This window comes from Streptomyces sp. NPDC056987, assembly GCF_042673865.1.
In the GTDB taxonomy this organism is placed as follows: domain Bacteria; phylum Actinomycetota; class Actinomycetes; order Streptomycetales; family Streptomycetaceae; genus Streptomyces.
In genome coordinates this window covers 1-56850 of sequence record NZ_JBHURV010000007.1, presented here as the reverse complement: position 1 = coordinate 56850, position 56850 = coordinate 1, and the positions used below count along the sequence as shown (strand labels likewise).

Sequence of the window (56850 nt, the reverse complement as noted above, 5' to 3'; positions counted from 1 at the left end):
CTTCTTCGCCGCCGCCTCGCCGACCGCTCCCTCCTCGCTGCCGGGCGCGAAGGAACCGCCGCCTCCGCCCGGGCACTTCGTGCCCTTGAGGCAGTTGTCCCCGCCCGGTACGGCGCCGAACTCCGCGAACGTCCACGCCCCCGGCGCCTGCTTGGCGACGCGCAGCAGCGGGCCCGAGCCGTCCTTGTCCGTACCGACCTTCCAGGACGTCCCGTCCGACCGGGGCGCGCCCGTCATCCCGAACGCCTTCGCCAGCCGGGCCACATCGGCGGCGGGGACCGGCCCGCTCGTACGGTAGACGCGTGCGGTGTCCGGCCCCGCGGGCAGCTTGCCCGCCGCGCGGTAGACGACTCCGCTCGGGTCCGGCTCACCGGGCGCGATGGCGGGCGGCGGGGACCCCGCCGAACCGCCGGGGGCCGCGCCCGCTCCCGCCGCGGGGGCGTCGAGCGCGAGGAGCGGCGGGTTCCCGTCGCCCGTGTCGCCCGTGCCGCCCGCGCTGTCGTCCGTTCCGCCGCCGGAGCTGCCGAAGGCGCTCGTGGCGAAATACGCGCCACCGCCCCCGGCGATCAGGACCGCCGCGGCCACCGCCGCGACGGTGAACGGTGAACGCCGGCCGCGCGGGCGGCCGGCGCTGTCGGCTGTGCTCTCGTCGGGCCGCTCCGTGCTGGTCACCGCTGCGCTCCTTCGACTGCGTGTTCGTTCCCCTGGCACCGGTGGGACGGAAGAGAGCGGCGCGTGGTTCCCCGGTGAGGCCGTACGGGGCAGGAGTTACGCCGTCCGGGTGGCGGTCGCCGCTTTCGGACATTCCGTCGCCCCGGGCGCGGGCAGACGGCGACGGAACGGCGACGGAACAGCGGCGGGGCAGCGGCTTAGGGAAGAGCGCCGACAACCGGTAGCGTGAACCGTCCACCGTTCTCCCTCATCAGGAGCGTTCACGCCGTGCGAATCGCAGTCACCGGCTCCATCGCCACCGACCATCTGATGACCTTCTCCGGCCGTTTCGCGGACCAGTTCGTCGCGGACCAGCTCCACACGGTCTCCCTCTCCTTCCTGGTCGACAACCTAGAGGTGCGCAGGGGCGGTGTCGGCGCGAACATCGCTTTCGGCATGGGTCAGCTCGGCACCCGCCCCATCCTGGTCGGCGCGGCCGGCCAGGACTTCGACGAGTACCGCGCCTGGCTCGACCGGCACGGCGTCGACACCGCCTCCGTACGGATCTCCGAGGTCCTGCACACCGCGCGCTTCGTCTGCACGACGGACGCCGACCACAACCAGATCGGCTCCTTCTACGCGGGCGCCATGAGCGAGGCCCGCCAGATCGAGCTGAAGAAGGTCGCCGACCGCGTCGGCGGCCTCGACCTCGTCGTGATCGGCGCCGACGACCCGGAGGGCATGCTCCGGCACACCGAGGAGTGCCGTACACGCTCCATCCCGTTCGGCGCGGACTTCTCGCAGCAGATCGCCCGCATGGAGGGCGACGAGATCCGCACCCTCCTCGACGGCGCCACGTACCTCTTCTCCAACGAGTACGAGAAGGGGCTCATCGAGGCCAAGACGGGCCTGACCGACGCCGAGATCCTCTCCCGTGTCGGCCACCGCGTCACCACCCTCGGCAAGAACGGCGTCCGGATCGACCGTGTCGGCGAGGAGCCGATCCTGGTCGGCTGCCCGGAGGAGGAGGCGAAGGCCGACCCCACCGGCGTCGGCGACGCGTTCCGCGCCGGGTTCCTCTCCGGTCTCGCCTGGGGCGTCAGCCTGGAGCGCGCGGCGCAGATCGGCTGCATGCTCGCGACCCTGGTCATCGAGACGGTCGGCACCCAGGAGTACACCCTGGCCAGGACCCACTTCATGGAGCGCTTCACCAAGGCGTACGGCCACGACGCGGCGGCCGAGGTCCAGGCCCACCTCGCCTGAGACCCACCACCGGTCCGGGACCGCCCGTCCCGCGCCCGTCCCGTCGGCTACCGGCTCCCGGCTACCGGCACCCGGGTTCCGCGGTCACGACACCCGGCGGACCACATACGCGACACCGTGGTCCGCCGGGCGTTCGCCCACGTACTCCTGCCCGCGCATCTCGCACCACGCGGGGATGTCCAGCCGCGCCGCCTCGTCGTCCGAGAGCACCGTCACCGTCCCGCCCACGGGCACCCCGCCGAACACCTTGGCCAGCTCGATCACCGGGACGGGACAGCGCCGCCCGAGCGCGTCGACCACCAGCGAGGGCCCCGTACCGGCGGCGTCGAGGACCTCAGAGCCACCGGTCCCACCGGCCCCAACCGCCCCGGTCGGCGCGCCCAGCCTCTCCCGTACGCCGGACACCACCCCCGGCAGCACCTCCAGGAACCGGTCCACCTCCGCCTCCGGCGTCCCGGCCGGCAGCGAGACCCGGACGTTCCCCTCCGACAACACGCCCATCGCGCGCAGCACATGGGACGGCGTCAGCGTGCTGCTCGTGCAGGACGACCCCGAGGAGACCGAGAAGTCGGCCCGGTCCAGCTCGTGCAGGAGGGCCTCCCCGTCGACATAGAGACACGAGAACGTCACCACATGGGGGAGCCGCCGCTCCGGATGCCCCACCACCTCCACGTCGGACACCAGCTCCGGCACCCGCGCCCTGATCCGCTCCACCAGCGCCCGCAGCCGGACCGCCTCGGCCGCCGCCTCCGCGCGCACCGCGCGCAGCGAGGCCGCCGCCGCCACGATCGCCGGGATGTTCTGGAAGCCGGGGGCGCGCCCCGCCTCCCGCTCGTCGGCCGGGCCGCTCGGGGCGAACCTGATCCCCTTGCGCACGGCCAGCAGCCCGACGCCCGCCGGACCGCCCCACTTGTGCGCGCTCGCCGCCAGCAGTGACCAGGCGCCCTCCACCGGGCCCCAGCCCAGCGACTGCGCCGCGTCCACCAGCAGCGGGACGCCCCGGCTGCGGCACACCTCGGCGACCTCGGCCACCGGCTGCTCCGTGCCCACCTCGTGGTTGGCGGACTGGAGGCAGGCCAGCGCCGTGTCCTCGTACAGCGCCCCGGCGTACGTCTCCGGCGCCACCGCCCCGTACCGGTCCACCGGCACCTCGGTCACCGTGCCGCCGGTCGCCGCCTCGTGGGCGGACGCCGCGTGGAGCACCGAGGAGTGCTCGACGGCGGAGACGGTCACCCCGCGCCCGACCCGGCGCCGGCCGGCCAGGGCTCCGGACATCCCGGCGTGGACCGCGTGGGTCCCCGAAGGAGTGAAGACGAGTTCGTCGGGGCGGCAGCCGACGGCCTCCGCGGCGGCCTCCCGGGCCGCGTCCAGCAGCAGTCCGGCCCGTCGCCCCTCGCGGTAGAGGCGGGCGGGGTCCGCCCACCCCTCGTCCAGGGAAGCCTGAAGGGCCTGCCGGGCGACCGGGTGCAGCGGGGCGGAGGAAGCGGCGTCGAAGTAGGGCACGTCGGCCACGCTAACGCGCCGCCGGAGGGGGTGTCAGAAGCGGACCCGCCCGCGCCCGGAGCCGGACCCGCCCGCACGAGGAAAACCGGCCCCGCCCCCGCGCGGAACCCGGCCCGACGGGCCCGCACATGGCCCCGGAACTGCACAGGCCACTCCTTCGGGGAGTCGGGCGGCGCGTTGGGCACCCTCCCCGCACGCCCTGAAAACGCGTCCAGTAGGGTTTGGTCCGCATAAACATCCACACCCCCGCCCGCGTCAGGGCCGGCGGCCGACCAGGAGACGGCGGCAGCCGGCCGCGCGGGCGAGACTCTCGGGAAGGCGCTACGTGAGTCCCAACGGCTCCGACCGCTCGTCGCGGCGCCCGATGCGGCGGAAGCTGCCGCAGGTGCTGACTGCGGGCCTGATCCTCGCGACCTCCACGGGTTGCACATACAAGGACTTCCCCCGCCTTGGAATGCCCACCCCAGTGACGGAGGAGGCTCCCCGGATCCTCTCCCTCTGGCAGGGCTCGTGGGCGGCAGCGCTCATCACGGGCGTACTGGTATGGGGCCTGATCCTGTGGAGCGTCATCTTCCACCGGCGCAGCCGCAGCAAGGTGGAAGTTCCTCCGCAGACCCGGTACAACATGCCCATCGAGGCGCTGTACACCGTGGTCCCGCTCATCATCGTGTCGGTGCTCTTCTACTTCACCGCACGGGACGAGTCGAAGCTCCTCAGCCTTTCCGCGAAGCCGGCCCACACGATCAACGTGGTCGGCTACCAGTGGAGCTGGGGCTTCAACTACATCGAGAACGTGGACGGCAACGCCGCCACGGGCAATGAGATCCCCAAGGAACTCGACGCCATCCCCAAGCGGTTCACGGATGCGTTCCCCAAGGGTGCGGAGGGCGTCTACGACTACGGCGTCCCGGGCACGCGGAACCCGCAGACCAACAACCCGGGTCCGACGCTGTGGCTGCCCAAGGGCGAGAAGGTCCGGTTCATCCTGACCTCGCGCGATGTCATCCACTCCTTCTGGGTGGTGCCGTTCCTGATGAAGCAGGACGTCATCCCGGGGCACACCAACTCCTTCGAGGTCACCCCGAACCAGGAGGGCACCTTCCTCGGTAAGTGCGCCGAGCTCTGCGGTGTCGACCACTCGCGGATGCTCTTCAACGTCAAGGTGGTCTCCCCGGAGCGCTACCAGAAGCACCTGGAAGAGCTGGCCAAGAAGGGCCAGAACGGCTACATCCCGTCGGGCATCGCGCAGACGGATCCGGCCAGGAATGCGGAGACGAACAAACTGTGAGCATCCTCAACGAACCCCAGGGTGCCGCCGCAGCAGCAGAGGACTCGTACGAGAACGAGCTGCCGGTACGGCGCAAACAGCCGGGCAACGTCGTTGTGAAGTGGTTGACGACCACTGATCACAAGACGATCGGCACGATGTATCTGATCACGTCGTTCGCGTTCTTCTGCATCGGCGGGGTGATGGCGCTCTTCATGCGCGCCGAGCTGGCCCGCCCGGGTACGCAGATCATGTCGAACGAGCAGTTCAACCAGGCGTTCACGATGCATGGCACGATCATGCTGCTGATGTTCGCGACGCCGTTGTTCGCGGGTTTCGCGAACTGGATCATGCCGCTGCAGATCGGGGCGCCGGATGTGGCGTTCCCGCGGCTGAACATGTTCGCCTACTGGCTGTACCTCTTCGGTTCGCTGATCGCGGTGAGTGGTTTCATCACCCCGCAGGGCGCGGCGGACTTCGGGTGGTTCGCGTACTCGCCGCTGTCGGACGCGGTCCGTTCGCCGGGTATCGGCGCGGACCTGTGGATCATGGGGCTGGCGTTCTCCGGGTTCGGGACGATTCTCGGGTCGGTCAACTTCATCACCACGATCATCTGCATGCGGGCGCCGGGAATGACGATGTTCCGGATGCCGATCTTCACCTGGAACGTGCTGCTGACCGGTGTGCTGGTCCTGCTGGCCTTCCCGGTGCTGGCGGCCGCGCTGTTCGCCCTGGAGGCGGACCGTAAGTTCGGCGCGCACGTCTTCGACGCGGCCAACGGCGGGGCGCTGCTGTGGCAGCACCTCTTCTGGTTCTTCGGCCATCCCGAGGTGTACATCATCGCCTTGCCGTTCTTCGGGATCGTCTCGGAAATCATTCCGGTCTTCTCGCGGAAGCCGATGTTCGGTTACATCGGTCTGGTGGCGGCGACGATCTCGATCGCGGGTCTGTCGGTCACGGTGTGGGCGCACCACATGTATGTGACGGGCGGGGTGCTCCTGCCGTTCTTCTCGTTCATGACGTTCCTGATCGCGGTGCCCACCGGTGTGAAGTTCTTCAACTGGATCGGCACGATGTGGAAGGGCTCACTGTCCTTCGAGACGCCGATGCTGTGGACGATCGGGTTCCTGGTGACGTTCCTCTTCGGCGGACTCACCGGCGTCATCCTGGCGTCGCCCCCGATGGACTTCCACGTGTCGGACTCCTACTTCGTGGTGGCGCACTTCCACTACGTGGTGTTCGGGACGGTCGTGTTCGCGATGTTCGCCGGCTTCCACTTCTGGTGGCCGAAGTTCACCGGGAAGATGCTGGACGAGCGGCTCGGGAAGATCACTTTCTGGACGCTGTTCATCGGCTTCCACGGCACCTTCCTCGTCCAGCACTGGCTGGGTGCCGAAGGTATGCCGCGCCGTTACGCGGACTATCTCGCGTCCGACGGTTTCACCGCACTGAACACCATTTCCACGATCAGCTCGTTCGTGCTCGGTCTGTCGGTCCTGCCGTTCTTCTACAACGTGTGGAAGACCGCCAAGTACGGCAAGAAGATCGAGGTCGATGACCCGTGGGGCTACGGTCGTTCACTCGAATGGGCGACTTCCTGCCCGCCGCCGCGGCACAATTTCCTCACGCTGCCGCGGATCCGTTCGGAATCCCCCGCGTTCGATCTGCACCACCCCGAGATCGCCGCACTCGACCAGCTGGAGAACGCCGGCCACGGGGCCGCGGCCGGTGCCCTCGCCGGTGGCAAGGAGGCCGGCAAGTGAAGATCCAAGGCAGGATGTTCATCTGGCTGAGCGTCTTCATCCTCGCCGTGGCCATCGTGTACGGCGTGTGGTCGAAGGAGCCGGTCGGTACGACGGCGCTGTTCCTGGCCTTCGGCCTGAGCGTGATGATCGGCTTCTACCTGGCCTTCACGGCCCGGCGGATGGACGCGCTCGCGCAGGACAACAAGGAGGCCGACGTCGCGGACGAGGCCGGTGAGGTGGGGTTCTTCGCCCCGCACAGCTGGCAGCCGTTCTCGCTCGCCATCGGCGGCGCGCTCGCCTTCCTGGGCGTCGCCATCGGCTGGTGGCTGCTGTACTTCTCGCTGCCGCTGATCCTGGTCGGCCTGTGGGGCTGGGTCTTCGAGTTCTACCGCGGTGAGAACCAGAACCAGTAGCAGCAGTACCTACCGCGGACCCCGGGGGGCCCGGTCATTCCTACCAGGAGTGACCGGGCCCCCCGTTTGCATCACTCGTCGCGCTGCCGGCGGAGAATCTTCTTACCGTGTGCTCATGAACCACACGCCACGCTTGCGCGCCGTCCTGAGCTGCACCGTACTGGTCGTGTCCCTCGGGGCGTGCGCGACCGCGTGCGGCGGTCCCGAGACCCACCCGCTCTCCAACAAGCCGTACGACGCCGATGGGCAGATCGTCTTCAGCGTCGCCGCGGGCGGCAAGAAGGTGAACCCCGACAAGCCGCTCGAAGTGGTCTCCAAGAGCCGCGACGGCCGGATCACGGACGTCACGGCGGTCGACGCGGGCGGCCACTACCTGGCGGGCGAACTCACCGCCGACGGAATGCGCTGGCGCTCCACGGCCCCGCTGGCCGCCGGTGCCCGCTACACGGTCCGGGTCGCCACGGAGAACGAGGAGGGCAAGCCCGGCTCCCGGGCGCTCACCTTCCAGACCGCCAAGCCGAAGAAGACCCTGGAGGTCGAGTTCGGCCCCGACGCGGGCACGTACGGCGTCGGCCAGCCGATCACCGCCACGCTCAGCGAGCCCGTCAAGTCCAAGGCGGCCAGAGCCATTGTGGAGCGCTCCCTGAAGGTACGCTCCACGCCCGCCGCGGACGGCGGCACCTGGCACTGGGTGGACGACGAGACGATGCACTTCCGGCCCAAGGAGTACTGGCCCGCGCACAGCAAGATCACCGCCGTCAGCAACCTCGAAGGGGTGAAGATCTCGGACAAGCTGTACGGAAAGGCCACCAAGCCGCTGAAGCTCACCATCGGCGACAAGATCGAGGCCATCACCGACGCCTCGGCGCACTCCATGACGATCTACCGCAACGGCGAGGAGATCAACACCATCCCGGTGACCACCGGCAAGCCGGGCTTCTCCACCCGTAACGGCATCAAGGTCGTGCTCGGCAAGGAGTACTTCGTCCGCATGCGCGGCTCCACCGTCGGCATCGGCGGCGGCGAGGGGTACGACCTGCCGGTCTACTGGGCGACCCGGGTGACCTGGAGCGGTGAGTACGTGCACGCCGCCCCGTGGTCCGTGGGCTCCCAGGGCGCGGCGAACGTCAGCCACGGCTGCACCGGCATGTCCACCGGCAACGCCGCCTGGTTCTTCGAGACCATCAATGAGGGCGACATCGTCCAGGTCATCAACAGCGCCGGTGACTACATGGAGGACTTCGGCAACGGCTACGGCGACTGGAACGTGGACTGGAAGGACTGGCGCAAGGGCAGCGTCCTCCAGGCCGGCACCAGAGAGGGCAGCTCGCCCGCCGACCCGGCGCGGCTGCGCCCGGCGATCTGAGCCCCGTGCACGGGCCCGGGACGGCGGCGGCCGGGGTGTGAGGCACCCCGGCCGCCGTTACGCCCGTACGAACGCTACGTCCGCCTGTACGCCCGTACGTACGGGCGTACACGTCCGCCCGTTACGGGAAACCGCTCGTCAGGCGTCCACGGCGAGCCGGGAGCGCAGCAGCGAGGCCAGGGCGTCCGCGAAGCCGACCGGCTCGACCGGCAGCGTCACCGCGGCGTCCGCGCGGCTCCAGGTGGCCAGCCAGGCGTCCTGCGGGCGGCCGATCAGCAGCAGCACGGGCGGGCAGTTGAAGATCTCGTCCTTGATCTGCCGGGAGACGCCCATGCCGCCCGCGGGGGCCGTCTCGCCGTCCAGGACGCAGACGTCGATCCCGCCGCGGTCCAGCCGTTCGAGCACCGCGGGCAGGGTCGCGCACTCCACGAACTCGACCGGTGGGACATCGGCGGCCGGCCGCCGGCCCGCCGCCAGCCTGACCTGCTCGCGGGTGTTCGCGTCGTCGCTGTAGACCAGCACGGTGGCGGTCGGCTGCATTGTTCCTCCGTGACATCGGTGTCTGCGGGGGCTCCAGGGCTCCACGGCCCTGAACCGATGCGCGGATCGTACTCCGTCGGACACCGTGTCAGCACGGGTAAGGACAGGCCTTCGCCGGTCCGTTCGAGCTGGACACAGCCCATGGACACACCGAACGGCACCCCGGGAGTCAGCGCGAGATAAGCGACCGACATAATGTCGGTCGTGGCGACAGCAACGACAGTAGAAACCGGGCACGCGCACCCGTCGGTCAATCGGCCGAACCTCACCAGTGTCGGAACCATCATTTGGCTGAGTTCCGAGCTGATGTTCTTCGCGGCCCTCTTCGCGATGTACTTCACCCTGCGATCGGTGATGGGGGCGGATTACTGGAAGGAAATGGCTCATGCCCTGAACGTCCCGTTCTCGGCGACGAACACCACGATCCTGGTGCTCTCCTCCCTCACCTGCCAGCTCGGCGTCTTCGCCGCCGAGCGCGGTGACGTGAAGAAGCTCCGTACGTGGTTCGTGGTCACGTTCGTGATGGGTGCGATCTTCATCGGCGGCCAGGTCTTCGAGTACACCGAGCTGGTCAAGTTGGACGGCATCTCGCTCTCCTCCGACCCGTACGGCTCGGTGTTCTACCTGACCACCGGCTTCCACGGTCTGCACGTGACGGGGGGTCTGATCGCGTTCCTGTTCGTCCTGGGCAGGACGTACGCGGCCAAGAGATTCACCCACGAGCAGGCGACCGCCGCCATCGTCGTGTCCTATTACTGGCACTTTGTCGATGTCGTCTGGATCGGCCTTTTTGCCACGATCTACTTGATCAAGTAGCCGGACGCCGCGCCCGACGCGCGCCGCCCGACAGACACAGTCCAGAAGCACCGACGCAGAAGATCCTGACACCGGGGTAATCCGTGAAAAAGCTCTCCGCACGACGACGCCATCCGCTGGCGGCGGTCGTCGTCCTACTCTTCGCGCTGGCGGCCACCGGGGGGCTGTACGCCGCGTTCGCGCCCGCGAGCAAGGCACAGGCTGACGAGACCGCCCAGTCCCTCGCCATCGAGGAGGGCAAGAAGCTCTACACCGTGGGCTGCGCAAGCTGCCACGGAGTCGGCGGTCAGGGGACCTCTGACGGCCCGAGCCTGGTCGGCGTCGGCTCCGCCGCCGTGGACTTCCAGGTCGGCACCGGCCGCATGCCGGCCCAGCAGCCCGGCGCGCAGGTACCGAAGAAGAAGGTCATCTACGACCAGAAGCAGATCGACCAGCTCGCCGCGTACGTCGCGTCCCTCGGTGCCGGCCCGATCACGCCGACCGAGAACCAGTACAGCCCCGACGGTGCCGACATCGGCAAGGGTGGCGAACTGTTCCGCACCAACTGCGCCCAGTGCCACAACTTCACCGGTGAAGGTGGCGCGCTGACCCACGGCAAGTCCGCACCGAGCCTTGAGGGTGTGGATCCGAAGCACATCTACGAGGCCATGCAGACCGGCCCGCAGAACATGCCGTCCTTCCCCGACTCCTCGATGCCGGAGCAGCAGAAGAAGGACATCATCGCGTACGTCAAGGCGGTGAACGGGGATGAGACCGTCAGCCCCGGCGGCCTCTCCCTCGGCGGCCTCGGCCCCGTCAGCGAGGGGCTGTTCGCCTGGATCTTCGGACTGGGCGCATTGATCGCCGTTGCCGTCTGGGTCGCGGCCCACACCGCTAAGGCCAAGAAGTCATGAGTAGCCAAGAGAATTCAGTAGAAGAGACCCTGCCGAGCGGCCACGCCGCCGCGCACGGCGAGGTGGCGCGCGCCGACGATCCGTTCGCGGATCCGGGGCTGCCGGCCCACAAGCCGCGTATCCAGGACATCGACGAGCGGGCGGCCAAGCGGTCCGAGCGCACCGTCGCCGGCCTGTTCCTGCTGTCGATGCTGGCGACGGTCGCGTTCATCGCCTCGTTCGTCGCCTTCCCGGTCGACAAGAGCGTCTTCATCTTCCCGTTCGGGCACGTCAGCATCCTGCACTTCTCGCTGGGTGTGACCCTCGGTGTCGCCCTGTTCGCCATCGGCGCCGGCGCGGTCCACTGGGCCCGCACGCTGATGTCGGACGTGGAGATCGCCGACGACCGGCACCCGATCGAGGCGCCGCCCGAGGTCAAGGCGAAGGTCCTGGAGGACTTCGCCGCGGGTGCGGCCGAGTCGGGCTTCGGCCGGCGCAAGCTGATCCGTAACACGATGTTCGGCGCGCTGGCCCTCGTACCGCTCTCCGGCGTCGTGCTCCTGCGCGACCTCGGTCCGCTGCCCGAGAAGAAGCTCCGCTCGACGCTGTGGGCCAAGGGCAAGCAGCTCATCAACATGAACACGATGGAGCCGCTGCGTCCCGAGGACGTCGTCACGGGCTCGCTGACCTTCGCCATGCCCGAGGGCCTGGAGCAGCACAGCGAGGAGTTCCAGAAGGAGATCGCCAAGGCCGCCCTGATGATCGTCCGGATCCAGCCGGACGAGATCAAGGACAAGCAGGAACTGGACTGGTCCCACGAGGGGATCGTGGCGTTCTCGAAGATCTGCACCCACGTCGGGTGCCCGATCAGCCTGTACGAGCAGCAGACGCATCACGTGCTCTGCCCGTGCCACCAGTCCACCTTCGACCTCTCCGACGGCGCACGCGTCATCTTCGGCCCCGCCGGTCACGCCCTGCCGCAGTTGCACATCGGCGTGAACGCGGAGGGCAACCTTGAGGCACTCGGCGACTTCGCCGAGCCCGTCGGCCCGGCCTTCTGGGAGCGCGGATGAGTACCACGACGACCACTGCCACGACGGACGACAAGGCCCGTAAAGCGCCCGCGGGCGAGCGGGTGGCCGACTGGGCGGACGGCCGGCTGGGCATCTACAGCCTGGCCAAGGCCAACATGCGGAAGATCTTCCCGGACCACTGGTCCTTCATGCTCGGGGAGATCTGCCTCTACAGCTTCATCATCATCATCCTCACGGGTGTGTATCTGACGCTGTTCTTCCACCCGTCGATGAACGAGGTGGAGTACCACGGCGGTTACGTCCCGCTCCAGGGCGTGATGATGTCGGAGGCGTTCGCCTCCACGCTGGACATCAGCTTCGACGTCCGCGGCGGTCTGCTCATCCGGCAGATCCACCACTGGGCGGCGCTGATCTTCCTCGCGGCCATGCTGGTCCACATGATGCGCGTCTTCTTCACGGGCGCCTTCCGCAAGCCGCGCGAGGTCAACTGGCTGTTCGGCTTCCTGCTCTTCGTCCTGGGCATGTTCACCGGGTTCACCGGCTACTCGCTCCCGGACGACCTGCTCTCCGGTACCGGTGTGCGGTTCATGCAGGGCGCGGTCCTGTCGGTGCCGGTCGTCGGAACGTACCTGTCGATGTTCCTGTTCGGCGGCGAGTTCCCCGGCGGCGACTTCGTGGCCCGGTTCTACTCGGTCCACATCCTGCTGCTGCCCGGCATCATGCTGGGCCTGGTCGTGGCCCACCTGATCCTGGTCTTCTACCACAAGCACACGCAGTTCGCGGGCCCCGGCAAGACGAACACCAACGTCGTCGGCATGCCGCTGCTGCCGGTCTACATGGCCAAGGCCGGAGGCTTCTTCTTCCTGGTCTTCGGGGTCATCGCGATCGTCTCGGCCATCGCCACGATCAACCCGATCTGGGCCCTCGGCCCGTACCGGCCCGACCAGGTCTCCACCGGCGCCCAGCCCGACTGGTACATGGGCTTCTCCGAAGGTCTCATCCGTGTGATGCCGGGCTGGGAGATCAACGCGTGGGGACACACGCTCGTCCTGGGTGTCTTCATCCCGCTGATCATCTTCCCGCTGGTGCTGGTCGCGATCGCGGTCTACCCGTTCGTCGAGTCCTGGGTCACCGGGGACAAGCGGGAGCACCACATCCTGGACCGCCCGCGCAACGCCCCGACGCGTACCGCGTTCGGTGTGGCCTGGCTGACCTGGTACTTCATCCTGCTGGTCGGCGGCGGGAACGACCTGTGGGCGACGCACTTCCATCTGTCGATCAACGCGATCACCTGGTTCGTCCGGATCGCCTTCTTCGTCGGACCGGTCATCGCCTTCATCGCCACCAAGCGGATCTGCATCGGTCTCCAGCGGCGCGACGCCGAGAAGGTGCTGCACGGCCGCGAGTCCGGTGTCATCAAGCGGCTGCCGCACGGTGAGTTCATCGAGGTCCACACCCCGCTGGACCAGGGTGACCTGCACAAGCTGACCGCGCACGAGCAGTACGAGCCCGCCGAGCTGGGCCCCGAGACCGACGAGAACGGGGTACGCCGCAAGGTGTCGCCCGTCGAGAAGCTCAGGGTCAAGCTGAGCAAGGGCTACTACGGCGAGAACAACCAGCTCCCCAAGCCCACCGCGGAGGAGTACAAGGAGATCACCAGCGGCCACGGCCACCACTGATCGCCCGGCCTGACACAGGTCGCCACCACCGAGGGCCCCGGCCCGGTCTCCCCAGGGAGCCGGCCGGGGCCCTCGGCGTGCCACCCGCGGTGTCCTACGCGCCCGCGCGTCCGCGTCCGCAGTACGGGCACTCTTCCACCAGGGCCCGGGTCCGCCGATAGGCTTGCGGCCGGGCCGTACGCCGTCACACCGTACGAGGCCCACGCAGCCGTCCCAGACACCCAGGAGCGAGCATGAGCGCTGTTACCCCTGTCGGAGGCGACACCGTGGCGGCCCGCACCTGGCCGGGCGTGCTGAACCCCCTGCTGCGCGGCGAGAACCTGACCACCGACGACACGGCGTGGGCCATGGACCGCATCATGGGCGGCGAGGCCACCGACGCGCAGATCGCCGGCTTCGCGGTCGCGCTGCGGGCGAAGGGCGAGACCGTCGAGGAGGTCTCGGGGCTGGTCCGCGCCATGTACACGCACGCCCACACCATCGAGGTGCCCGGCCGTACGGTCGACATCGTGGGCACCGGCGGCGATCTCGCCAAGACCGTCAACATCTCCACCATGTCCGCGATCGTCGTGGCGGGCACGGGCGCCAAGGTCGTCAAGCACGGCAACCGCGCCTCGTCCTCCGCGAGCGGTGCCTCGGACGTACTGGAGAAGCTCGGCGTCAATCTGGAGCTGACGCCGGAGCGGGTCGCCGAGGTCGCGGAGGAGGCTGGCATCACGTTCTGCTTCGCGGTCAAGTTCCACCCGGCGCTGCGGTACGCGGCCAAGGCGCGCAAGGAGCTGGGCGCGCAGACCACCTTCAACATCCTCGGCCCGCTCACCAACCCGGCCCGGGTCAGAGCCCAGGCGGTGGGCGTGGCGGATGTCCGGATGGCGCCCATCGTCGCGGGGGTCCTCGCCGAGCGGGGCAACTCGTCGCTGGTCTTCCGCGGTGACGACGGGCTCGACGAGCTGACCACCACCGCGACCTCCCGGGTGTGGACCGTGCGGGACGGCAAGGTGACCGAGCAGCCCTTCGACCCGCGCGACGTCGGCCTGGACCTGGTCCCGGTGGAGGCGCTGCGCGGCGCGGACGCCTCGTACAACGCCGATGTCGCGCGCCGGCTGCTGGCGGGCGAGACCGGTCCCGTACGGGACGCGGTGCTGCTCAACTCGGCGGCGGCGCTGGTGGCGCTGGACCTGACGGGCGAGCCGCTGGAGAGCCAGCTCGCGGCGGGGATCGCGCGCGCCGCGGAGGCGATCGACTCGGGCGCGGCGCGGGACGCGCTGGCCCGCTGGGTGGCGGCCAGCAACGCCTGACCGGGCGCCGGGGAGGGGCCGGGACGCGGAGCGCGCGTCCCGGCCCCCCTTTCTGACCCTGAGCGTGCCCGTCCCGTATCGCGGACAGCACTTGGGGGGTCCGTGCCGCCGTGCGATACTTTCGGCCAAGGTCATGAGTGACAGCGATTAAGGCCCCGGCTCGCTGTCCGGCAACCCTCCGTCCGTGGCGGGGTGCCCCGGGTGAAGACCAGGCCGTGGGCAGCGAGGTCCGCGGCAAGCGCGGACCCCTTCTCACCTTTGGGGTCCTGGTCCTCAAGGGAGCAGTCTCGTGAGCAAGCGAATGCGTTAGGGCTCTTACGCCCCTTCTTCAACACGCCTCCGTACGGTCTCCTCCGTGCGTCGAGGCAACATCCGCATCTGGCGCCACCTCTGTCATGCCGTCATGCTGTGACGGCGCCGTGTGGGTCCTTGAAGCTGTTCCGACTCTTCTCGCCGGGAGACAACGCCATGTCCGCACGCCCCAACGCCTCCTTCTCCGCTGCCACCACCTCCACCACCGCCTCCGCCGGGTCCGAGGACCCCGCCTGTGGAGCACCGCTTCCGGTGCTCGGCCGCGATGTGACCGTCCCGCTCGTCACCGGCGGCGAGGTCACGTACGCGGCCCTCGACTACGCCGCCAGCGCCCCGGCCCTCCAGCGGGTGTGGGACGACGTCGCCGCCTACGCCCCGTACTACGGAAGCGTCCACCGCGGCGCCGGCTACCTCTCGCAGCTCTCCACCGACCTCTTCGAGAACAGCCGCCGCACCGTCGCGGAGTTCCTCGGCTGCCGCGCCGACGACCAGGTGGTCTTCACCCGCTCGACCACCGACTCCCTCAACCTGCTGGCGGCCGCGCTGCCGGCCGGCTGCCAGGTCTTCGTCTTCGAGACCGAGCACCACGCCTCCCTGCTGCCCTGGCGTGACGCCCGGGTCACCTACCTCAACGCCCCGCGCACCCCGGCGGAGGCCGTCGCGACCCTGGAGCGGGCGCTGGCCGAGCGCGACCCGGGCGCCCCGGCGCTGGTCTGCGTGACGGGCGCGTCCAATGTGACCGGTGAGCTGTGGCCCGTACGGGAGCTGACCGCCGCCGCGCACGCCCACGGCGCCCGGATCGTCCTCGACGCCGCGCAGCTCGTCCCGCACCAGGCCGTGGACATCGCGGAGCTGGGCGTCGACTGGGTCGCCTTCTCCGGCCACAAGCTGTACGCGCCGTTCGGCTCCGGGGTCCTCGCGGGCCGCGCCGACTGGCTCCAGGACGCCGAGCCGTATCTCGCGGGCGGCGGCGCCAGCCGCAAGGTGGCGCGCCGCGCCGACGGCGGGGTGGACGTCGACTGGCACGCCACGGCCGCCCGCCACGAGGCCGGCTCGCCCAATGTCATCGGCGTCTACGCGATCGCCTCCGCCTGCCAGGCGCTCACCGAGGCGGGGTTCGACGCGCTGGCCGAGCGGGAGCAGCGGCTGGTCGCCGAGGTGCGCGCGGGACTGGCGACGGTGCCCGAGGTCCAGGTGCTCTCGCTCTTCGGCGACGACGCGCCGCGGGTCGGCGTCCTGTCGTTCGTGGTGGAGGGGTGGAACAGCTCGCACTTCGCCGCCGCGCTCTCCGCCGAGTACGGCATCGGCGTACGGGACGGTCTGTTCTGCGCGCACCCGCTGGTCAGGACGCTGCTGGGCAGCGACCCGCAGGACCCGGGGGAGTGCGGCGCCCCGGAGGCCGAGCCGGGCGAGCGCTCGCTCAACGCGATCCGGGTCAGCTTCGGCGCGGGGACGCCGGACGAGCACGTGGAGCGCTTCGTGCGCGCGGTACGGGAGCTGGTGAGCGACGGCGCGCGGTGGAACTACCGTACGGAGGAAGGCCGTTGCGTCCCGGACCGGGACGGCGCCGCCGCGTAGCCCCGTACGAAGCCTGCTTGAGAGGCGGTCTACGCGTCGAGTCCGATCGCGAAGGCCGCCTCCAGGTCGTGCTGGGAGTACGTACGGAACGCGACGTGCGTGTCCGTGGCCTCGACGCCGGCGATCTTGCTGATCCGGCCGGGGATCACATCCGCCAGGTCGTCGTGTTTGGCGACCCGGACCATGGCGATCAGGTCGTACTGCCCGGTCACCGAGAAGACCTCGCTGACGCTGTCCAGGGCGGAGATCGCCTCGGCGATCTCGGGGATACGGTCCACGCTGGTCTTGATGAGCACGATCGCGGTGATCACGGTTGGCGTTCTCCCTCGGTGGCCGCCGGCTGGGCCCCTCACTCTATCGGTACGCCCGTACCGCACCCAGGCGAGGAGAATGCCCGCTTCGAAGCCCGCGGCGGCGGGGGAGAGCCATGAGGCCGTAGGGTTGCCGGGTGCCGTCCGCGGTTCGACGCCGCATCGCGGGGCACCGCTTAGGGACGATGGAAAAGAAGAGCAAGGGGACGCCAACGATGGCAGCACTTCCGACGGTTCCGCAGCCCACGGCCTCCACCCGGTGGCGCTGTACCTTGTGCGGCAATCTGACCAGGTTCGATGTGACGCGCTCGTCCAAGGTCGTCGAGTACGTCCATCTGGACCTGGCCGGGGAGCCGACGGTCGAGGAGCGTGAGGTGGTCAGTGAGACCATCGAGTCGGTGCGCTGCCGCTGGTGCAACGCCGTGGATCAGATCGAGCTGGTGGACAGGCCGGGTGCCGGTTCCTGAGGGAGCCGCCCGTAAGGGGTGGATGGGGTGACGGATCGTGGAGCAGCCCGCGAGCGGTGCTGAGCCGGCCGGTGCGGCCGGCGGTGACGCCGCGGAGGCGCTCGACCGCCCGCTCCCCGACGGCGTACGACGCAGGGTCGTCGCGCTCGTCTCGGACGCCTTCGGCGGGCTGACCGTCACCGAGCTGCCCGCCCAGCTGCGGCAGTACGCGCGCTTCACTCCGAACAGGCGTGCGAAATTCGCGGGTAACGCGATGGCTGCCGCGCTGGAGAGCGACCCCCTGTTCCGGCAGCGCATCGGCGAGCGGATCGGCCAGGCCCAGCCGGAGCTGGCCGCCGCCCTGGAGTCCGGGTCGCCCCCCGCCGCCGCGGACCCCGTCGACGTGGCCGCCGCCGCATATGTGCTCAGACCGCCCGGATGGGTGAAACTGGTCGCCGCCGCCGGTGAGGAGGCGCAGCGCGCCGATGCCGAGCGGGCCGGTGAGGAGACCCGGCGTGAGCTGGAGCGGCTGCGCGCGGAGCTGTCCGCGGCCAGGTCGCAGACGAAGAGCGAGACGGAGCGGCTGCGCACGGAGCTGGACGCCGCGCGCAAGGAGGCCGAGGCGCTCCACCGTAAACTGCGCAGCGCGCTCAGCGATGTGAAGCGCGGCGACGCCGCCCTGCGCCGCGCGCACGCGGAGTCCGAGGCCCTCAGGACGGAGAGCGCGGCCCAGGTGTCGGCGGCGGAGAGCGAGACGCGCCGGATCAGGGCGCGGCTCGCGGAGGCGGAGTCCACCGTCGAGTCCAGCCGCCGGGCGGCGCGCGAGGGTCGCTCGGTCGAGGACATGCGGCTGCGGCTGCTGCTGGACACGGTGCTGGAGTCGGCGCAGGGACTGCGCCGCGAGCTGGCGCTGCCGCCCGCCGCCAGCCGGCCCGCCGACACGGTCGACGCGGTGGAGCCCGGCCGGATGTCACCCAAGGACGTGGCGGCCCGCGCGCTCTCCGACATGGATCCGGCACTGCTCGATCAGTTGCTCGCGCTGCCGCAGGCGCATCTGGTCGTGGACGGCTACAACGTGACCAAGACCGGTTATCCCACGATGCCGCTGGAGAAGCAGCGGCTGCGGCTGCTGGGCGGGCTCGCCATGCTCGCCGCGCAGACGGGCGCCGAGGTGACCTGTGTCTTCGACGGCGCGGAGCTGGCCGCGCCGGTGCTGCTCGCGCCGCCGCGCGGGGTGCGGGTGCTCTTCTCCAAGCCGGGGGTGACCGCGGACGAGCTGATCCGCCAGCTCGTCAGGGCGGAGCCGCCGGGCCGCCCCGTGGTGGTGGTCTCCACCGACCGTGAGGTCGCGGACGGGGTCGCGCGCGCCGGTGCCCGGCCCGTCGCCTCCGCCCTGCTGCTGAAGCGGCTTTCCCGCGTCTGAGGGGTGACCGGTCCGGTCGGGCGGCCTATGGTCAACTGTGGTGGTGAATGACCGAATTGGTCGGTGCTTGCGCGGGCATGATGTCAAATGTCTGCTACTGCATGTGTATTGCCGATCTGCTGTCTGTTGGCCTCTGTAAAGAATGTGCTTCGTGACGGAGTTTTTCCTTACAAGGATTTGAACTGATCACGAGGAGGTCACTAGGGTCATGCCTCGAACCTTCGCGCGGTTGATCACCCATCCGGGGTGGCAGTGAAGGAACCGCCGTTTTCGCGCAGTTCGGCCCAGTTCGCGGGGGAGCCGTGCGCGCGGAGCCGGGACTGACGTCCCCCACCCGAGGACCGGCAGGCGGCTGAGGAAGAAGGAGCTCGCCTCCGTGGCGTCCCACCGTCGTCCCAAGCCCCCGAGCCGTACCCGGGTGACCGTTCTCACCGCGACCGCCGCCGCCGCTGTCGCCCTGAGCGCCCAGGCCGCCAACGCCGCGCCGACGCCGAGCAAGGCGGACGTCAAGGAGAAGGTCGACAAGCTCTACGAGGACGCGGAGCGGGCCACCGAGAAGGCCAGCGGCGCCGAAGAGGCGCAGAAGAAGCTGGAGAAGCAGGTCGGCGCCATCCAGGACAAGGTCGCCCGCGGCCAGGACGAGCTCAACCAGATGCGCGACGGCCTCGGTCTGATGGCCAGCAGCCAGTACCGCACCGGCGGCATCGACCCCGCGCTCCAGCTCTTCCTCTCCTCGGACCCGGACAGCTACCTGGAGAAGGCGGGCACGCTCGACCAGATCAGCTCCAAGCAGGCCGAGTCGCTCCGGCAGATCCAGGACAAGCAGCGGACCCTCGCGCAGCAGCGCAAGGAGGCCCAGGGCAAGGTCAAGGACCTCGCGGAGACCCGCACGGTGCTCACCGCGAAGAAGAAGGAAGTCCAGACCAAGCTCAGCGCCGCGCAGAAGCTGCTCAACACGCTCACCGAGAAGGAGCGCGCCGAGCTGGTCAAGGCCGACGAGGAGCGCGCCAGCCGGGGCAGCGGCAGCGGCGGCGGTTCGTCCGCCCGCACCGACCTCGGGGACGCCCCCGCCTCCTCGTCGCGCGCGGCCGCCGCGTTCGCCGCCGCGCAGGGCAAGATCGGCACACCGTACGTCTACGGCGCCTCCGGGCCCGGCTCGTTCGACTGCTCCGGGCTCACCTCCTGGGCGTACGCGCAGGCCGGCGTCTCCATACCCCGGACCTCCGAGGCCCAGGCCAACGCCGGTACGCGGCTCTCGCAGGGCCAGCTCCAGAAGGGCGACCTGGTCATCTTCTACGGCGACCTGCACCACGTCGGCTTCTACGCGGGCAACGGCCAGGTGCTGCACGCTCCCAAGCCGGGCGCCAGCGTCCGCTACGAGGCCATCGGGAACATGCCGTTCCAGTTCGGTGTCCGCATCGGCTGACCGCGGGGAGCCCGGCACCCTGAGGGCTTGCGTGCCTGAGGGTCCGACCGCCTGAGGGTCCGACCGGTCATCTCCGGCTCGACACCCGCCCATTCGGGCGAATTCCCACCGCATACGCTGACACCCGCGCCCCGCCGATGACCTTGAGGTCTACGGCGGGGCGTCACTTTGTGTGCCCGGGGCGGTCGTTGGCCGCTCCGTGATCGCCCGGCTACTGTCTGCTCCGCGCAGCACCGGCCAGCGGTCCGCCCACCGGGCGGCAGGGCTGCGCCAGCGCGTACAGCGGAAGGGAGTTCGGCTTCCCGTGGTGTCCCATCGCCGTCCCTCACAGTCCGGCCAGTCTGCTCTGCGTTCCGGCACCCGCGGCAGCGCCGTCGCCGCCGTGTCCCTCGCGGCGGCCACGACGGCGGTGGCGCTCGGCGCCGCCCCGGCGGGTGCCGACCCGCAGGCGACGCCCGAGGCGACCCGGGCCCAGGTCGACCGGCTCTTCGAGCAGGCCGAGCGGGCCACCGAGTCGTACAACAAGGCGGGCGAACGCGTCACCGAGCTGCGGACGCTGCTCGACTCGGCGCAGGACCGGGCGGCTCGCGGCCAGGAGCGCGTCAACACGATGCGCGGCGCGCTCGGTTCGCTCGCCGGCGCCCAGTACCGCTCGGGCGGCGTCGACCCCGCCCTGGCCCTGCTGCTCTCCTCCGACCCGGACGGCTATCTGGAGAAGGCCGCCGTCCTCGACCGGGTCGGCGCCCGCCAGTCCGGCGCCCTGAAGGAACTCGGGCTGGCCCAGCGGAGCCTCGGGCAGGTGCGCAGCGAGGCCGCCCGCGACCTCGCCGAGCTGGAGCGCAGCCGGGCCGCCGTCGCCCGCCACAAGCGCACGGTCGAGGGCCGCCTCGCCGAGGCGCGCCGGCTGCTCAACACCCTGACCGAGGCCGACCGCGCCTCCTACGACCGGGCCTCCCGCTCCGACCGCGGTGAGCTGCCCGGCGCGCTCTCCGGCCCCGGCGCGCCCCCCTCCGCGCGGGCCGCCGCGGCGGTCCAGGCCGCCCAGCGCGCCGTCGGCCGGCCCTACATGTGGGGCGCCAACGGGCCCTCGGGCTTCGACTGTTCGGGGCTCACACAGTGGGCGTACGCCCAGGCAGGGGTCGGACTGCCGCGCACCTCCCAGGCGCAGCGGTCCGCGGGGGCGCGGGTGCCGCTCTCCCAGGCACGCCCCGGCGACCTGGTGGCGTACCGCGACGACGCCAGCCACATCGGCATGTACGTGGGCAACGGCCAGGTGATCCACGCCCCGTACCCCGGCGCCTCCGTGCGCTACGACCCGGTCGGCATGCTGCCGGTCTCCTCGATCACCCGGGTCTGACGTCCCACGGGCTGTGGGGGCGCGGGTGCCGGGCCCGTACGATCGGCGGCGTGGCAGGCCCGGGACGTGACGACGACGGCGCGCCCCGCGGCGGGGTCGGGCGGCGCGCCGTCCTGCCGCTGCTGGCCGGGCTGCTCCTCGCCCCCGGCTGCACGGCTCCGGCGCGCGACCCTGCCGGGGCCGGCGCGTCCGGCGCCCCCGGATCGTCCGACGCCCCCGATGCCTCCGGCGCGTCCGGCGACCCGGCGGCCGACGGGATCCGCCGGACCCTGGAGCGCCGGGCCGCCGCCCTCCTGGACCGTGACGCGGCCGGTCACCTGGCCGCCTTCGATCCCGCCGCGCGGGGCGCGGCGCGCGCCGAGTTCGGGAACCTCGCCGCCGTGCCCCTCGCCTCCTGGGCGTACCACCTCACCGGGGTACGGCGCTCCGGCGGCCGGGCGGCCGTCCGGGCCGAGCTGCGCTACGGGCTCACCGGCCATGACGCGGCGCCCGTCGCCACGCCCCGCGCGCTGGAGCTGACCGAGCGCGCCGGCCGCTGGTACGTGCGCGCCGACCGGCCGGGCGACGGGGCGGGCGCCCAGCTCTGGGAGCAGGGCGCGGTACGGGCCGTACGCGGCGCCCACGGCCTGGTTCTCGGCACCGGGCCCGACGAGGCGCGGCTGCGGGACGTCGCGGCCGCCGCCGACCGCGCCGTACCGGCCGTCGAGGCCGCTTGGCCGGGCCGCTGGGCGCGCCGGGTGCTGGTGCTGGTGCCGGAGGACCTGACGGCCGTGGGAGGGCTCCTGGGGGCGCCCGCCGCCGGTTACCGGGGCATCGCCGCCGTCACCACCGGCGAGACCGGCCGCCGTGGCGCCGCGCCCGCCGACCGGATCGTCGTCAACCCGGAGGCGTACGGGCAGCTCTCGGCCCACGGCAGGGAGATCGTGCTGACCCACGAGACCACCCACGTCGCGACCAGGACCGCCACCTCGGCCGCCACCCCGTCCTGGCTCTCCGAGGGGTTCGCGGACTGGGTCGCGTACCGGGGCACGGAGCTGACCGCCGGGCAGATCGCCCCCGAACTCCGGCGGGCCGTACGCCGCGGCGAGGTGCCCGGCGCGCTCCCCGCCGACGCGGACTTCGCGTTCGGCGCGGACCCGGCCCCGCTGGCCCGCGCGTACGAGGGCGGCCGGCTGGCGTGCGAGCTGATCGCCGCGCGGTGGGGCGAGGAGCGGCTGACCGCCTTCTACCGCGCCGTCGGCGCCCACCCGGGCCGCGCCGGCGCCGTCCGGAAGGCCGCGCGTGACGTCCTGTCCACCACGCCGGAGAGTCTCACGGAGCGGTGGCGCGATCATGTGCGGCGGAGCCTGCGCTGACCCCTCGCGCCGCCGCGGCGCGCCGGGGCCCGGAGACCGTCTCCCGCCACAGCCGGCGGCAGGCGGTCAGCGTCGCCGCGACGAGCAGGCCGTTCCGTACGAACAGCAGCGCCACGCCGAGCGCGTCCCCGGCCACGACATGGCCGAATCCCAGCGGGAATTCGAGCAGCGTCACCCCCGTGGCGGCCACCACCAGCACCGCGGGCGCGGTCATCCGGCTCGCCCGCAGTGTCAGACAGGCGGCGGCGAGCCCGACCAGCCAGAGCAGGTACTGCGGACTGATCACCCGGCTCGTGGTGGTGAAGAGCAGCACCGCCGTGAACGCCGCGTCGAAGGCCGTACCGGCCGGATACGGCGCACGGGCCCGCAGCCGCCACACCAGCAGCCAGCCGAGGGCGAGCACGGAGAGCGCCAGCGCCACGGAGCTGACCAGCGGCACGTACGGGCCGACGAACTCCACCGAGCCGTAACTGAGTTGTACGCCGCCCTCCCAGCCGAAATGCCGCCACACCTGGAACACCAGCGCGCCCAGCGACTCCACCTCCGTGCCCCGCTCCCGCTGGAAGGTCAGGAACGCCAGCGCGCCGGGGAGCGCCGCACACGCGAGCGCGGTCAGCAGCGCCGCCGTCACCACCGCGCCCGTCCAGGCCCGGCGGGTCACCCGGCCCGGCGGGGTCCCCACCAGCAGCAGCACCGGCCACACCTTCAGCAGCGCGCCGCACGCCGCGAGCGCCCCCATCAGCCTCGGCCGCCCCGCCCCGGCGAGCAGCGCCGCCACCGCCACCGCCGTCACCATCACGTCGTACCGCGCGTACGCGGTCGGCCCCAGCAGCGGCACGCCCGCCACCCACACCCACGCGCCGCGCGCCGACCGGCCGGGGCCCGTGGCCGCGCGCAGCAGCAGCCCGAGAACGGCCGCGTCGCAGAGACACGCCAGCACGAAGAAGGCCGACGCGTAGCCGAGGAACGGCAGTACGGCGGGGGAGAGGACCGCCAGCGCCGCCCCGGGCGGATACTGCCAGGTCACGTCCGACAGCGGATAGGTGCCGGATCTCAGCACCTCGTACCAGCCCCGGTAGATCACCGAGACGTCACTGGTGACGTCGGGGCCCGGCACGGTGAGGACCTTGAACACACAGAGCAGCAGCACCGCCCTGGTGAGGGTCCACACCGCGACCGTGGCCCGTGTGTGGTGCGCGCCCGTCATGACCGCCCTTCCAGCCCTTACAGCCCCTGGCAGAAGCCGGCCATTCATCCGGTTCGTCCGGATTGCGAAGGCCGGTCCACGCCATGATGCCGGTCCCGGCCGGCTCCGGCCCGTGAGGCGTGGCCGCGGCGCGGCCCGGTACTGTCGGCGGCGATGCACAAGACATTGATCGTGACCAATGACTTTCCGCCCAGGCCGGGCGGCATCCAGGCGTTCCTGCACAACATGGCGCTGCGCCTGGACCCCGAACAGCTCGTCGTCTACGCGTCCACCTGGAAGCGGGGGCGCGAGGGCGTCGAGGCCACCGACGCCTTCGACGCGGAGCAGCCGTTCCTCGTCGTACGCGACCGTACGACGATGCTGCTGCCGACCCCGCGCGTCACCCGCAGGGCCGTCGGGCTGCTGCGCGAGCACGGCTGCGCGTCGGTCTGGTTCGGCGCGGCGGCCCCGCTCGGACTGATGGCGCCCGCGCTGCGCCGGGCGGGCGCGCGGCGCCTCGTCGCCACCACGCACGGCCACGAGGCGGGCTGGGCACAACTGCCCGCCTCCCGCCAACTGCTGCGCCGCATCGGGGAGTCCACCGACACGATCACCTACCTGGGCGACTACACCCGGTCGCGGATCGCGCCCGCGCTCACCCCCGGGGCCGCCGCGCGGATGCGGCAACTCCCGCCGGGCGTCGACGAGAAGACCTTCCACCCGGACTCGGGCGGCGCGGCGGTGCGCGCCGCGCTCGGGCTCACGGACCGGCCCGTCGTCGTCTGCGTCTCCCGGCTGGTGCCGCGCAAGGGCCAGGACACGCTGATCCTCGCCATGCCCGCGATCCTGGCGCGGGTGCCGGACGCGGTCCTGCTGATCGTGGGCGGCGGCCCCTACGAGGCCGAACTGCGGAAGCTGGCCGGGACCACGGGGGTCGCCGCCTCCGTACGCTTCACCGGCGCCGTCCCCTGGGCGGAGCTGCCGGCCCACTTCGGCGCGGGCGACGTCTTCGCGATGCCCTGCCGCACCCGGCGCGGCGGACTCGACGTGGAGGGCCTGGGCATCGTCTACCTGGAGGCGTCGGCGACGGGCCTCCCGGTGGTCGCGGGCGACTCTGGCGGCGCGCCCGACGCTGTGCTGGACGGCGAGACGGGCTGGGTGGTCCACGGCGGCCCGCCGGAGCTCGCCGCCCGGGAGTCCGCCGACCGGATCGTCGCCCTGCTCCAGGACCCGGAACTGCGTCGCCGGATGGGCGAGCGCGGCCGGGCCTGGGTGGAGGAACGCTGGCGCTGGGACCTCCTGGCGGAACGCCTGCGCCGGCTGCTCTGAGGCCGCGGAACACCTGCGCCGGCTGATCCGGCGCCGCCGGGCACGGGGCGTTCCCCGTACGAGGGGAGCGCCCGGGCGCCCCCGTCAGCCCTGGTAGATCGCCTCGATCTCGTCCGCGAAGTCCTTCGCCACCACGTTCCGCTTCAGCTTCAGCGACGGCGTGATGTGTCCCGCGTCCTCCGTGAACTGCGCGGTCAGCACCCGGAACTTACGGACCGACTCCGCCTTCGAGACCGCCGCGTTGCCCTCGTCCACCGCGCGCTGCACCTCCGCCAGCAGCTCCGGGTCGAGGCGCAGCGTCGCCGCGGTCGAGGCGGCCGGTTTGCCGTGCTCCTTCGCCCAGCGGCCGAGGAACTCCTCGTCCAGGGTGATCAGCGCGCCCACGAACGGGCGGCCGTCGCCGACGACCATGCACTCCGCCACCAGCGCGTGCGCCCTGATGCGGTCCTCGATCACCGCGGGCGCGACGTTCTTGCCGCCCGCCGTGACCAGGATCTCCTTCTTCCGGCCGGTGATCGTGAGGTAGCCGTCCTCGTCGAGCGTGCCGATGTCGCCGGTGTGGAACCAGCCGTCGGCCAGCGCCTCCGCCGTCGCCTCCGGGTTGTTCCAGTACCCCGAGAACAGGTGGTCGCCGTGGAGCAGCACCTCGCCGTCGTCCGCGATCCGGATGACCGTGCCCGGCATCGGCTGGCCGACCGTGCCGATCTTCTGCCGGTCCCACGGGTTGAACGACGTCGCCGCGCAGGACTCCGTCAGGCCGTACCCCTCCAGCACCGTGAAGCCGATGCCGCGGTAGAAGTGGCCCAGCCGCTCGCCCAACGCGGCGCCGCCGGAGATGGCGTGCTCGGCGCGCCCGCCGAGCACCGCGCGCAGCTTGCGGTAGACGAGCCGGTCGAAGACCGTGTGGCGGATCCGGAGCCCAAGCGACGGGCCCCGCGGGGTGGAGAGCGCGCGGCTGTACGCGATCGCCGTGTGCGCCGCCCGGTCGAAGATCCGGCCCTTGCCGTCCGCCTGCGCCTTGGCGCGCGCCCCGTTGTAGACCTTCTCGAAGACGCGCGGGACCCCGAGGATCAGCGTCGGCTGGAACGAGGCCAGTTCGTCGGTGAGGTTCTTGATGTCCGGTACGCAGCCGAGCTTGACCGGCGCCATCACGGCCGCCACCTCGATCAGCCGCCCGAAGACATGGGCGGCGGGGAGGAAGAGCAGGATGGAGCACTCGCTGGTGCGGAAGAGGGGTTTGAGGCGTTCCACCGCGTTGCCGGCCTCCGCGAAGAAGGCGCGGTGCGTCAGCAGACACCCCTTGGGGCGTCCCGTGGTGCCCGAGGTGTAGACGATCGTCGCCGGGTCGTCGGCCTTCGCGCTCGCGGCCCGTTCGTCGACCGTCGCGTCCGGGATCTCGGCGCCCGCGTCCGTCAGCCGCGCCACCGCGCCCTCGCCGGGCGTTTCCGCGTCGAGCTGCCAGACGTCGCGCAGACCGGGCAGCCGGCCGCGTACGGACTCGACCGTCGCCACGTGCTCGCCGCTCTCCACGATGGCCGCGACCGCGCCCGAGTCACCGAGGATCCACTGCACCTGCTCGGCCGAACTGGTCTCGTACACCGGGACGGTGACCGCGCCCGCGGTCCAGATCGCGAAGTCGAACTGCACCCACTCGTAGCGGGTGCGCGACATCAGGGCGACCCGGTCGCCCGGCCGGACGCCCGCCGCGATCAGCCCCTTCGCGACCGTCCGCACCTCCGCGAGGAACTGGGTGGCGGTGACATCGGTCCAGGTCCCCGCCACCTTGCGGCCCATCACCGCGACATCGGGGTACTGAGCGGCATTGCGGCGGATGAGATCCGTCAGATTGCCGTCCGAGGGGACCTCGTACAGGGCCGGAAGGCCGAACTCGCGCAAGACTGCTGCTCCTCATCGGGCGTCGGCGCCACGGCGTCGTGCGTGCCGGCCGCGGTCCAAGATCGGGCAGGTGCTCGACGGGGCGAGCACGACTGGACTGCCCGGACGTTACCCACCGGTACTTCGCACCGGTAGAGGGGCCCGGCCAGATGTTCCGTGCGTCACATCGTCTTTGACGGTACTTCGCGCACATTAGTCCACCCCTCTCGTACCGCGAAAGTAACCGCAGGTAGGACACCGTCCGGAGGTGGCCCCCACCACTGAGGGCGGCGCTCCCGGCGCACTCCTCTAGGCTGATCGTCCATGGTGGGTATGCGGGTCAACGTGGTCAGCGACGTACACGGGAACGCGAAGGACCTCGCGCGGGCCGGGGATGGCGCCGACGCGCTCCTCGTCCTTGGTGACCTGGTCCTTTTCCTGGACTACGCGGATCACTCGCGCGGCATCTTCCCCGACCTCTTCGGCGTCGCCAACGCCGACCGGATCGTGGAGCTGCGCACCGCCCGGCGCTTCGACGAGGCCAGGGAGTTCGGCCGCGCGCTGTGGGCCGGGCTCGAACTCGACCAGGAGACCGCGATCCAGCAGGCCGTGCGGCGTCAGTACGCCGAGCTGTTCGCCGTCCTCCCCGATCCGACGTACGCCACCTACGGCAACGTCGACATCCCGTCCCTCTGGCCCGAGTACGCGCGCCCCGGCGTCACCGTGCTCGACGGCGAACGCGTCGAACTCGGCGGCCGGGTCTTCGGCTTCGTCGGCGGCGGACTGCGCACCCCCATGCGCACGCCGTACGAGATCTCCGACGAGGAGTACGCCGCCAAGGTCGAGGCGCTCGGCGAGGTCGACGTCCTCTGCTCGCACATCCCGCCCGAGGTGCCCGAGCTGACGTACGACACCGTCGCCCGCCGCTTCGAGCGCGGCAGCCGCGCCCTGCTGGACGCCATCCACCGGACCCGGCCCCGGTACGCCCTCTTCGGCCATGTCCACCAGCCGCTCGCCCGCAGGATGCGTGTGGGGGCCACCGAGTGCGTGAACGTGGGGCACTTCGCGTCGGCCGGGCGGCCGTGGACCATGGAATGGTGACCGCCGCACTCGCGATAGCCTGCACACCACAGACCCAGAAGCCGGAACAGCACCGGCACCGGAGGAACACGGCGATGGCGGAACACACCAGTTCGAGCATCACGATCGAGGCGGCACCGGCCGACGTCATGGGCGTGATCGCCGACTTCGCCCGCTACCCCGACTGGACCGGCGAGGTGAAGCAGGCCGAGGTGCTGACCACCGACGACCGGGGCCGCGCCGAGCAGGTCAGGCTGGTGCTGGACGCCGGCGCCATCAAGGACGACCACACCCTCGCCTACACCTGGACCGGCGACAACGAGGTCAGCTGGACCCTCGTCAAGTCCCAGATGCTGCGCGCCCTCGACGGCTCCTACCTGCTCCGGCCCGTCGCCGGCGGCCACACCGAGGTCACCTACCGGCTGACCGTCGACGTCAAGATCCCCATGCTCGGCATGATCAAGCGCAAGGCCGAGAAGGTCATCATCGACCGCGCCCTCGACGGCCTGAAGAAGCGCGTCGAAGCCGGCCCGGCGGCCTGACGTCCGATGCGTACGGTCCTCGTCACCGGTCCCGGCGGCGCGGGCCGTACCACCGTCGCCGCCGCCACCGCGCTCGCCACCGCCCGCCGCGGCGGCCGGGTCCTGCTGCTCTCCGCCGACCCCCTCGACGACCTGCTCGGCACGGACCCGGGCGCCCTGGGCCCGGACCCCGCCCCGGTGGGACCCGACGGACTGTGGGCCGCCCGCGTCGACGCCGCCGCACACTTCCGTACGGAGACCCTCGCCCTCCAGGAGCGTCTCGCCGCCGGACTGGACCTGCTCGGCGCCCGCCCGCTCGCCGGCGAGGAACTCACCCCGCTGCCGGGCAGCGACCAGTCCGCCCTGCTCCAGGCCCTGCGCCGGGCCGCCGCCGGTGACTGGGACACCCTCGTCGTCGACCTGCCGCCGCTGCGCGAGGCCCTCGCCCTGCTCGCCCTGCCCGAACAGCTCCGCCGCTACCTGAGCCGGCTGCTGCCCCAGGAACGCCAGGCCGCCCGCGCGCTGCGCCCGATGATGGCCCAGCTCGCCGGGATACCCATGCCCGCGCAGTGGCTGTACGAGACCGCCGCCCGCTGGGACGCCGAACTCGCCGCCGTACAGCGGCTGATCGAGGACCCCGCGACGACCGTACGGCTGGTCGCCGAGCCGGGGCCCGCCGCGGCGCGGGCGCTGCGCACGGCCCGCACCGGGCTCGCCCTCCACGGGCTGCGCGCCGACACCTCCGTACCCAACCGCCTGCTGCCGCCGGATCCCGCCGACCCCTGGCTCGCGACGCTCGTCGCCCAGCAGCGCAAGTACCTGGCCGAATGGCCGGCCGACCGGCAGCCGGTCGGCCACCTCGGCCGCGATCCGCACGGGCTCGACGACCTCGCCTCGCTCGACGCGGCGCCCGCGGCCGCCGGGGAGGCCGGGACCGGAGGAACGCTGGCGGTCGCGCCGGCCGGACCGGAGACCGCCGGGATCTCCTGGCCGGTCGAGGACCGGCTCGCCGAGGAGAACCTGCTGGTCTGGCGCATCCCGCTGCCCGGCGCGGTCAAGAGCGAACTGAACCTGGTCCGCAAGGACGACGAACTCCTGCTGACCGTCGGCCCGTTCCGGAGAATCGTTCCCCTGCCGTCCGCGCTGCGCCGCTGCACCGTCACCGGAGCCGCCCTCACGGACGGGGAGCTGAGGGTGAGATTCACCCCCGACCCCGCTCTGTGGCCGCGCGGACACTGAAGGACGTACTTCCGTTCGGGTACCGTCGAAGGTACGAACCCTTCCGCTGCCCATGGCGGAAGGCTCCGTCCCTGACGCAGGAGTACGCCATGAGCGACGCCACCGAGCGCCCCGCCGCCGACTCGGACGCCTGGGCCACGGCATGTGCCGAAGACCTGGAAGCGGAGAAGGCGCGCCGCCGGGCCCTGTACGGCCCCCCGCCGGGATCCGCCGCCGACGAGCTGCGCAAGCTGGTCGACGCCGTCGCCGACAAGGTCTCCGCGCTCCAGAGCCCACTGCTCGGCACGGTCGCGCAGGGCGCCGTGCAGCAGTTCATCCACCAGGCGCGGCAGGCCGTCGAGCCGGTCATCGAGCGCAACCCCGGGGTCTTCGACCACCTCGCCGCCGCGGGCGGCGAACTGCTCGCCGCGTACCGCTCGGCCGTCGAGGGCCAGGAAGCCCGCTGGACCCAGGGGCAGTCGGCCGCGTCCGCCCCGTCCTCCCCGGCTGCCCCCTCGGACCCGTCGGCCCCGTCGTCCGGGGAAGCGGACGCGGTCCGGCCGGACACCGTACGGCCGGACACGAAGAAGTCCGACGACCCCAGCGACCCCCGCGACGAGAAGCCCGGTCCCGACGGCCGTATCGACCTGGACTGACCGTTCGGGCACGTGCCCTCGGGTACGGTTGGCCCTAGCGGGGCTCGACCGAAAACTGAGGGACACATGGGACTCACCATCGGCGTCGACATCGGCGGCACGAAGATCGCGGCCGGCGTGGTCGACGAAGAGGGCACCATCCTGGAGACGCACAAGGTGCCCACTCCGCGGACCGCCGAAGGCATCGTCGACGCCATCTGCACGGCTGTCTCCGGCGCCGGAGAGGGGCAGCAGATCGAGGCCGTCGGCATCGGTGCCGCCGGCTACGTCGACGACAAGCGCGCCACCGTCCTCTTCGCGCCGAACATCAACTGGCGCCACGAGCCGCTCAAGGACAAGGTCGAGCAGCGGGTCGGGCTCCCGGTCGTCGTGGAGAACGACGCCAACGCGGCGGCCTGGGGCGAATACCGCTTCGGCGCGGGCCAGGGCCACGAGGACGTCATCTGCATCACGCTCGGCACCGGGCTCGGCGGCGGCATCATCATCGGCAACAAGCTGCGCCGCGGACGCTTCGGTGTGGCCGCCGAGTTCGGGCACATCCGGGTCGTCCCCGACGGCCTGCTGTGCGGCTGCGGCAGCCAGGGCTGCTGGGAGCAGTACGCGTCGGGCCGCGCCCTCGTCCGGTACGCCCGGCAGCGCGCCAACGCGACACCCGAGAACGCGGAGTTGCTGCTCGGCCTCGGCGACGGCACCACCGAGGGCATCGAGGGCCGGCACATCAGCGCGGCGGCCCGGGCCGGCGACCCGGTGGCCATCGACTCCTTCCGCGAGCTGGCCCGTTGGGCGGGCGCGGGCCTGGCCGATCTGGCCTCGCTCTTCGACCCGTCCGCGTTCATCGTCGGCGGCGGTGTCTCCGACGAGGGCGAACTGGTCCTCGACCCGATCCGCAAGTCGTTCCGGCGCTGGCTGATCGGCGGCGAGTGGCGGCCGCACGCCCAGGTCCTGGCGGCCCAACTGGGCGGCGAGGCAGGGCTGGTGGGCGCGGCGGACCTGGCCCGGCAGGGCTGACCCGCACCCGCCTCCCGGACGACCGACGCCATCCGCGCCCGCCGCACCCCGCAGGGGGTACGGCGGGCGCGGTGCCGTACGGGTGCCGTACGAGCCGTACGGGCGCGGGCGGCCCGTGCCCGTACCGGTGGCCGGACGCGCGTAGTGTCGGCCCGTACGGGCAGCGGGGCACCCGTATCGTCTACGGCATGGCGACGCTTCCGCCCCTGCCCCCGTTGCCCGACTCCCGTACCGAGCCGGACGGTTCGGCCGTGATCCGGGTGCTCAGCTACAACATCCGCTCGATGCGCGACGACCGCGCGGCGCTGGCGCGGGTGATCACCGCCTGCGCGCCCGATCTGCTCCTCGTCCAGGAGGCACCGCGCTTCTTCCGCTGGCGCAAGCGGGCCGCCTGGCTGGCCGCGCACACCGGCCTCGTGGTGCTCGGCGGCGGCGCCCCCGCGACGGGCCCGCTGCTCCTGTGCTCGCTGCGCGTCGCGGTCGAACACACCGAGGACGTCCTGCTGCCGCACACCCCCGGTCTGCACCGGCGGGGCTTCGCGACGGCGGTGGTACGGGTCGGGCGCGCCCGCCTCGCGGTGCTGAGCTGCCATCTCAGCCTCCAGGCCGCCGAGCGGTACGCGCAGGCGGGGATGGTGCTCGACCGGGTGGCGGCGATGGACGCCCCGCACACGGTCGTGGCGGGCGACCTCAACGACCGGCCCGACGGCCGCGGTTTCCGGCTGCTGGCGGGGAAGCTCCAGGACTGCCGGGCGGTCCGCCCGTGGGGCGACGAGTACACCTCCACCCCGGAGCGTCCGCATCAGCGCATCGACGCGGTCTTCGCCACCGGGGGCGTCGAGGTCCTCGGCTGCGGGGTGCCGCGGGGGCTGCCCGGCGTCACCGAGACGGATCTGAGGGCGGCCACGGACCATCTGCCCGTGCTGGCCGCCCTGCGCGTCCCGGCGGGGTGAGCGCCCCGGGGCGGCGAACGCGTCAGACGACCGCGCCGCGGCCCGGGTCGTCGCTCTCGTCGTCGTCCGGGTCCATCCTCGCCACCAGCGTCGCGAACCCGCCCAGGAAGCCGCCGATGCAGATCGTGGTCAGCCACCAGGTCATGTCCCAGCTCAGCAGGACCGCGATCAGCATCAGCACCGGCCCGCCGATCACGGCGAGCCAGGCGAATCTGGCCGTGACGTCGGACTCGGGGAGCGGGGGCGGCTCCGGCGGGACGAAGTGGCCCTCGTCGTCGCTGTCCCCGTCACCGTCCTCCGGTTCCGCGAGCCGGTAGTCGCGGGGACCGCCGCCGGGGACCGCTATGCCCGGGCCGCCGACGCCGGGTGCGAAGGTGATCGAGCTGCCCAGGGCGGGCTTGTCGGCCACCGGCTCGTCGGCACCGTCGGCCGCCGCCCGCTCCCCGGCCGCGCCCTCGCCGGCCTTCCCGGCGGCCGGGGCCGTGCCTGATGCCGTACCCGTACCCGTACCCGTGGCCGAGCCCGGCCCCGTACCTGTGGTCGAGCCCGTGCCCGTGCCTGTGGTCGAGCCCGTGCCCGTGCCGGAGCCCGAGTCCGTGCCTGCCTCCGGGGTGCCCGCCCCGCTCGGTGCCGCCGGGGGCCTCAGCGGCCCCGGAGGCTCCGGCACCGCCTCCGTCCGAGGGTCCTTACCGTTCCGCTCGCCCTCCAGCAGAGCCAGGTCCTCGACCGACTTGAACGGCTTCGCGCCCGGCGGGTCCGCCGGCTCCTCCCCGTACCCGGCGACGATCGCGGCCCAGGCCGCCTCCTCGTCGATCGGCTGCGGTTCGCGGTTCGCGTCATGCTCAGCCACCGGTGGTGCTCCCCTTCTTCCCGACAGTCGGAGCGAGCCGGCCGATGAACGCGTGACTCTCCTCGAAAATCCGCTCCGCGTCATAGTCCAACGTCGCGACGTGGTAGCTCTGTTCCAGCAGAACCTCACGGACATCCGTCGAGGAGACCCGGCCGAGGATCCTGGCCGAGTCGGCCGGCGGCACCACATGGTCCACCGCGCTGTGCAGCAGCAACAGCGGCTGGTTGACCTGGGGCAGCGACGCGTCCACCAGCCGGAAGAAATTCCGCAGCGAGTGCGCGCAGTGCAGCGGCACCCGGTCGTAGCCGACCTCCGCGCCGCCCTCCTTGGCGATGTCGCTCGTCAGCCCCTTGGTGGTGGCCACGAAGTGGCGGAGGACCGGCAGCGCGTACGCCGCCGCCCCGTGCACCTTGATCCCCGGATTGACCACGACGACCCCGCTGACCGACCGCCCGTGGAGCGCGGCCAGCCGCAGTGCCAGCGCCCCGCCCATCGACAACCCCAGCACGAAGACCCGCTCGCACCGCTCCAGCAGCTCCCGCAGCGCCCGGTCCACCTCCGCGTACCAGTCCTGCCAGCCGGTGAGCCGCATGTCCTGCCAGCGCGTGCCGTGCCCGGGCAGCAGGGGGAGGGACACGGTCAGCCCGTGCCCGGCCAGGTACTCGGCCCAGGGACGCAGTGACTGGGGGGAACCGGTGAATCCGTGACAGAGGAGGACGCCGACCTCGCCGCCCTCATGGCGGTACGGCTCGGCTCCAGGAAGGACCGGCACCAAGGTCTCCTGTTCGTGAGGCTCGGAAGATGTACTTCACCGTACGCGACCGGACCGACACCGACCAGGTCCGTCCGGCCCTTCCGGAGTCCGTCCGGTGCCCGTGGAGAGGGGAGCGCGGGCACCCCAGGGGTTAAGGTCGGTCCACAGCACACAGGAGGAATTCGAGTTGATCTACGGCGCAGTGAAGGTCTCCGTCGGAGGGCCGCTGAAGCTCGCCTTCAGGCCCTGGGTGGAGGGACTTGAGAATGTTCCCGCCGAGGGGCCGGCGATCCTCGCGAGCAACCACCTCTCCTTTTCGGACTCGTTCTTCCTCCCGGCGGTGCTCGACCGCAAGGTCACCTTCATCGCGAAGGCGGAGTACTTCACCTCGCCCGGTGTGAAGGGCAAGCTCACCGCCGCCTTCTTCAAGGGGGTGGGCCAGCTCCCCGTGGACCGCTCCGGTGGGCGCGGCGCGGGCGAGGCGGCGATCCAGAGCGGGATAAAGGTCCTGGAGAGGGGCGAGCTCTTCGGTATCTACCCCGAGGGCACCCGCTCGCCCGACGGCCGCCTCTACCGGGGCAAGCCGGGCGGGCTCGCGCGCGTGGCGCTCGCCTCCGGGGCGCCCGTCATCCCCGTCGCGATGATCGACACCGAGAAGATCCAGCCGCCCGGCAAGGTCGTCCCCAAGCTGATGCGCCCGGGGATCAGGATCGGCAAGCCGCTGGACTTCACGCGCTACCAGGGCATGGAGGGCGACCGCTTCATCCTGCGGTCGGTCACCGACGAGGTGATGTACGAGATCATGAAGCTCTCCGGCCAGGAGTACGTGGACATCTACGCCACGGCCGCCAAGCGGCAGATCGCGGAGGCGGCGAAGGCGTCGTCGGCCGCCGAGTGACAGAGGGATAGCACGACCGGCCGGGTCCGGGGCCGGCGCGACCCGTCGGCCCGCGCCGACGGGGCGGGGGCCAGGGGCGGGGAACCAGGGGGAGGGCAGCAGGAGATGGCCAAGCGCGAGCGCGTGGTGCGGATGTCGGTCGAACAGCCGCTGTGGCAGGCGCTGAGCGGCTACCGCGTACTGACGATGCTCTACGCGGTGCTGCTCTTCTTCCTCCACCGTGAGCGCTTCGAACGGCCGTGGGTCGCCGCGTCCTACCTCGCCGTCCTGGCCGTCTGGACGCTTGTCACGCTCCCCAAGGTCGCCAACGCGGCGAGCTGCACCAAACGCTTCCTGGGCGCCGATCTCACCATCGGTCTCACCGGCATCCTGCTCACCCCGTTCACCGACCTCCAGGCCCGCTCGGTCGACGGGCTCACCCTGCCGTCGATATGGGTCGCCGGATCGGTCCTCGCCTTCGCGGTCAAGGGCGGCTGGCGGTGGGCCGCCTTCGCGTCGACCTTCGTCGGCGTGGCCAATCTGATCCAGCGCGGTCATCCCACCCTGGACACCGTGCACAACGTGCTGCTCGTGTGGGTCGCCTCCATCGCCATCGGTTACGTCGTGGAGGTCGCCCGCGCCTCCGAACGCACCCTCGCCCGCGCCCTGGAGATCGAGGCCGCCACCCGTGAACGGGAGCGGCTGGCCCGGGACATCCACGACAGCGTGCTCCAGGTGCTCGCCATGGTGCAGCGGCGCGGTACGGCGCTGGGCGGCGAGGCGGCCGAGCTGGGCCGGCTGGCGGGGGAGCAGGAGATCGCCCTGCGGACCCTGGTCTCCAGCGGGCTGGTGCCCACCTCCCGGGTCTCGGAGGACGCAGCGCGGGGCGCGGTCGTCCGGACCGTCAACAGCGCCGAAGGCACCGACGGCGCCGGCACGGCCGACGGCGAGGGGCGGGACGGCGCATCCGGACCGTGCGACCTGCGGACGCTCCTCGCGTCGTACGCGGGATCCCGGGTCACCTTCTCCGAACCGGGCGCCCCCGTCCTGCTGGAGGCCGCCGCCGCCCGGGAGCTGGCGGCGGCTGTCGGTGCCGCCCTGGACAATGTGAGGAGCCACGCGGGCGAGGACGCCCGCGCCTGGATCCTGGTCGAGGACTGGCCGCAGGAGGTGATCGTGACCGTACGGGACGACGGCCCCGGCATCCCGGAGGGCCGGCTCGCGCAGGCGGAGGGGGAGGGGCGTCTCGGTGTCGCGCTCTCGATCCGCGGCCGGCTGCGGGATCTGGGCGGCACGGCGGAGCTGATCTCGGTGCCGGGACAGGGCACGGAAGTCGAGTTGAAGGTTCCCCGCGTGCCGGCGGAGCCACGGGGACGGGGAAAGACGGAGCGATGAGCGAGCAGAGCACGGCGGGCACAGCGGGCATGACGGACACGGCACGGTCGGCGGCCGGCGCGGGGACGGCCGGTGACCCGGCCGCGGGCGGCGGGGAAGGGCCGGTCCGGGTGATGGTGGTCGACGACCACCCGATGTGGCGCGACGCGGTCGCCCGCGACCTGGAGGCGGCGGGCTTCGACGTCGTCGCCACCGCCGGGGACGGCCCCCAGGCGGTGCGCCGCGCCCGTGCCACCACCCCGCGGGTGCTCGTCCTCGACCTCAACCTGCCGGGCCTGCCCGGCGTCCAGGTCTGCAAGGAACTGGTCGGCTCCCTTCCCGGGCTGCGCGTCCTGGTGCTCTCCGCCAGTGGTGAGCACGCCGATGTGCTGGAGGCGGTCAAGTCAGGCGCCACCGGCTATCTGCTCAAGTCGGCCAGTACGGAGGAGCTGACCGACGCCGTACGCCGCACCGCCGCCGGCGACCCGGTCTTCACCCCGGGGCTCGCCGGACTGGTGCTCGGGGAGTACCGCCGCCTCGCCTCGGAGCCCGCGCCGGCCGCCGCCGACGAGCCGAGGGCGCCCGAACTCACCGACCGGGAGACGGAGGTGCTGCGGCTGGTCGCCAAGGGCCTCTCGTACAAGCAGATCGCGGAACGGCTGGTCATCTCGCACCGCACCGTGCAGAACCACGTCCAGAACACGCTCGGCAAGCTGCAACTCCACAACCGCGTCGAGCTGGTGCGGTACGCGATCGAGCGCGGGCTCGACGACATCTGAGCCGCGCGGGGGCCCCGGCCCGCCTCCGGTTGGGCCCCGGCCCGCCTCCGGAGGGCCCCGAAACATTGCCGTCCGCCCTCTGGTGCAACGGGATTGCCCCCGTGCACCATGCCGGAGTGACCTGAATCACCCCTCCTGGCGAAGGGACGTGCTTCATGCGGGTCGGAGTACTGACGGGCGGCGGCGACTGCCCCGGACTCAACGCGGTCATCCGGGCTCTCGTGCGCAAAGGCGTTCAGGAGTACGGCTACGGCTTCACCGGCTTCCGGGACGGCTGGCGCGGCGCGCTGGACGGCGACACCGTACGGCTCGACATCCCCACCGTGCGCGGCATCCTGCCACGCGGCGGCACCATCCTCGGCTCCTCGCGCACCAATCCGTTCAAGGAGGAGGACGGCGTCCGCCGGATCAGGGAGACCCTGGCCGCGACGGGCGTCGACGCGCTGGTCGTGATCGGCGGCGAGGACACGCTCGGGGTCGCGTCACGCCTCTCCGACGAGTACTCGGTGCCCTGCGTCGGTGTCCCCAAGACCATCGACAACGACCTGTCCGCCACCGACTACACCTTCGGCTTCGACACCGCCGTCGGGATCGCGACGGAGGCCATCGACCGGCTGCACACCACCGCCGAGTCCCATATGCGCGTCCTGGTCTGCGAGGTGATGGGCCGGCACGCCGGCTGGATCGCCCTGCACTCCGGGCTCGCGGGCGGCGCCAACGTCATCCTCATCCCCGAGCAGCGCTTCGACGTCGACCAGGTCTGCGCCTGGGTGACCTCCCGCTTCAAGGCGTCGTACGCGCCGATCGTGGTCGTCGCGGAGGGCGCGATGCCCAAGGACGGCGATCTGGTCCTCAAGGACGGCACGCTGGACTCGTACGGCCACGTCCGGCTGTCCGGTGTCGGCGAGTGGCTGGCCAAGGAGATCGAACGGCGCACCGGCAAGGAGGCCCGCACCACCGTGCTCGGCCATGTCCAGCGCGGCGGCACCCCGAGCGCCTTCGACCGCTGGCTGGCCACCCGCTTCGGCCTGCACGCGATCGAGGCGGTGCGCGACGGCGACTACGGGAAGATGGTCGCCCTGCGCGGCACGGACGTCGTGCGCGTCCCGATGGCGGAGGCGACGGCCCAACTCAAGACGGTCCGCCCCGAACTGTACGAGGAGGCGGGCGTCTTCTTCGGCTGAGGGGCGCCGGCCCGGACCACGCCGGGCGGCCGGGAACCCGTGCACCCGGCCGCCCGGCGCACCGGGCTCCACTATCCCCGTACCGCCGTCGCCGTCGTCTCAGCGCCCGCCAGCAGCTCCGTCACGATCCCCGGGCCGTCCAGCGTCAGCACCGACTCCGGATGGAACTGCACCGACGCGAACCCCGCGCCCCGCAGCGCGTGCACCTCCCCGCTCGCCGGGTCCCGGCTCACCTCCACGCCCCGCGCCGCCAGCCGCGCCGCCGCCGCGTCGTCGCACCGCGCGGTGAAGCTGTTGTAGAAGCCCACCGTCTCCTCCCGGCCAAAGAGCCCCACGCGGGTCTGGAGGCCCTGGTACGGCACCCGCTTGCGTACGGTCCCCAGCCCCAGCTCCGCCGCCAGCAGCTCGTGCCCCAGGCAGACCCCGAGCACCCCGTGGCGCCGGGTCCCGCGCGAGTCCAGCAGCTCCGCCGCCAGCCCGCGCAGCAGCCGCATCTTCGGGTCACCCGTGTCCGCCGGGTCACCCGGGCCGGGACCCAGCACCACGGGCCCCACCCGGTCCGCGTGGCCGAGCGCCGCCTCCCGCAGCCCCGCCTCGTCGTAGCGCCGTACGGTCACCGCCAGCCCCGAGGAGCGCAGGAGGTGGGCCAGCATCGCGGTGAAGGTGTCCTCGGCGTCGACGATCAGCGCATGCCCCGACAGCGCCGCGGTGGTCTCCCGCATCCGCAGCCAGAACGGCGCCAGATCCGCGCGCCGCGCGTCCAGCGCCGCCCGTACCCGCGGGTCGTCGGCGAGCCGGGGCAGGGCCGCCTGCGCGCGCGGGCGCCCCGGCCGTACCCCCAGCGCCGCCAGCACCCCCGCCGCCTTGGCGTGCGTCTCGGCCACCTCGCTCTCCGGCCGCGAGTGGCGTACGAGCGTGGCCCCGACCGGCACCCGCAGCGCGCCGTCGGCGCCGATGTCGGCGGTACGGATCAGGATCGGGGAGTCGAGGGTCGCCGCCCCGCCGGAGTCCCGCCCGAGGAGCGCGAGCGCGCCCGCGTAGTAGCCGCGTCCGCCCACCTCGTGGCGCTCGATGACCCGGCAGGCGTTCTGCACCGGCGAGCCGGTGACCGTCGCCGCGAACATCGTCTCCCGCAGCACCTCGCGCACATCGAGCGAGGAGCGCCCGCGCAGTTCGTACTCGGTGTGCGCGAGATGGGCCATCTCCTTGAGCCGGGGGCCGATCACCACCTCGCCCCGGTCGCCGACCGTGCACATCATCTTCAGCTCCTCGTCGACGACCATGGAGAGCTCGTCGGTCTCCTTGCGGTCGCCCAGGAACTCCAGCAGCGCCTCCGGATCGGGGCTCCCGGCCGGATAGCGGAAGGTCCCGCTGATGGGGTTCATCACGACGGTTCCGCCGCTCATCCGGACATGCACCTCGGGACTGGCCCCGACCAGCGTCCGCCCGCCGGACCGGCCGTCCCGGTCACCGCCGCCGGTACCGCCGGGCCCGCCCGTGTGCACCAGGAACGTCCAGTACGCGCCCTGCTCCCCGACGAGCAGCCGCCGGAAGAGCGCGAGGGCGTCCGCCCGGCCGAAGCCGGGGATCCGGCCCTCGAAGGTGCGCCGGATGACGAAGTTCGCGCCTTCGCCCCGGCCGATCTCCTCGTCGACGACCCGCCGCACGATCTCCGCGTACCGCTCGTCGTCGATGTCGAAGGCGCCGTCCTCGACCCGTACCGGGTGCGCGGGCAGCCGGTCGAGCACCTCGGTGAGGGGCACCTCGTACGTCTCGTCCGCGACCAGCACGGCCAGCGGCGTCCCGTCGTCCCGTACGTCGAAGCCGCGCTCCCTGATCTGCCGGAACGGCACCAGGGCCAGCGCGGTGCGGTCGCCCGCCGGGAGATCCGCGAGCCGCTCCGCCTCGTGCACGGAGCCGATCAGCAGCTCGACGGTGTCATGGTCACGGCCGGGGGTGCGGCGGCGCAGCAGGGCGAAGGGCGGGCAGTCGTCGTCCAGCAGCCGGCCGATCAGCCGGGCGGCCGGGGAAGGGCCGGTGGCCATCAGATCGGTGGCCATCGGGCCGGTGGCCATCGGGTCGGTGTTCATCTGCGGTGTTCCTTCCGGAGGAGGGAGAGGAACGGCCCGCTTCCCCGGCCGGGAACCTGGCATCCGGACCTGGAGAACACTGAAGGCCGCCCCTCGGGCGGCCTTCGTGATTCGTGGTGCGCGCGTGAATCAGTGGACCGCCGGACGAGCGGGCCACCACCAGGTCTGATGCGAATGCGCGAGCATGAGCCGCACGATAGCGCATGCGCCGGGGCACCGGTCTGTTCCACACTGTGAGCGCCGCGCCGCCCGGCGCCCTCGACCACGTAATCTGGAGCGCGTGACAGTGAACGCTGAGAACTCCGCCAAGCATGTGCCGTCCTGGCACGATCTTCCCGCTGCTCAGCAGCCGGAGTATCCGGACCGCGAAGCCCTGCGTGCTGTCGTGGCGGAGCTGGAGAGCTATCCGCCGCTGGTCTTCGCGGGGGAGTGCGACCAGCTCCGTGCCCGGCTGGCGTCCGTCGCCAAGGGCGAGGCGTTCCTGCTGCAGGGCGGTGACTGCGCCGAGGCGTTCGACGCCGTCTCCGCCGACCAGATCAGGAACAAGCTGAAGACCCTCCTTCAGATGGGTGCCGTTCTCACGTACGCGGCGTCCGTGCCGGTGGTCAAGGTCGGCCGGATCGCCGGGCAGTACTCGAAGCCGCGCTCCAAGGGCACCGAGACCCGCGACGGCGTGACCCTGCCGACGTACCGGGGCGACTCGGTCAACGGCTTCGCCTTCGACGAGAAGTCCCGCGTCCCCGACCCCGAGCGCCTCAAGCGGATGTACCACGCGTCCGCCGCGACGCTCAACCTGGTGCGCGCCTTCACCACGGGTGGATACGCCGACCTGCGCCAGGTGCACGCCTGGAACCAGGACTTCGTGAAGTCGTCCCCGTCGGGCCAGCGTTACGAGCAGCTCGCCCGCGAGATCGACAACGCGCTCAACTTCATGAAGGCGGCGGGCACCGACCCGGCCGAGTTCCGCACCGTCGAGTTCTACGCCTCGCACGAGGCGCTGCTGCTGGACTACGAGTCGGCGCTGGCCCGGGTCGACTCCCGGACCGGCGGGCTCTACGACGTCTCGGGCCACATGGTGTGGATCGGTGAGCGCACCCGCCAGCTCGACGGCGCGCACATCGAGTTCGCCTCGAAGATCAAGAACCCGATCGGGATCAAGCTCGGCCCGACGACCACCGTCGACGAGGCGCTGACCTACATCGACCGGCTCGACCCGGACCGCGAGCCCGGGCGGCTCACCTTCATCGTCCGCATGGGCGCCGACAAGGTCAGGGACAAGCTCCCGACCCTGGTCGAGAAGGTGACGGCGTCCGGCGCCACGGTGGCCTGGGTGACGGACCCGATGCACGGCAACACCTTCGAGGCGGCCTCCGGCCACAAGACCCGCCGCTTCGACGACGTGCTCGACGAGGTCAAGGGCTTCTTCGAGGTCCACAAGGCGCTCGGCACGCACCCGGGCGGCATCCACGTCGAGCTGACCGGCGACGACGTCACCGAGTGCGTGGGCGGCGGCGACGAGATCTTCGTCGACGATCTGCACCAGCGCTACGAGACGGCCTGCGACCCCCGGCTCAACCGCAGCCAGTCGCTGGACCTGGCCTTCCTGGTCGCGGAGATGTACCGGGACCAGTAGGAGCCTCCTGTACGGCCCGGTGGGGCGCGGATCGGTGTGATCCGCGCCCCACCTGTCTTTCCAGGACTTTTCCGTACCCGGCATGACAGGTAAGGTTAGGTTAGCCTCACCGATCATGCGGCGTGGCTCCACAGCAGCGGAACTCGGCGTCGGGAGGTGAACCGCGTGTACGTCTGCTCATGTTTCGGGATCACCGAGACGCAGGTGAAGGAACACGCGGCGGCCGGCGCGTGCACGCCCCGCGAGATCGCGTCGGCCAGCAAGGCCGGCACCGACTGCGGCTCGTGCGTACGGCGCATCCAGTCGCTCCTGGGGCGCGGTGGATGTCCGCGCCGTGAGCTGCTGGAGCAGCCACGGCAACAGCCGCAGCAGCCGCCCGCCCCGGCCCTCAGGGACGCCGCATAGGCCCGCTGTCCCGGCCGTTTCAGCCGTCGCAGCCGTCGCGGCTGTCTCAGCTGTCGGGCTGCTCGATGAGCTGGGCGATGTAGAGCGGTTCGCCGAGTTTCTCGATCAGCTCCAGTTGCGTGTCGAGATAGTCGATGTGGTGTTCCTCGTCCTCCAGGATCGATTCGAAGATCCCTTTAGATGTGTGGTCGCCTTTGGACCGCATCACGTCGATACCGCGCTTGAGGCGGTCGATCGCCTCCACCTCGACCTGCCGGTCCGCCTGGAACATCTCCGTGACCGTCTGGCCCACCCGTACATGGAAGAGCCGCTGATAGTTCGGCAGGCCCTCCAGGAACAGCAGCCGGTCGGTGAGGAGTTCAGCATGCTTCATCTCGTCGAACGACTCGGCCCGGGTGTACTTGGCGAGTTTCGTCCAGCCGAAGTTCTCCTGCATTTTCGAATGCAGAAAGTACTGATTGATCGCGGTCAGTTCGGCGGTCAGCTGCTCATTGAGGAATTCAATGACCTCGGGGTCGCCCTGCATCGCGCGGACTCCTTCCAAGCCGGTGACGGAGCGGAATGCTGGGCATCCTCGCACCGTGATCCGGAGGTCGTCCAGTAAGTGCACGCTTAGTAGGAGTTGCCGGAATCGAGGTGTACCTGGTCATCACCACCCCTCCCGGTCTGTCACCATGGAAGGCATGGGTCAGCCGGAGAGCCGGGAGCGTCGGGAGCCGGAAGTGTCCGAGCTGCCGCCGGGACAGCGCCTGCAGCGCGGCTGGCCGGTCACGCATTACGGCCCCGTACCGAAGTTCCGGCAGGAACGCTGGGAGTTCCGGGTCTTCGGCGCGACCGCCGACGGCGACAAACACTGCTGGAACCATGGTGAGTTCTCGGCGCTGCCGTTCTCCACCGTGGTCGCCGATCTGCACTGCGTCACAAAATTCAGCATGGTCGGGGCCGAATGGGGCGGGGTGCCCGCCCGGACGGTCGTGGAACTCGCGCCGCCCGCGCCGAACGTCACGCATGTGATGGTCTGGGCCGAGTACGGCTTCAGCTCGAATCTGCGGCTCGCCGACTTCGTATCCGACCGCACGATCTTCGCCACCCACAAGGACGGCGAATTGCTCACCGCGGAACACGGATTTCCGGTACGGCTCATCGTTCCGCAGCTCTACGCGTGGAAGGGCCCGAAATGGGTCCGGGGCGTGGAATACATGACCGCCGACCGCCGGGGTTTCTGGGAGGAACGCGGCTATCACAACGTCGGCGACCCCTGGTCCGAGCAGCGCTACTCCTACCAGGAACTCCCGGGCGACGGCCCCGAACTCTGACGGCCCCGCACTCTTTACGCGGCCGGGGCCCCGCCGGGAGTGAGGGCTCAGCCGTCGCGCAGCTTCTTCAGCCGGGCCACGTCCGCCGCGTGCCCCTCCTTGCCGCCCGGGGTCTCGATCACCAGCGGTACGCCCGCGGTCGCCGGATGCGTGAACAGCTCGCGGAACGGGTCCTCCCCGATGTGCCCCGCGCCGATGTTCTCGTGCCGGTCCTTGTGCGCGCCCGTCACATCCTTGGAGTCGTTGGCGTGGATCAGCTTGAGCCGGCCGGCGCCGACCGTGTCCACCAGCAGGTCCAGGGTCTGCCGCATGCCGTGCGGCCCGGTCAGGTCGTGCCCCGCGGCGAAGATGTGGCAGGTGTCCAGGCAGATCCCGAGCCGGGGGTGGGAGTCCAGCGCGTCGAAGTACGGGCCGAAGTCCCAGGTCCGTGAGCAGAGCGAGAAGCCCTGGCCCGCCGTCGACTCCAGCAGCAGGAACGGGTCGTCGTCGTGGGTCAGCTCGTCCAGGAGGGGCAGCATCCGCTCCCGTACCTGCGCGAGCGCCACCTCACGCGGCCGGCCGCCGGTCGCGGAACCGGTGTGCACGACCACACCCAGCGCGCCGATCTCCCGGCCCCGCCGCAGACTGTGGCGGAGCGACTCCACGGACTTCTCGGCGGTCGCCTCCGTGTGCGAGCCGAAGTTGATCAGATACGGGGCGTGTACGTACGCGGGGATCCGCGCCGCCGCGCACTCGGCGCGGAACCGCTCGTCCTGCGCCGGATTCCCGGCGGGCGTCGCCCAGCCGCGCGGATTGGCCGCGAAGACCTGGACGGTCTCCGCGCCCAGCTCGCGCGCGTACGCCAGACCGGCCGTGGCGAGCCCGCCGGCCACGGGGACATGGGCGCCGACAGGGTTGCGCATCTGTGTCTAGAGTCCCTTGGTCTTGAGGGTGATGGTGGAGCCCTCGGGGGCCTGTTCGCCGCCGGTGACGGACTGCTCGCCCACGGTGTCCCCCAGGAACGGGAAGCTCCGCTCGACCTCCACCTGGAAGCCCGCGTCCTCCAGCACCTTCTTCGCGGCCTCGGTGCCCTGCCCGGTCACATCCGGTACGGAGACCATCCGCGGGCCCTTGGAGACCGTCAGCGTGACCGTGTCGCCCTGCGCCAGGCGGGTCCCCTCGGCGGCGGACTGCCGGGCGACCGTGCCCTCGTCCTGCGCGGCGTTCACCTGCTCCGCGGCGATCTTCACCGTGAGCCCCGCGTCCTCCAGCTCGGTGGTGGCGTCGGCCACGGACGTGCCGGTCACATCGGGCATGTCGACGGGGGCGCCCTTGCTGACCAGGAGCGCGATCCCCGCGTCGGGCCGTACGTCCCGGCCCGCCGCGGGCGTGGAGCTGATCACCGTGCCCCGCGCGACGTCCTCGTCGAACTCCCGCTTGACCAGGCCGGCGGCCAGCCCGGCCTCCTTCAGGGCGGACCGCGCCTCGGCCAGCGTCTTGCCGGTCAGGTCGGGCACCCGGACGATCTCCGGGCCGCGCGAGATGACCAGCGTCACCGGACCGCTGCCCCGGACCCGGGAGCGGGGCTCCGGATCCGTCCCCATCACCGTGCCCCGGTCGAAGCTGTCGCTGAAGTCCCGGGTGACCTTCGCGTCCAGGCCCTCGGCGCCGAGCCGCTCGCGCGCCTCCTGCTCCGTCTGCCCGAGCAGCGACGGCACCCGGGTGAACTGGCCCGAGTTGATGTACCAGACCCCCGTCCCCACCCCGAGGACGAGCAGCACCGCGACGACCGCCGCGAGCACCCCGCGCGACGGCATCCCCCGGCGCCCCCCGGCCCCGTACCGGGACCGGCCGGCCGGCGGCCCGGCGTCCGGGGGCGGCATCTCCAGCCGGCTCGTGTGCCGGACGGGCTCGTCGTCGGGCTCCTCGACGGGCCGGATCCGGGGGATCACCGTCGTACGCCCGTCGGCGTCCGCGCCGGCCGCCGGCTCGGGCCTGGCCCGCGGCGGTACGGCGTCGAGCTGCGCGTCCGTGAGCGCCGCACGGGCCGCGCGGACCAGCGCCAGCAGCGCGACCGCGTCGAGCGGCCGGTCCTCGGGGTCACGGGCGGTCGCCGCGGCGACCAGCCGGTCCAGCTCCGGGGCGAGCCCGGGAACGGCGGCGGACGGGGCCGGCACGTCCTCGTTGAGATGGCGGTAGAGGACCTGCGCGGGGGTGTCCCCGGAGTGCGGCTTGGCACCGGTCAGCATCTCGTGCAGGACGACCCCGCAGGCGTACACATCGACGCGGGTGTCGGACGTGCCGTACTCGATCTGCTCCGGCGCGAGGTACGAGACCGTGCCGAGGACGGTCCCGGTGGTGTTGGTCACCTCCCCGACGCCCCTGACCAGCCCGAAGTCGGCGACCTTGACCCGGCCGTCGTCCCCTATCAGCACGTTCTCCGGCTTCATGTCCCGGTGGACGAACCCGGCCCGGTGCGCGGCGCCGAGCGCGGCGAGCACCGGCTCCAGGATGTCCAGCGCGGCCCGCGGGCGCAGCGCCCCGCGCTCCCGTACGACATCGCGCAGGGTGCACCCGGCGACGTACTCCATCGCCAGGTAGACGTACGCGCCCTCCGCGCCCTGGTCGAAGACCGCGACCACATTGGGGTGCGCCAGCCGCGCCACCGACTTGGCCTCGCGGATGAACCGCTCCACGAAGGAGACGTCCGCCGCGAGCGCCGGATGCATCACCTTGAGCGCCAGGACCCGGTCGAGCCGGGTGTCCACGGCCCGGTAGACCGTGGCCATGCCGCCGACCGCGATCCGCGCCTCGACGCGGTAACGGCCGTCGAGCACCTGCCCGACGATGGGGTCCTGAAGGGTCGTATCCACGCCGGTGAGTCTACGAGTCACCGCCGACACTCCCGAAGCCCCGGTCGGAGCGGGCGCACGACTGAAGCCGACCTGTGACAGGCCTCCCGGAGCGCCGTTACGCACCGGACGCGCCTCGGCCCCGTACGCGTGTGGCGCGCCGGGCGGTTCAGAAGCAGGGCCGCTCCGGGTCGAGCGCCGCCACCCCGTCCACCGGGGAGGACGCCTCCGCGAAGTGGCGGCGCGGGATCCGGCCCGCCCGCCGCGCCAGCCGGCCCGCCGCCACCGCGTGCCGCATCGCCTCGGCCATCAGCACCGGCTCCTGGGCGCGGGTGACCGCGGACGCCAGCATCACCGCGGCGCACCCCAGCTCCATCGCGAGCGCGGCGTCCGACGCGGTGCCCGCGCCCGCGTCCAGGATCACCGGGACGCCGGCGCGCTCCACGATGAGCTGGAAGTTGTGCGGGTTGCGGATGCCGAGCCCGGAGCCGATGGGCGAGCCGAGCGGCATGATCGCCGCGCACCCCACGTCCTCCAGCTTCGCCGCCAGGACCGGGTCGTCGTTGGTGTACGGCAGGACGGTGAACCCGTCGTCCACGAGGGTCTCCGCGGCGTCCAGCAGCTCCACCGGGTCGGGCAGCAGGGTGCGCTCGTCCGCGACGACCTCCAGCTTGATCCACTCGGTGCCGAGCGCCTCCCGGGCCAGGCGCGCGGTGAGGACGGCCTCGCCGGCGGTGAAGCAGCCCGCCGTGTTGGGCAGCGGGCGGATGCCGAGCCGGTCCAGCACGGAGAGCACGGACCCCTGCACGGTGGGGTCGAGTCGGCGCATCGCGACCGTGGTGAGTTCGGTGCCGGAGGCGATCAGCGAGCGTTCGAGGACATCGAGGCTGGGCGCCCCGCCCGTCCCCATGATCAGCCGGGAGGCGAACGTGGTGGAGCCGATGGTGAGCAGATCGTCGGCCATGTCCGTCAGCCTCCCTGGACGGCGGTGAGTACTTCGACCCGGTCGCCGTCGCTGAGCGCGGTGCCGGACCAGCGGGTACGGGGGACCACCGTCTCGTTGACGGCGGCGGCCACCCCGGAGCGCGCCGGGGTGAGGGTCGCGACGACGGTGTCGAGGGTGGTCGCGGCGGCGAACTCGCGTCGCTCGCCGTTGACGGAGACATGCATCACGGTGGTGTTCATGCGGACTGCTCCACAGGGGCGGCCGCGGACGCGCCGGACGCGGCCGCGGTGGCGGGAGTGGTGGACGTGCCGGACGCGCCGGCGGAGAAGCGCAGCGGGGTGAAGGGCGCCGCCTCGGGCGGGAGTTCACCCGTCGTCAGGACCGTGGCCAGGACATCGCCGGTGACCGGCGTCAGCAGGACCCCGTTGCGGTAGTGGCCGGTGGCCAGCGACAGACCCGGCAGCACGGTCGGCCCGAGCAGCGGCGCGTTGTCCGGCGAGCCGGGGCGCAGCCCGGCGCGGGTCTCGGTGAGCGGCAGCTCGGTGATGCCGGGCACCAGCTCGTGCGCGTCGCGCAGCAGCTCGTACACCCCGCCCGCCGTGACCGTCGTGTCCCAGCCCAGTTCCTCACTGGTCGCGCCGACGACCAGCTCGCCGTTCTCGCGCGGCACCAGATAGACTTGGCCGCCCCGCACCACGGCCCGTACCGTCCGAGACAGGAAGGGCCCGTGGCGGCGCGGCATCGTCAGGCGCAGGACCTGCCCCTTGACGGGCCGTACGGGCGGCACCGCCTCCGGGGGCACGCCCGCCAGCCTGCCGCTGAGGCTGCCGCCCGCCAGCACCACCCGGTCCGCGGCGAGCGCGCCGCCGTCGGCGAGGACGGCGCCCGCGGCCCGGTCCCGTACGACGGTGAGCTCCCGGGCCCAGGCGCGGTGGAAGACCACCCCGGCCCGCTCGCACGCCGTGAGGAGCGCCGCCGCGAGCCGGCGCGGGTCGATCTGGTGGTCGCCGTCGACCCGCAGGCCCCCGCGAACCCCCGGCGCCAGCATCGGCTCCAGACGCCGGCACTCGCGCCCCGTCAGCCACTCGGAGGCCAGCCCCGAGCGCCGCTGCAGCGCGTGCAGTTCGCGGAGCTGCGCTCGGTCGTCGGAGTCCAGGGCCACCGCGAGCGTGCCGCACGCCCGGTACCCGGTGTCCCGGCCGCTCGCCTCCTCCAGCTCCGCGACGAACGCCGGATACCGCCCGGCGGAGGCGAGATTGAGCCCGAGCAGGGTCTGCTCGCCGTGGTGCAGCTCGGTGACGGCGGCGAGCATGCCCGCCGCGACCCCCGCCGCGCCGCCGCCCGGGTCCGGGTCGGCGACGGCGGTACGCAGCCCGCGGAGGGCCGCGCGCCAGGCCGTGACCAGACCGATGATCCCGCCGCCGACGACCAGGACGTCGTACCCCGTGGGGGATGGCGGTGTGCGGGATGTCGGTGTGCGGGACGATGACCGTGTGGGTGCGTGCATGGGCGTCCAGCCCCTCCCTTCGCCGGCATGACCCGGATCAGGTTCGTACGGTCGGAGGCCGCTCCAGCCTCCCTCTCAGCCCGGTGCGTCCGGACTCCCGCGAGGTAGTGTCGACCGCCAGACTAACGCGCCGTCCACCAGGTCGTAAGGGAGCGTCACCATGGCCCGCTCGTTGGACGGACTCGTCCTCTCACCCGTCGCCGACCAGGCCCCGGGCCAGGTCGGGACCCGTACCCGCTTCGTCTACCACGAGGAGGACGGCCGTATCTGGGCCTCCTACGAAGGCGGCGACGTGGTCCGCGGCCACCTCGTGGGAACGCGTACCGGCGACCGTCTCGACTTCCGCTACGTCCAGTTGAGGCAGGGCGGCGAGACGTCCTCGGGGCACTGCGTCTCCACCGTCGTCGACCTCCCCGACGGCCGGGTCCGGCTGGAGGAGAGCTGGGAGTGGGAGTCCCGGGAAGGCAGCGGGACGAGCGTCGTGGAGGAGCTGCCCGCCGGCGCTCCGGTGGTTGTCTGATCACCGCCGCCCTACCTGTCCGCGACCTCTAAGGTGACCGGGTGAGCGAACAGCGGCAGGCACACGGACGTGACGGGCACGAGGGGTGGGACCCGCGCGACGGGCGGCCGGACGAGCCCGGGGTGGTCGTCGTCGGCGCGGGCATGGCGGGGGTGCGGACCGCCGTCGCCCTGCGCGAGAAGGGATACGGCGGCCGGATCACCCTGATCGGCGCGGAACCCCACCCGCCCTACGACCGGCCCCCGCTCTCCAAGGCGATCCTGCTCGGCACGGCCGAAGGGTCCGCCTTCGACATCGACTTCGGGGCCCTCTCCGTCGACCTCAGGCTCGGCCTGGAAGCCACCGGGCTGCGCCCGTCCGACCGGGAGCTGGACACCACCGCCGGGCCCGTCCCGTACGACGTGCTGGTCATCGCCACCGGCGCCGAACCCGCCGTACTGCCCGGCACGGAGGGCGTGCCCGGGGTCCACCCGCTGCGCACGCTCGACGACGCCGTGCGGCTGCGCCCCGTACTGGAGCGGCGGCGGCAGGTCGTCGTCGTGGGCGCCGGCTGGATCGGCGCGGAGTTCACCACCGCCGCCCGTGAGGCCGGGTGCGTGGTGACCGTCGTGGAGGCGGCCGACCGGCCCCTCGCGGGCGCCCTGCCCGCCGAGGTCGCCGCCCCCATGACCGACTGGTACGCGGAGAGCGGCGCCGAACTGCTGACGGGCACCGGTGTGGCCGCCGTCGAGCCGGGCACGGTGATCCTCGCGGACGGCCGCCGGCTCGCCGCGGACGCGGTGGTCGTCGGCATCGGCGCACGGCCCGCGACGGCCTGGCTCGCGGGCTCCGGCATCGCGCTCGGCGCGGACGGCTCGATCACCGCGGACGAACGGCTGCGCACCTCGCTGCCGGACGTGTACGCGGTCGGTGACTGCGCCTCCTTCCCGTCCGCGCGCTACGGCGAACGGCTCCTCGTCCACCACTGGGACAACGCGCTCCAGGGGCCGCTCACGGTCGCCGCGCAGGCCGTCGGGGAGACCGACCCGGTCTACGATCCGGTGCCGTACTTCTGGTCGGAGCAGTTCGGCCGGTTCGTCCAGTACGCGGGCCACCACGGGGCGGCCGACACCCTGGTACGGCGCGGCGACCCCGCGGGGGCGTCCTGGTCGGCGGTCTGGCTGCGCGACGGCGTCCTGGTGGCCCTGCTGGCCGTGGGGCGCCCCCGCGACCTGGCCCAGGGCCGCAAGCTGATCGAGGCGGGCGCGCGCCTCGACCGGGAGCTGACGGCCGACCCGGCGGTACCGCTGCGCAAGGCGGTCCGCTGAGCCGTCCGGCGGGCGGTCCGGGTCCGTTGTGCCCTGGTTTCCACCCCGTCCGGGGTGGCTCGGGGTGCCCGGTGTCAGTCCGGGATGGCACGCTTGTCCTGTGACCGAGATTGACGCAAAGATCGATGCTCTCGTCCCCGCCTGGCTTCACCTGCCCGATATCGCCGAAATGCTCGGTGTCGAGGTGACGCGCGTGCGGCAGTTGGTGAAGGAAGGCCAGCTCATCGCCGTGCGCCGGGGCGAGAACAGGACGCTCCAGGTTCCCGCCGCCTTCATCGACGGCACCAAGGTCGTCAAGGGGCTCGCCGGCACCCTGACGCTCCTGAGGGACGACCACTTCACCGACGAAGAGATGCTTGAGTGGCTCTTCACCCCCGACCCCAGCCTGCCCGGCACCCCCGCGCAGGCGCTCAGCGAGAATCGCGGTACGGAGGTGAAGCGCCGGGCTCAGGCGCTCGCCGTCTGACGGCCTCATCATCCGGGGACGGGCGGCGCCCGCCGCCGCCCGTCCAGGAAGTCACGTAGCTCCACACACAGCTCCGCGAGCGGTTCCGGACGCGGTTCCGGATGCGGTTTGCGGACGCGGATCCAACGGGGGGACCTTCCCATGCCCACGCCCCACGAGGCACTGTCCGACGCCCGGCTCTACCTGTGCGTGGACGCCCGCAAACGGCAGGGGGACCTCCCCGAGTTCCTCGACGCCGTGCTGGCCTCCGGCGTGGACATCGTCCAGCTCCGCGACAAGGACATGGAGGCGGCCGAGGAACTGGACCACCTCCGGGTCTTCGCGGACGCCTGCCGCCGCCACGGCAGGCTGCTCGCCGTGAACGACCGCGCCGACGTCGCGCACGCCATCGGCTCCGACGTGCTCCACCTCGGCCAGGGCGACCTGCCCGTCCCGGCGGCGCGGGCGATCCTCGGCCCCACCCCGCTGATCGGCCGCTCCACCCACGCGCGCACCGAGGTGGACGCGGCGCTCGCCGAGCCCGGCGTGGACTACTTCTGTACGGGCCCCTGCTGGCCCACCCCCACCAAGCCGGGCCGGCACGCCCCGGGCCTCGACCTGGTGCGGTACGCGGCGGCGAGCGGCACGGACCGCCCGTGGTTCGCGATCGGCGGGATCGACGCGGGCAACCTGGACCAGGTGCTGGACGCCGGGGCCCGCCGCGTCGTCGTCGTACGGGCGATCACGGAGGCCGACGACCCGGCGGCGGCGACGGCGGCCCTGGCCGGACGGATACGGGCGCGCGCCGCCTGACCGGCGGCGGAAGGGTGTTCCGGCCGCGCGCCACCTGACCAGTGGCGGGGCCGTGTCACAGGTGTCCGGCGTATGTCCGAGGGATGGACACTTGCCGGGCAATACCGCTGAAAGCCTCCCGCCCGGTTGGGTCGCCGCCACGCCCTGGATAACCTGCACATATGGCCCTCGGTACAGCTTCGACCAGATCGGATCACGCGCGCACGGTGCGTGATCTGCTCGCGACCGGCAAAACCTCGTACTCCTTCGAGTTCTGGGCGCCCAAGACCGAGAAGGGTGAGCGCAACCTCTGGAACGCGCTGCGCAGGGTCGAGGCGGTCGCCCCGAGCTTCGTCTCCGTGACCTACGGGGCCGGCGGCTCCACCCGGGACGGCACGGTCAGGGCCACGGAACGGATCGCCGCCGACACCACCCTCACCCCCGTCGCGCACCTCACGGCCGTCGGCCAGTCCGTCGCCGAGCTGCGCAACATGATCGGGCAGTACGCCGACGCCGGGATACGCAACATCCTCGCCGTACGGGGCGACCCGCCCGGCGACCCGATGGGGGAGTGGATCGAGCACCCCGAGGGCGTGCGGTACGCGGCCGACCTGGTCAGGCTCATCAAGGAGTCCGGAGACTTCTGCGTCGGCGTGGCCGCCTTCCCCGAGATGCATCCGCGCTCGGCCGACTGGGACACCGACATCCGCCACTTCGTCGCCAAGTGCCGGGCGGGCGCCGACTACGCGATCACCCAGATGTTCTTCGAGCCCGAGGGTTATCTGCGGCTGCGCGACCGGGTCGACGCCGCGGGTTGCGCGACCCCGATCATTCCGGAGATCATGCCGGTCACCAGTGTGAAGATGCTGGAGCGATTGCCCCAGCTCTCCACCGCGGTCTTCCCGGCGGAGCTGAAAGAGCGGATCCTCTCGGTGAAGGACGATCCGGCCGCTGTACGCTCGATCGGCATCGAGTTCGCGACGGAGTTCTGCGCCGGCCTGCTGTCCGAGGGCGTACCTGGCCTGCACTTCATCACACTCAACAATTCCACGGCGACGCTCGAAATCTACGAGAATCTCGGACTGCACGAGCAGTCGTGACTAGGGGCGGGCATGGGCTGGACGGTCCTCTACATCGCATTCGGCATCGTTGCCCTGTGGCTGCTGGGCGAGGTGTTGCTCCAGTACAAGGCGCGGCTGCGCTGGCGGCTGCTCGCCTTCACCGGGTTCATGGGTGTGGTGCTCGGTGTGCTGATCCCGAACGTCTTCGTCATCGTGCTCGGCACGATCGCCTTCGCGGTCGGCCAGACATATGTGACGCTCTCGTTCCGCAGCGGCTTCTCGACGGGGTGGGCGATCGCCGGCCGGCCGACGGTCAGCAAACGGCGCAGGGCCGCCAAGGAGGAGGCCGCCGACCGCGAACCCGCGCTTGAGGTCTCGGACCTGGAGTACGAGCCGGCCGCCGCCCAGGAGCCCCTCCCGGTCCGTCCGGCCGCCGACGCCGCGTCCGTGTACACCACGGAGCCGATGCCCGACGAGACCGGGCAGTACGGCGTCTACGACGACGCGCTCCAGGACCCCCGCTCGGCCTCCCGGGCGAACGCCGACGCGGCCATGGGCACGGCGGACGCGGGCGGTTACGGCGGCGGGTACGACCCGTACTCCGGCTACGGGACCCAGCAGACCGGCCAGGACGCCTACGCGGCGCACGACCCCTACGCCACGCACGACGGCTACGCGAACCAGGACGCGTACGCGGGGCAGGGCGGCTACGGGGCGCAGAACACCTACGCCGCGGACCAGGACGCCTACAACCAGCAGACCCAGCAGTACGGTTACGGGACCGGCGAGCAGCAGTACGCGGCCTACTCCGACCCGTACGGTGGCGGCGCGGTCAACGGCGGCCAGCAGTACGACACGTACGACAGCTTCGGCGGCCGGCAGCAGTACGCGGCGCCGTACGGCGAACACGACCAGCACCAGCAGCAGCACCAGCAGCAGTACGCCAACGACACCCCGCCCGGCGGGGTATGGGTCCCGCAGCAGCGCGAGCGCCAGGACGACCCGTTCCCCCCGGCGCCGGGCGAGAAGCCCCAGCAGGGGTACGACGCGGGATCCGGTTCGGGCTCCGGCTCCGGTTCCGGCTCCGGCTACAACAACGACCAGTACCGCTACTGACCGCCCGCGTACCGCCCGCTCACCGCGAGCCCCGGAACTCCGGTCCCTCGACGACCAGTCCGGCGACCAGCGCCCCCGACATGCCCGCGTGCGCGAGCCCGCCGCCCGGGTGCGCCCAGCCGCCGGCGCGGTGGAGACCCGGCAGCCGGGTGGTGTTCGCGGGGTGCAGCAGCCGCCCCTCCGCCCCGGCCAGCGCGGGTGGGGGGACCGAGCCCCCCGCGGACCCCGTCCGCGCCGCGGTGTCGGCGGGCGTCCGTGTCTCGTGCCACAGCAGCCGCTCCGGCAGCCCGGGCACGGCCGCCTCCGCCGCCGACATCAGAAGCTCCGCGTACCGCTCGCGGAGCGCCGCGTCGGACCAGTCGACCGGGCCGTGCGGGGCGACGGTCGCGGTGAGCGTGACGGCCTCGTGCCCGCCGTCGGGGCGCGTCGCCGGGTCGTCGGGCCGCAGCACCGTGACCGTCGGCCGCTCCGCCGGGCGCCCGCCGAAGACGGCGGCCGCCTCGGCCCCGCCGTCGGGGGAGTGCACCACCGTCCGGTGCGCGGCGTCCTCGTCCCGGCCGCCGCGCAGCGCCAGCAGGACCGTGAACCGGCCGGGCACCGACCCGTCGTCCCGCTCCGCCACGGCCGCTTCATCGGCGGCACCGGTGTCGCCACGGCCGCCGGAGTCGCCGGTGCCGGATCCGCCCGGGTGCGCGGCCAGGAGCCGGCCGGGCGCGACCCCCGCCACCACCGCGTCGGCCTCGACGAGCGTGCCGTCCGCCAGCTCCACACCGGCCGCGGCGCCGTCCTTCTCGACGATCCGGGTCACCTCGGCGCCGAAGACGAACTCGACCCTGCGGGCCAGGCACCGTTCGTACACCGCCCGGGCCAACTCCCGCATGCCGCCCCGCACATACCAGCTGCCGAAGGTCTGCTCCAGATACGGCAGCACCGCGGCGCTCGCCGGGGCGTGCCGCGGATCGAGTCCGTACGACAGCGCGCAGCCGTCCAGCAGCGCCGCCAGCCGTGGGTCGCCCAGCTCCCAGGCGCCGACCTCGGCGACCGTGGTGGCCAGCCGGGGGGAGCGCAGCAGCCGGCGCCGCGGCACCGCCGGATACGGGTCGCGCCCGAGCACCCGCGGGTCGCGCCACAGCGGCTCCTCCAGCAGCGGCCGCCGCGAGCGGTCCCAGGCGTCCCTGGCCCGGCCGAGGAACTCCGCCCAGCGCTCACCGGCACCCGCGCCGAGCGCCGCGTCCAGTGCCGCGACGGCGCCCGCCCGCGACGCGTTGGGCAGCCGTACGTCCGTACCGTCGGCGAAGAGATGGCGGCTCGCCGGGTCCACCTGAACGAGCTCCACGCTCCGCTCCAGGGACTCCTTGCCGGTCTTCACGAACAGATCGCGGTAGACCGCGGGAAGATGCAGCAGCCCGGGACCGGTGTCGAAGACGAACCCGTCCCGCTCGAACCGCTCCACCGCGCCGCCGTAGGTCGCCGAGCGCTCGTACACCGTCACCCGGTGGCCCGCCACGGCCAGCCGGGCGGCCGCGGCCATGGCGCCCATCCCGGCCCCGATCATCACCATCCGTCCCATGCGTACGAGCCTATCCACCGTCACTGACAGCCCGGCGCCGCGTCCTGCGCCGCAGGAACCGGCGGATCCTGGTGGCCAGGAAGAACACCGTCGCGACGCCCGCCACCAGCAGCATCCCCGCGATGACCGCGGCGGCGACCGGGTGGAACAGCGCGAAGACGACGATCCCGGCGACGCCCAGGTCCTCCGCCGTGCTCATCAGGACGTTGCTCACCGGCTCGGGGGACGTGTTGATCGCCATCCGGGTCCCGGCCTTGACGAGATGGCTCACCAGCGCCGTCGAGCCGCCCACGGCGCCCGCCGCCAGCTCCGGCAGCGAGCCGCTCTCCCCGGCGAGCAGCGCGCCGACCACCGCGCCCGCGAGGGGTCTGACGACGGTGTGGACGGAGTCCCACACGGTGTCGACGTACGGGATCTTGTCCGCCACCGCCTCACAGAGGAAGAGCGCCCCCACGACGATCAGCACGTCGGTGCGCTGCAGCGAGGCGGGCACCTCGTCGGTCAGCCCGGCGGCGCCGAAGAGGCCCAGCAGGAGCACCACCGCGTAGGCGTTGACGCCGCTGGCCCAGCCGCTCGTGAAGATCAGGGGAAGTACGGACACGGACGCGATCGTAGCCGCGCGGACCGGGAGTGGGCAGGAGTACCGAGTTCTGAGTACAGGTACCTAGTAGGTGAGTTGAGTAGGTACGCGGATGGGCCGCGACCTGCGCGAACGGAAGAGTGGAGCCCACGGAAGGGGCGCGGCTCCGGTACCGCCGACACGGGGCGGCGGAACAGGCGCGGCTCCCCGGACGTGACGGGGGTGCGGTACGGAGGGCCCGGCGACCACGGGGGATCCACGGAGGATCGGTGGAGGGCGGGCCCTCCGGCACCACGGGGGAAGGGGTGGGCACCAAGGGGGGTGCGTCCAGAGGGAGACGCGAAGCAGGGGGAATCAGGGGGGAACGGGGGAACGGGGGAACGGGGGAACGGGGGAACGCGTCGGTCCGGTGCGGCTCATGGGGGATGAGCC

The 56850-nt window shown here is 72.1% G+C and carries 53 protein-coding genes and 2 riboswitches (1 of these 55 only partly in view); of the genes, 36 read left to right on the top strand and 17 right to left on the bottom strand.

Translation table 11 applies throughout. The features are described from left to right. On the bottom strand, nt 1-672 hold the 5' portion of the coding sequence (locus ACFTZC_RS10640) for a hypothetical protein (protein WP_382888423.1). The gene continues 900 nt to the left of window position 1, outside the view; the window shows 672 of its 1572 coding nt (coding positions 1-672); it begins with the start codon at nt 670-672; its stop codon lies off the left edge, out of view. Nucleotides 673-939: 267 nt separating this feature from the next. Here ACFTZC_RS10640 and ACFTZC_RS10635 point away from each other — a divergent pair, with 267 nt between their 5' ends. After that, nucleotides 940-1914: a carbohydrate kinase family protein gene (locus ACFTZC_RS10635; RefSeq protein ID WP_382888422.1), complete on the top strand. Its 975-nt coding sequence runs from the start codon at nt 940-942 to the stop codon at nt 1912-1914. 84 nt (nt 1915-1998) lie between these two features. Here the strand turns inward: ACFTZC_RS10635 and ACFTZC_RS10630 are convergent, their stop codons facing one another. After that, nucleotides 1999-3417, bottom strand: a complete 1419-nt coding sequence (locus ACFTZC_RS10630; RefSeq protein WP_382888421.1) for a cysteine desulfurase/sulfurtransferase TusA family protein — start codon at nt 3415-3417, stop codon at nt 1999-2001. A 325-nt stretch (nt 3418-3742) separates the two neighbouring features. On the opposite strand from ACFTZC_RS10630, the gene coxB reads away from it, so the two are divergent. The 4 genes from coxB to ACFTZC_RS10610 all read left to right on the top strand — a co-directional run bounded on the left by coxB (nt 3743) and on the right by ACFTZC_RS10610 (nt 8208). Beyond that, nucleotides 3743-4705 carry a cytochrome c oxidase subunit II gene (coxB, locus tag ACFTZC_RS10625; RefSeq protein WP_382888420.1) on the top strand — a complete coding sequence of 321 codons (963 nt, stop codon included), beginning with the start codon at nt 3743-3745 and terminating at the stop codon, nt 4703-4705. After that, nucleotides 4702-6447, top strand: coding sequence for a cytochrome c oxidase subunit I (ctaD, locus tag ACFTZC_RS10620; RefSeq protein WP_382888418.1), 1746 nt, complete (start codon nt 4702-4704; stop codon nt 6445-6447). Before coxB ends, ctaD begins: the two co-directional genes overlap by 4 nt. After that, entirely contained in the window at nt 6444-6842 is a 399-nt protein-coding gene (locus tag ACFTZC_RS10615; protein ID WP_365806698.1) for a cytochrome c oxidase subunit 4, read from the top strand. The genes ctaD and ACFTZC_RS10615 overlap by 4 nt, the downstream gene beginning before the upstream one ends. Before the next feature lie 115 nt (nt 6843-6957). Further along, nucleotides 6958-8208, top strand: a complete 1251-nt coding sequence (locus ACFTZC_RS10610; protein ID WP_382888417.1) for an Ig-like domain-containing protein — start codon at nt 6958-6960, stop codon at nt 8206-8208. Between the two features lie 138 nt (nt 8209-8346). Here ACFTZC_RS10610 and ACFTZC_RS10605 read toward each other — a convergent pair whose 3' ends face one another. Next, complete coding sequence (locus ACFTZC_RS10605; protein WP_382888416.1) at nt 8347-8748, bottom strand: hypothetical protein; 402 nt, start codon at nt 8746-8748, stop codon at nt 8347-8349. Nucleotides 8749-8943: 195 nt separating this feature from the next. Here ACFTZC_RS10605 and ACFTZC_RS10600 point away from each other — a divergent pair, with 195 nt between their 5' ends. The 6 genes from ACFTZC_RS10600 to ACFTZC_RS10575 all read left to right on the top strand — a co-directional run bounded on the left by ACFTZC_RS10600 (nt 8944) and on the right by ACFTZC_RS10575 (nt 16337). Then, nucleotides 8944-9564, top strand: coding sequence for a heme-copper oxidase subunit III (locus ACFTZC_RS10600; RefSeq protein ID WP_382888415.1), 621 nt, complete (start codon nt 8944-8946; stop codon nt 9562-9564). Between the two features lie 83 nt (nt 9565-9647). Beyond that, nucleotides 9648-10457 (top strand): c-type cytochrome, encoded by an 810-nt coding sequence (locus ACFTZC_RS10595; protein ID WP_382888414.1) that lies wholly within the window; start codon nt 9648-9650, stop codon nt 10455-10457. Then, nucleotides 10454-11509, top strand: coding sequence for a Rieske 2Fe-2S domain-containing protein (locus tag ACFTZC_RS10590; protein ID WP_382888413.1), 1056 nt, complete (start codon nt 10454-10456; stop codon nt 11507-11509). The genes ACFTZC_RS10595 and ACFTZC_RS10590 overlap by 4 nt, the downstream gene beginning before the upstream one ends. After that, nucleotides 11506-13149, top strand: a complete 1644-nt coding sequence (locus tag ACFTZC_RS10585) for a cytochrome bc complex cytochrome b subunit (protein WP_382888412.1) — start codon at nt 11506-11508, stop codon at nt 13147-13149. Before ACFTZC_RS10590 ends, ACFTZC_RS10585 begins: the two co-directional genes overlap by 4 nt. A gap of 233 nt (nt 13150-13382) precedes the next feature. Next, on the top strand, nt 13383-14447 hold the full coding sequence (trpD, locus tag ACFTZC_RS10580; RefSeq protein ID WP_382888411.1) for an anthranilate phosphoribosyltransferase: 1065 nt from the start codon (nt 13383-13385) through the stop codon (nt 14445-14447). A 129-nt stretch (nt 14448-14576) separates the two neighbouring features. Further along, nucleotides 14577-14694: riboswitch (SAM riboswitch) on the top strand. Between the two features lie 221 nt (nt 14695-14915). Continuing rightward, nucleotides 14916-16337 carry an aminotransferase class V-fold PLP-dependent enzyme gene (locus ACFTZC_RS10575; protein ID WP_382888410.1) on the top strand — a complete coding sequence of 474 codons (1422 nt, stop codon included), beginning with the start codon at nt 14916-14918 and terminating at the stop codon, nt 16335-16337. Between the two features lie 29 nt (nt 16338-16366). On the opposite strand, the gene ACFTZC_RS10570 is transcribed toward ACFTZC_RS10575, so the two are convergent. Next, nucleotides 16367-16648 (bottom strand): Lrp/AsnC family transcriptional regulator, encoded by a 282-nt coding sequence (locus ACFTZC_RS10570; RefSeq protein WP_382888409.1) that lies wholly within the window; start codon nt 16646-16648, stop codon nt 16367-16369. Between the two features lie 215 nt (nt 16649-16863). Between ACFTZC_RS10570 and ACFTZC_RS10565 the strand changes: the two genes are divergently transcribed. The 5 genes from ACFTZC_RS10565 to ACFTZC_RS10545 all read left to right on the top strand — a co-directional run bounded on the left by ACFTZC_RS10565 (nt 16864) and on the right by ACFTZC_RS10545 (nt 22655). Then, complete coding sequence (locus ACFTZC_RS10565) at nt 16864-17115, top strand: hypothetical protein (RefSeq protein WP_365806682.1); 252 nt, start codon at nt 16864-16866, stop codon at nt 17113-17115. 37 nt (nt 17116-17152) lie between these two features. Next, nucleotides 17153-18517: an NYN domain-containing protein gene (locus ACFTZC_RS10560; RefSeq protein WP_382888408.1), complete on the top strand. Its 1365-nt coding sequence runs from the start codon at nt 17153-17155 to the stop codon at nt 18515-18517. Between the two features lie 376 nt (nt 18518-18893). Next, nucleotides 18894-19943, top strand: a complete 1050-nt coding sequence (locus ACFTZC_RS10555; protein WP_382888407.1) for an NlpC/P60 family protein — start codon at nt 18894-18896, stop codon at nt 19941-19943. A gap of 304 nt (nt 19944-20247) precedes the next feature. Then, entirely contained in the window at nt 20248-21300 is a 1053-nt protein-coding gene (locus ACFTZC_RS10550; protein ID WP_382888406.1) for an NlpC/P60 family protein, read from the top strand. A gap of 50 nt (nt 21301-21350) precedes the next feature. Then, entirely contained in the window at nt 21351-22655 is a 1305-nt protein-coding gene (locus tag ACFTZC_RS10545; protein ID WP_382888405.1) for a hypothetical protein, read from the top strand. Here ACFTZC_RS10545 and ACFTZC_RS10540 read toward each other — a convergent pair. Then, complete coding sequence (locus tag ACFTZC_RS10540) at nt 22612-23862, bottom strand: glycosyltransferase 87 family protein (protein ID WP_382888404.1); 1251 nt, start codon at nt 23860-23862, stop codon at nt 22612-22614. The genes ACFTZC_RS10545 and ACFTZC_RS10540 overlap by 44 nt on opposite strands. Before the next feature lie 153 nt (nt 23863-24015). On the opposite strand from ACFTZC_RS10540, the gene ACFTZC_RS10535 reads away from it, so the two are divergent. Continuing rightward, nucleotides 24016-25170 carry a glycosyltransferase family 4 protein gene (locus ACFTZC_RS10535; protein ID WP_382888403.1) on the top strand — a complete coding sequence of 385 codons (1155 nt, stop codon included), beginning with the start codon at nt 24016-24018 and terminating at the stop codon, nt 25168-25170. 84 nt (nt 25171-25254) lie between these two features. Here ACFTZC_RS10535 and ACFTZC_RS10530 read toward each other — a convergent pair whose 3' ends face one another. Next, entirely contained in the window at nt 25255-27066 is a 1812-nt protein-coding gene (locus ACFTZC_RS10530) for an AMP-dependent synthetase/ligase (RefSeq protein WP_382888401.1), read from the bottom strand. Between the two features lie 312 nt (nt 27067-27378). On the opposite strand from ACFTZC_RS10530, the gene ACFTZC_RS10525 reads away from it, so the two are divergent. From ACFTZC_RS10525 to ACFTZC_RS10500, 6 genes are all read left to right on the top strand, one after another. Further along, nucleotides 27379-28146: a metallophosphoesterase gene (locus ACFTZC_RS10525; RefSeq protein ID WP_382888606.1), complete on the top strand. Its 768-nt coding sequence runs from the start codon at nt 27379-27381 to the stop codon at nt 28144-28146. 74 nt (nt 28147-28220) lie between these two features. Then, nucleotides 28221-28667 (top strand): SRPBCC family protein, encoded by a 447-nt coding sequence (locus ACFTZC_RS10520; protein WP_382888400.1) that lies wholly within the window; start codon nt 28221-28223, stop codon nt 28665-28667. A 6-nt stretch (nt 28668-28673) separates the two neighbouring features. Further along, nucleotides 28674-29885 (top strand): ArsA family ATPase, encoded by a 1212-nt coding sequence (locus ACFTZC_RS10515; protein ID WP_382888399.1) that lies wholly within the window; start codon nt 28674-28676, stop codon nt 29883-29885. Nucleotides 29886-29974: 89 nt separating this feature from the next. Continuing rightward, complete coding sequence (locus ACFTZC_RS10510) at nt 29975-30520, top strand: DUF5304 domain-containing protein (protein ID WP_382888398.1); 546 nt, start codon at nt 29975-29977, stop codon at nt 30518-30520. A 66-nt stretch (nt 30521-30586) separates the two neighbouring features. Next, complete coding sequence (locus ACFTZC_RS10505) at nt 30587-31528, top strand: ROK family glucokinase (protein WP_382888397.1); 942 nt, start codon at nt 30587-30589, stop codon at nt 31526-31528. A gap of 188 nt (nt 31529-31716) precedes the next feature. Next, a complete protein-coding gene (locus ACFTZC_RS10500) occupies nt 31717-32481 on the top strand; it encodes an endonuclease/exonuclease/phosphatase family protein (protein ID WP_382888396.1) in 765 nt (254 codons plus the stop codon). A gap of 22 nt (nt 32482-32503) precedes the next feature. Here ACFTZC_RS10500 and ACFTZC_RS10495 read toward each other — a convergent pair whose 3' ends face one another. Further along, entirely contained in the window at nt 32504-33331 is an 828-nt protein-coding gene (locus ACFTZC_RS10495; RefSeq protein WP_382888395.1) for a hypothetical protein, read from the bottom strand. Then, complete coding sequence (locus ACFTZC_RS10490) at nt 33324-34103, bottom strand: alpha/beta hydrolase (protein WP_382888394.1); 780 nt, start codon at nt 34101-34103, stop codon at nt 33324-33326. The genes ACFTZC_RS10495 and ACFTZC_RS10490 overlap by 8 nt, the downstream gene beginning before the upstream one ends. Before the next feature lie 169 nt (nt 34104-34272). Here ACFTZC_RS10490 and ACFTZC_RS10485 point away from each other — a divergent pair, with 169 nt between their 5' ends. The 4 genes from ACFTZC_RS10485 to ACFTZC_RS10470 all read left to right on the top strand — a co-directional run bounded on the left by ACFTZC_RS10485 (nt 34273) and on the right by ACFTZC_RS10470 (nt 38299). Beyond that, nucleotides 34273-34983 carry a lysophospholipid acyltransferase family protein gene (locus ACFTZC_RS10485; protein WP_382888393.1) on the top strand — a complete coding sequence of 237 codons (711 nt, stop codon included), beginning with the start codon at nt 34273-34275 and terminating at the stop codon, nt 34981-34983. 105 nt (nt 34984-35088) lie between these two features. Continuing rightward, nucleotides 35089-36357 (top strand): MacS family sensor histidine kinase, encoded by a 1269-nt coding sequence (macS, locus tag ACFTZC_RS10480; protein ID WP_382888392.1) that lies wholly within the window; start codon nt 35089-35091, stop codon nt 36355-36357. A 113-nt stretch (nt 36358-36470) separates the two neighbouring features. Continuing rightward, nucleotides 36471-37115, top strand: coding sequence for a response regulator (locus tag ACFTZC_RS10475; protein ID WP_382888604.1), 645 nt, complete (start codon nt 36471-36473; stop codon nt 37113-37115). Between the two features lie 155 nt (nt 37116-37270). After that, nucleotides 37271-38299, top strand: a complete 1029-nt coding sequence (locus ACFTZC_RS10470) for a 6-phosphofructokinase (protein WP_382888391.1) — start codon at nt 37271-37273, stop codon at nt 38297-38299. A 71-nt stretch (nt 38300-38370) separates the two neighbouring features. Here the strand turns inward: ACFTZC_RS10470 and ACFTZC_RS10465 are convergent, their stop codons facing one another. Continuing rightward, complete coding sequence (locus ACFTZC_RS10465) at nt 38371-40344, bottom strand: chorismate-binding protein (protein ID WP_382888603.1); 1974 nt, start codon at nt 40342-40344, stop codon at nt 38371-38373. Between the two features lie 325 nt (nt 40345-40669). Here ACFTZC_RS10465 and ACFTZC_RS10460 point away from each other — a divergent pair, with 325 nt between their 5' ends. Both ACFTZC_RS10460 and ACFTZC_RS10455 read left to right on the top strand, forming a co-directional pair. Further along, on the top strand, nt 40670-42022 hold the full coding sequence (locus tag ACFTZC_RS10460; protein ID WP_382888390.1) for a class II 3-deoxy-7-phosphoheptulonate synthase: 1353 nt from the start codon (nt 40670-40672) through the stop codon (nt 42020-42022). Nucleotides 42023-42178: 156 nt separating this feature from the next. Then, complete coding sequence (locus ACFTZC_RS10455; protein ID WP_382888389.1) at nt 42179-42427, top strand: bacterioferritin-associated ferredoxin; 249 nt, start codon at nt 42179-42181, stop codon at nt 42425-42427. 46 nt (nt 42428-42473) lie between these two features. On the opposite strand, the gene bfr is transcribed toward ACFTZC_RS10455, so the two are convergent. Next, nucleotides 42474-42953 (bottom strand): bacterioferritin, encoded by a 480-nt coding sequence (gene bfr, locus ACFTZC_RS10450; RefSeq protein WP_382888602.1) that lies wholly within the window; start codon nt 42951-42953, stop codon nt 42474-42476. Nucleotides 42954-43110: 157 nt separating this feature from the next. On the opposite strand from bfr, the gene ACFTZC_RS10445 reads away from it, so the two are divergent. Then, on the top strand, nt 43111-43743 hold the full coding sequence (locus tag ACFTZC_RS10445) for a sulfite oxidase-like oxidoreductase (protein WP_382888388.1): 633 nt from the start codon (nt 43111-43113) through the stop codon (nt 43741-43743). Nucleotides 43744-43790: 47 nt separating this feature from the next. Here the strand turns inward: ACFTZC_RS10445 and ACFTZC_RS10440 are convergent, their stop codons facing one another. The 5 genes from ACFTZC_RS10440 to thiO all read right to left on the bottom strand — a co-directional run bounded on the left by ACFTZC_RS10440 (nt 43791) and on the right by thiO (nt 49027). Further along, complete coding sequence (locus ACFTZC_RS10440; protein WP_382888387.1) at nt 43791-44645, bottom strand: deoxyribonuclease IV; 855 nt, start codon at nt 44643-44645, stop codon at nt 43791-43793. Nucleotides 44646-44651: 6 nt separating this feature from the next. Then, entirely contained in the window at nt 44652-46595 is a 1944-nt protein-coding gene (pknB, locus tag ACFTZC_RS10435; protein ID WP_382888386.1) for a Stk1 family PASTA domain-containing Ser/Thr kinase, read from the bottom strand. A gap of 148 nt (nt 46596-46743) precedes the next feature. Beyond that, on the bottom strand, nt 46744-47538 hold the full coding sequence (locus ACFTZC_RS10430) for a thiazole synthase (protein WP_382888385.1): 795 nt from the start codon (nt 47536-47538) through the stop codon (nt 46744-46746). Nucleotides 47539-47543: 5 nt separating this feature from the next. Beyond that, a complete protein-coding gene (gene thiS / locus ACFTZC_RS10425) occupies nt 47544-47744 on the bottom strand; it encodes a sulfur carrier protein ThiS (protein ID WP_382888601.1) in 201 nt (66 codons plus the stop codon). Nucleotides 47745-47755: 11 nt separating this feature from the next. Next, a complete protein-coding gene (gene thiO, locus ACFTZC_RS10420; RefSeq protein ID WP_382888384.1) occupies nt 47756-49027 on the bottom strand; it encodes a glycine oxidase ThiO in 1272 nt (423 codons plus the stop codon). Next, a riboswitch (TPP riboswitch) is annotated at nt 49025-49138 on the bottom strand. Its footprint overlaps the gene before it by 3 nt. Before the next feature lie 49 nt (nt 49139-49187). Here thiO and ACFTZC_RS10415 point away from each other — a divergent pair. The 6 genes from ACFTZC_RS10415 to ACFTZC_RS10390 all read left to right on the top strand — a co-directional run bounded on the left by ACFTZC_RS10415 (nt 49188) and on the right by ACFTZC_RS10390 (nt 54268). Further along, nucleotides 49188-49547, top strand: coding sequence for a hypothetical protein (locus ACFTZC_RS10415; RefSeq protein WP_382888383.1), 360 nt, complete (start codon nt 49188-49190; stop codon nt 49545-49547). Between the two features lie 143 nt (nt 49548-49690). Beyond that, nucleotides 49691-50854: an NAD(P)/FAD-dependent oxidoreductase gene (locus ACFTZC_RS10410; protein WP_382888600.1), complete on the top strand. Its 1164-nt coding sequence runs from the start codon at nt 49691-49693 to the stop codon at nt 50852-50854. A gap of 100 nt (nt 50855-50954) precedes the next feature. Next, entirely contained in the window at nt 50955-51320 is a 366-nt protein-coding gene (locus ACFTZC_RS10405; RefSeq protein ID WP_365806634.1) for an Rv2175c family DNA-binding protein, read from the top strand. Between the two features lie 141 nt (nt 51321-51461). Next, on the top strand, nt 51462-52112 hold the full coding sequence (gene thiE, locus ACFTZC_RS10400; protein ID WP_382888382.1) for a thiamine phosphate synthase: 651 nt from the start codon (nt 51462-51464) through the stop codon (nt 52110-52112). A 161-nt stretch (nt 52113-52273) separates the two neighbouring features. After that, nucleotides 52274-53191 carry a methylenetetrahydrofolate reductase [NAD(P)H] gene (gene metF, locus ACFTZC_RS10395; RefSeq protein WP_365806631.1) on the top strand — a complete coding sequence of 306 codons (918 nt, stop codon included), beginning with the start codon at nt 52274-52276 and terminating at the stop codon, nt 53189-53191. A 12-nt stretch (nt 53192-53203) separates the two neighbouring features. Continuing rightward, entirely contained in the window at nt 53204-54268 is a 1065-nt protein-coding gene (locus tag ACFTZC_RS10390) for a hypothetical protein (RefSeq protein ID WP_382888381.1), read from the top strand. A 19-nt stretch (nt 54269-54287) separates the two neighbouring features. On the opposite strand, the gene ACFTZC_RS10385 is transcribed toward ACFTZC_RS10390, so the two are convergent. Both ACFTZC_RS10385 and ACFTZC_RS10380 read right to left on the bottom strand, forming a co-directional pair. Then, nucleotides 54288-55838, bottom strand: coding sequence for a phytoene desaturase family protein (locus tag ACFTZC_RS10385; RefSeq protein WP_382888380.1), 1551 nt, complete (start codon nt 55836-55838; stop codon nt 54288-54290). A 10-nt stretch (nt 55839-55848) separates the two neighbouring features. Further along, nucleotides 55849-56439, bottom strand: a complete 591-nt coding sequence (locus ACFTZC_RS10380; RefSeq protein ID WP_382888379.1) for a DUF4126 domain-containing protein — start codon at nt 56437-56439, stop codon at nt 55849-55851. Nucleotides 56440-56850 lie beyond the last annotated feature (411 nt).

What these genes read in the sequence shown, in the direction of transcription:
- ACFTZC_RS10610 (WP_382888417.1), top strand. Translation starts at nt 6,958, where the DNA reads ATGAACCACACGCCACGCTTGCGCGCCGTCCTGAGCTGCACCGTACTG.
- ACFTZC_RS10605 (WP_382888416.1), bottom strand. Translation starts at nt 8,748, where the DNA reads ATGCAGCCGACCGCCACCGTGCTGGTCTACAGCGACGACGCGAACACC.
- ACFTZC_RS10600 (WP_382888415.1), top strand. Translation starts at nt 8,944, where the DNA reads ATGTCGGTCGTGGCGACAGCAACGACAGTAGAAACCGGGCACGCGCAC.
- ACFTZC_RS10590 (WP_382888413.1), top strand. Translation starts at nt 10,454, where the DNA reads ATGAGTAGCCAAGAGAATTCAGTAGAAGAGACCCTGCCGAGCGGCCAC.
- ACFTZC_RS10585 (WP_382888412.1), top strand. Translation starts at nt 11,506, where the DNA reads ATGAGTACCACGACGACCACTGCCACGACGGACGACAAGGCCCGTAAA.
- trpD (WP_382888411.1), top strand. Translation starts at nt 13,383, where the DNA reads ATGAGCGCTGTTACCCCTGTCGGAGGCGACACCGTGGCGGCCCGCACC.
- ACFTZC_RS10575 (WP_382888410.1), top strand. Translation starts at nt 14,916, where the DNA reads ATGTCCGCACGCCCCAACGCCTCCTTCTCCGCTGCCACCACCTCCACC.
- ACFTZC_RS10565 (WP_365806682.1), top strand. Translation starts at nt 16,864, where the DNA reads ATGGCAGCACTTCCGACGGTTCCGCAGCCCACGGCCTCCACCCGGTGG.
- ACFTZC_RS10540 (WP_382888404.1), bottom strand. Translation starts at nt 23,862, where the DNA reads ATGACGGGCGCGCACCACACACGGGCCACGGTCGCGGTGTGGACCCTC.
- ACFTZC_RS10535 (WP_382888403.1), top strand. Translation starts at nt 24,016, where the DNA reads ATGCACAAGACATTGATCGTGACCAATGACTTTCCGCCCAGGCCGGGC.
- ACFTZC_RS10525 (WP_382888606.1), top strand. Translation starts at nt 27,379, where the DNA reads ATGCGGGTCAACGTGGTCAGCGACGTACACGGGAACGCGAAGGACCTC.
- ACFTZC_RS10520 (WP_382888400.1), top strand. Translation starts at nt 28,221, where the DNA reads ATGGCGGAACACACCAGTTCGAGCATCACGATCGAGGCGGCACCGGCC.
- ACFTZC_RS10515 (WP_382888399.1), top strand. Translation starts at nt 28,674, where the DNA reads ATGCGTACGGTCCTCGTCACCGGTCCCGGCGGCGCGGGCCGTACCACC.
- ACFTZC_RS10510 (WP_382888398.1), top strand. Translation starts at nt 29,975, where the DNA reads ATGAGCGACGCCACCGAGCGCCCCGCCGCCGACTCGGACGCCTGGGCC.
- ACFTZC_RS10505 (WP_382888397.1), top strand. Translation starts at nt 30,587, where the DNA reads ATGGGACTCACCATCGGCGTCGACATCGGCGGCACGAAGATCGCGGCC.
- ACFTZC_RS10500 (WP_382888396.1), top strand. Translation starts at nt 31,717, where the DNA reads ATGGCGACGCTTCCGCCCCTGCCCCCGTTGCCCGACTCCCGTACCGAG.
- macS (WP_382888392.1), top strand. Translation starts at nt 35,089, where the DNA reads ATGGCCAAGCGCGAGCGCGTGGTGCGGATGTCGGTCGAACAGCCGCTG.
- ACFTZC_RS10475 (WP_382888604.1), top strand. Translation starts at nt 36,471, where the DNA reads ATGGTGGTCGACGACCACCCGATGTGGCGCGACGCGGTCGCCCGCGAC.
- ACFTZC_RS10470 (WP_382888391.1), top strand. Translation starts at nt 37,271, where the DNA reads ATGCGGGTCGGAGTACTGACGGGCGGCGGCGACTGCCCCGGACTCAAC.
- ACFTZC_RS10465 (WP_382888603.1), bottom strand. Translation starts at nt 40,344, where the DNA reads ATGGCCACCGGCCCTTCCCCGGCCGCCCGGCTGATCGGCCGGCTGCTG.
- bfr (WP_382888602.1), bottom strand. Translation starts at nt 42,953, where the DNA reads ATGCAGGGCGACCCCGAGGTCATTGAATTCCTCAATGAGCAGCTGACC.
- ACFTZC_RS10445 (WP_382888388.1), top strand. Translation starts at nt 43,111, where the DNA reads ATGGGTCAGCCGGAGAGCCGGGAGCGTCGGGAGCCGGAAGTGTCCGAG.
- ACFTZC_RS10440 (WP_382888387.1), bottom strand. Translation starts at nt 44,645, where the DNA reads ATGCGCAACCCTGTCGGCGCCCATGTCCCCGTGGCCGGCGGGCTCGCC.
- ACFTZC_RS10430 (WP_382888385.1), bottom strand. Translation starts at nt 47,538, where the DNA reads ATGGCCGACGATCTGCTCACCATCGGCTCCACCACGTTCGCCTCCCGG.
- thiS (WP_382888601.1), bottom strand. Translation starts at nt 47,744, where the DNA reads ATGCATGTCTCCGTCAACGGCGAGCGACGCGAGTTCGCCGCCGCGACC.
- thiO (WP_382888384.1), bottom strand. Translation starts at nt 49,027, where the DNA reads ATGCACGCACCCACACGGTCATCGTCCCGCACACCGACATCCCGCACA.
- ACFTZC_RS10415 (WP_382888383.1), top strand. Translation starts at nt 49,188, where the DNA reads ATGGCCCGCTCGTTGGACGGACTCGTCCTCTCACCCGTCGCCGACCAG.
- ACFTZC_RS10410 (WP_382888600.1), top strand. Translation starts at nt 49,691, where the DNA reads ATGGCGGGGGTGCGGACCGCCGTCGCCCTGCGCGAGAAGGGATACGGC.
- thiE (WP_382888382.1), top strand. Translation starts at nt 51,462, where the DNA reads ATGCCCACGCCCCACGAGGCACTGTCCGACGCCCGGCTCTACCTGTGC.
- metF (WP_365806631.1), top strand. Translation starts at nt 52,274, where the DNA reads ATGGCCCTCGGTACAGCTTCGACCAGATCGGATCACGCGCGCACGGTG.
- ACFTZC_RS10390 (WP_382888381.1), top strand. Translation starts at nt 53,204, where the DNA reads ATGGGCTGGACGGTCCTCTACATCGCATTCGGCATCGTTGCCCTGTGG.
- ACFTZC_RS10385 (WP_382888380.1), bottom strand. Translation starts at nt 55,838, where the DNA reads ATGGGACGGATGGTGATGATCGGGGCCGGGATGGGCGCCATGGCCGCG.